This window comes from Agrobacterium sp. LAD9 (assembly GCF_003031125.1).
GTDB classification, from domain to species: Bacteria; Pseudomonadota; Alphaproteobacteria; order Rhizobiales; family Rhizobiaceae; genus Agrobacterium; species Agrobacterium radiobacter.
Window position 1 is genome coordinate 1 of sequence record NZ_PHGS01000018.1, and the last position, 57671, is coordinate 57671.

A 57671-nucleotide genomic window follows, 5' to 3' on the forward strand; every position below is an offset into this window, starting at 1 on the left:
ACCCGCGCCAGACCGCTCGTGTTTCGTGTTGCCATTACACTCACCTCCCCTTGGGCCCGGGCATCACGACATGCGCCCGGTATATCCGGAAGAACCGGCTCATTCTTGTTTTGATTTGAAAGGCATAAAGGCCGCCGCGTAACCGGCGGCTTAGACCCGGAGAGTTCGCTGCCCGGCATTGGCGCCGGACAGCAATCTTCGGGAGGATTACTTGATGTAACCGGCGCGGGTCATTTCGCGCGTTGCCGTCGACTGAGCGCCTGCAAGCGCATCATCGACGCTGGACTGGCCGGCAACAACCGCCGAGAACAGCTGACCAACCGTGGTGCCGAGCGCCTGGAATTCAGGGATCGCCACGAACTGGCCACCGGTATAAGGCACGGGCTTTACAGTCGGCTTGGTAATGTCGGCGGCATCCATTGCAGCAAGCGTCGGCTTGGCGAAGGCGGCTGCCTTTTCATACTCGGCGTTCTTGTAAAGCGAGGTGCGGGTGCCCGGAGGCACGTTTGCCCAGCCTTCCTTGGAAGCAACAAGCGTGGTGTAGTCCTTGCTGGTTGCCCAGGAGATGAACTTCTCGGCGGCTTCCGCCTTCTGCGAGCTCTTCGGGATGGCGAGGTTCCACGACCACAACCAGTTGCCGTGGTTCTTCAGCTCGCCATGCGTCGGGAACAGCGCATAACCGACCTTGTCGGCAACGGTCGAATCCTTCGGGTTGGACACGAAGGAGGCAGCAACCGTGGCGTCGATCCACATGCCGCATTTGCCCTGCTGGAACAGCGTCAGGTTTTCGTTGAAACCGTTGGAGGAAGCGCCCGACGGGCCGGCATCCTTCATCAGATCGACGTAGAATTGCAGCGCGCTCTTCCATTCCGGCTGATCGAACTGCGGTTTCCAGTTTTCATCGAACCAGCGGCCACCGAAGGAGTTGGTGAGCGCGCTGATGAAGGCCATGTTTTCGCCCCAGCCAGCCTTGCCGCGCAGGCACATGCCGTTGATATCAGTCTTGCGGTCGGTAATCTTGCGGGCGGCATCACCGATGAATTCCCAGGTCGGGTTTTCGGGCATCTTCAGACCGGCTTTTTCAAACAGGTCCTTGCGATACATGATCATGGCGGATTCGCCGTAGAAGGGCGCCGCATAAAGCTTGCCTTCGCTGGAAAGACCGCCGCGGATCGCCGGCAGAATGTCATCCACGTCGTATTTGTCGCCAAGCTTCTCGAGCGGCAGCAGCCAGCCCTGCTTGGCCCAGATCGGCACTTCATAATTGCCGATGGTCATGATGTCGTATTGGCCGCCATTGGTGGCAATATCCGTTGTCACACGCTCACGCAGGACGTTTTCCTCAAGCGTGACCCATTCGACCTTGATGTCGGGGTTCTTGGTGGTGAAGTCGGAGGTCAGCCCCTGCATGCGGATCATGTCGCCATTGTTCACGGTGGCGATGGTCAGCGTTTCGGCGGAAGCAAGGGTCGTAAAGGCGAGTGCCGAGCATGCGCCCAGCAAAATGGTCTTCAATGTCATATCTTCCTCCCAGAAGAAATTTATGAGCATTCGCTTTGCTCTAGGGCATTTACTCACCCGCAGAGCAAAAATGTCAAGCAACATCCTGTGCTGCGGCGCACATGGAAAAATCAAGTCTTTGATTTTAAGGAATTAATTTTTGCTCAATGCGTGAGCAAATATTCACTTGTCGCTTCATCGGTGATGAGTCCGTTCAACAGACCGCCTCTCAGCGCCGCCAGAATCGAGGCATTTTTGCGCGTGCCCTGCGCCATTCCGATGACCGTGCAGGTCTCTCGTGATGGGATGGGAACGGAAGCGACGCGCTCGTTGACGGAATGGTCGAGAATGTGGCCATTGGCATCATACATCCAGCCACAGATCTCGCCGACCGCACCGCTTGCCATCAGCGCCTTCATCTCGTCAACACCGAGGAAACCATCAACGCAGAGCGGTGCGTTTTCACCGAGTTCGCCGACACCGACGAAGGTGACATTGGCCGCAGAACCCAGCGCCAGCGTCGAGCGCACCATGGACTGGTCATGCAGCAATTCACGTTCTTCCGCCGAGGAGCACAGGACTGGCAGCGGCATGGGAAAATGCCGCGCCTTGATGGCATCGGCCATGCTGAAGATGACGTTGTAATAGGCAGCCGAGCCATCCGGCCCGATATTGCCTGTCAGTGACACGATGCGGTGCTGTGGGCATTCCATCGGCGGCAACTGGTCCACCGCTGCCTTCAGCGTGCGGCCGGTGCCAATGGCGAGCACGATGGGATCGGCGTTTTTCAGCCAGCGCTCGATTTCCGCGGCCCCCGCCTCGGCGATCCCCACCGTGGAGGAGACACCGGCCGGATCGCTCGGCACCACCTCGATATATTTAAGGTCGAATTTCTCTTTCAGGCGCTCGGCTTTTTCGAGACAGGCGGCGATGGGATGATCGAGCCGGACCTTGATCAGACGCTCGGCGACGGCGAGCGACACCAGCCGCTGCGCCGATTGCCGGGATATGCCCATGGCGGCGGCGATCTCATCCTGCGTGCGGCCGGCGACATAATAAAGCCAGCCGGCGCGGGCCGCATCATCCAGCCGTCCATGTGCGTCGTTTCGTCTGGCCATGCCGCCGCCCTCTAAGAATTATGCTCGAGCATTTGCTGGCATTTTTTTGCGTCGCCTGTCAAACGGGGGTATGCGCGCAAAGGCGACCTGATGCAAACCAGCGAGTGCTAGACGGTGGTTTACCTTATGGCTGGTGTCACTATTTCTCCGTCATTCCGGCCTTAAGCCGAAATCCAGCCACGGCGCGTCTGCGTCGTGAGAAGAGCCTTTTGCGATCAAAGACTTGATCGCGCTGGACCCCGGATCAAGACCGGGGTGACGGTGCGGGATTTATCGACCCCACCGACCAATCAAGCCGCTTCCTGCACCAGATGCCCCGCCGAGACCTCACGGTAATGGCGCTGCGGCGGCACGTAATCCACCGGGCGGATCGGGCTTCTGATCTCGTCCGTCGCCATATTGCGCCGGATCTGCCGGCGCGCCGGGTCGGGCACAGGAACGGCCGACATCAGCTTTTTCGTATAGGGGTGCTGCGGATTGTCGAAAACCGCCGCACGCGGTCCGATCTCGACGATCTCACCGAGATACATCACCGCCACCCGGTGGCTGACACGCTCCACCACCGCCATGTCATGGCTGATGAACAGGAAAGCGAGGTTTAGGCTCTGCTGCAGGTCGAGCAGCAGGTTGCAGACCTGCGCCTTGATAGACACATCGAGCGCCGACACCGCCTCGTCCGCGACGATGACCTTGGGGTCGAGCATCAGCGAGCGGGCAATGGCGATGCGCTGGCGCTGGCCACCGGAAAATTCATGCGGGAAGCGCCGCATCATATCCGGGTTGAGACCCACTTTCTCCAGAAGATCGGCCGCCTTTTCCCGCGCCTGCTGTTTGGCGCCGAGACGATGTTCAACGAAAGGCTCCATGATCGCCGTGCCGATACTCATGCGCGGATCGAGCGAGGCGAAGGGGTCCTGGAAGATCATCTGCACACTGCGGCGCATGGTGCGCAACGTTGTCTTGTCGAGTTTCATCACCTCGTAACCGTCAAGCGTGACATTGCCGGAGGTTGGCTCGATCAGCCGGGTTATCGACCGCCCGGTGGTGGACTTGCCGCAACCGCTCTCGCCGACCAGCGATAGTGTCTCGCCTTCAGCCAGATCGAAGGAGACCTTTTCCACCGCATGCACGGCGCCGGATTTGCGGCCGAAAAGACCGGAGCGAATATCGAAACGGGTCGTCAGGTCCCTGACCGAGAGAATCGGCGTGCGCGAACCGGAGACCGTATCCTTCACCTCCGCCACCGGCTGGCTCTCGCCGGTCTTGATATCGATGATCGGGAAACGGGCGGGCAGCACCCGAGACCTCATCGAACCGAGTTTCGGCACGGCCGAAAGCAAAGCGCGCGTATAGGGGTGATGGCCGCGATGGAAGATATCGTCGGTAGTGCCGGTTTCCACCACATCGCCACGGAACATGACGATGGTGCGGTCAGCCACTTCCGCCACCACGCCCATATCGTGGGTGATGAACAGGACCGACATGCCCTCCTCTTCCTGCAATTGCTTGATGAGGTCGAGAATCTGGCCCTGAATGGTCACATCGAGCGCCGTCGTCGGCTCGTCGGCGATCAGGAGCTTCGGCTTGGAGGCAAGCGCCATGGCGATCATCACGCGCTGGCGCATGCCGCCGGAAAACTGGTGCGGATAATCGCCGAAACGGTTCGCCGCATTGGGAATGCGGACCTTTTCCAGAAGGCGTATGACCTCTGTCTTGGCGGCAGAGGAGGAAATGTCCTGATGCACGGTCAGCGCTTCGGCGATCTGCTTGCCGATCGGGAAGATCGGGTTGAGGCTGGTCATCGGCTCCTGGAAGATCATCGAGATATCCTTGCCGCGAACCTTGCGCATCTCCTCTTCCGGCAGCGCCAGCAGGTCGCGCCCGTCAAGCATGACCTTGCCCTCGATGCGGCTCGTCTTTTTATCGAGAAGCCGCATGATGGAAAGCGAGGTCACGCTCTTGCCCGAGCCGCTTTCGCCGACGATCGCCACCGTTTCGCGCGGTGCAATCTCGAAACTCATATTGCGCACCACGGATTTCCAGCCGTCATCGACGCGGAAGGAGGTGGTGAGATTCTGAACCGAAAGAACCGGGCTTATCGAACCGCCGGTCTGTTCCATTGATGTCGCCGCCAAAAGCATGCCGATCTCCTGAAAAGCAGAAGGCGGCCATGAAGGCCGCCGGATGTCTTATGCAGCAAGTGCGGTTTCGGCCATCGAAACCCAGTAGCTGATGCCGTAAGGCAGGGCCTCGTCGTTGAAATCATAGGCCGCATTGTGCAGCCCGGCCGTGTCGCCGTTACCGATGAAGATGAAGGCGCCGGGGCGGGCTTCCAGCATGTAGGAAAAATCTTCCGCACCCATATGCGGGTTGGGATTGGTGTTGACGGCGTTCGCACCCGCCACGCCCATCGCCACGCCGGTCGCGAATTCGGTCTCGTCACTATGGTTGAAGGTGACGGGATATCCGCGGTGATATTTCACCTCCACGCTGGCGCCATGCGCCATTGCCGTGGCGGTGGCCACTTCCTTCAGCCGCTTTTCGGCAAAATCGCGGGTTTCCGGCAGCAGGGTTCTCACTGTGCCCGTCAGCGTCACCGAACCCGGAATGACATTGACCGCCGTGCCGCCATGGGTGGTGGCGACGGTGACGACCAGCGATTTCAACGGGTCTGTCTCGCGCGAGACGATGGATTGCAGCGCGATGATGATATGCGCCGAGGTCAGTACCGGATCGATGGAAAGATGGGGCGCGGCCGCATGGCTGCCTTTGCCGGTGATGACGATTTCGAAACTATCCGCCGCCGCCATGGTGGAACCCTTGCGGATGGCGAATTGCCCGACGGGAATGCCCGGCTCGTTATGCATGCCATAGACCTGCGAAATGCCGAATTTCTCCATCATGCCGTCGTTCAGCATGGCGAGCGCGCCTGCCCCGCCCTCTTCCGCCGGCTGGAAGATGACCGCGACGGAGCCTTTGAAATTGCGGGTCTCGGCCAGATATTGCGCCGCCCCCAGAAGCATGGCGGTGTGCCCGTCATGGCCGCAGGAATGGGCCTTGCCGGGCGTCTTCGAGGCCCAGGGCTTGCCGCTGGTCTCGAGAATCGGCAGCGCGTCCATGTCGGAGCGGAAACCGATGGTCGGGCCATCCCCATGCCGCCCCTTGATGATGCCGACCACGCCGGTCTTGCCGATGCCGGTCTCGACCACATCGCAGCCGAAGGACTTCAGTTTTTCGGCAACGAATTTCGATGTTTCGAAGACATCATAGAGCAGTTCCGGGTGCTCATGCAGATGGCGTCTCCAGCCGGCAACGTCTTCCTGCATTTCAGCCACACGGTTCAATATCGGCATCCTCTTTTTCCCTTTTTTTGTTCCCCGCCGGGTTGTCGGAAAACATATTGCGTTTGGAATTTCTCCTTTTGCAAGTGTGAAATTTGCTGAATGAGCGAAAAATAGGCCGGAAGGCGAATGGCTCAAATTTTGTTCATCAATAAGACTTTGGGGCTTGCTTTTCAAAAACACTGACAATAGCATCATCTGGAATGAATGGATATTATTCAGCAAAGTCAAATACTTACAATAAAATACCTTGCGCATGACGACAGGAAAAGCGTCAAACATTCAAATAGATAAAATCCAAAAAAGGGGAAAACATAATGAAGAAGCGCAGCATTCTCTTTGCCAGCACGGTGGCGGCGATGGCCTTGGCAGGATCTGCCGCCCATGCCGAACGCGGCAGTGACGGTGAACTGAAAATCCTGTTCTGGCAGGCTGTATCGACACTCAACCCTTATCTTTCCGGCGGCACCAAAGAGATCTACAGCTCGTCCATGGTGATTGAGCCTCTGGCCCGCTACGACGAAAAGGGCGAGCTGGTGCCGATGCTGGTGAGCGAGATCCCGACGGTCGACAATGGCGGCGTCGCGAAGGATCTGCTCAGCATGACGTGGAAGCTGAAAAGTGACGTCAAATGGTCCGACGGCACGCCGCTTACCGCTGACGACGTCATCTTCACGTGGAAATATTGCACCGCACCCGACGGCGGCTGCGCGCAGGCGGCACAATATGAAGGCGTGAAAAACGTTGAGGCTATCGACGCCCATACCGTCAAGATCAGCTTCACTGAACCCAAGCCCTACCCCTACTCGGCATTTGTCGGCGCGCAATCGCCCGTCATCCAGAAGAAGCAGTTCGAAAAATGCGTCGGCGCCGCGGCTCCCGGCTGCACATCCGCCAATTTCGGCCCCATCGGCACCGGCCCCTTTGTGGTCAAGGAGTTCAAGCCGAACGACGTCATCAGCTATGTCGCCAACCCCAATTATCGCGATCCCGCCAAGCCCGCTTTCGCCACGGCGACCCTGAAGGGCGGCGGTGACGCGGCATCCGCTGCGCGTGCCGTGCTTGAAACGGGTGAATTCGACTACGCCTGGAACATGCAGGTGGAGCCGGAAATTCTGGCGACCATGGTGGCCGCCGGCAAGGGCAAGCTGGAAACCGCCTTCGGCACGCAGGTCGAGCGCATCAATCTCAACTGGTACAATGCCGACCCTGCGCTGGGTGACAAGCGCTCCACCAAGGAGGGCGGTCCGCATCCGGCCCTTTCCGACCCGGCCGTGCGCCGTGCGCTCTCGCTCGCCATCGATCGTGACATTATCGATGAGACGGGTTATGGCGAGGCGGGCAAGCCGACCTGCAACATCGTGCCGGCCCCGGCGGCTGTCGCTTCGACGAAAAACGACAGCTGGTGCCTCAAGCAGGATTTGGAAGGTGCAAACAAGCTGCTCGACGATGCAGGCTGGGTGAAGGGCGCCGATGGCATCCGTGCCAAGAACGGCGTGAAGCTGTCCTTCCTCTACCAGACCTCCACCAACTCCGTTCGCCAGGCAGCGCAGGAACTGGTGAAGGACATGTGGTCGCAGATCGGCGTTGCGTCCGAACTGCGCAATGTCAGCGCCTCGGTGTTCTTCGGCGGCGATCCGGCAAGCCCGGATACCTTCCAGAAATTTTATGCCGACGTTGAAATGTACACCAACAATTTCGACGGCACCGACCCGGAAAAATATCTGGCGGAATGGCTGTGCGACAAGATCCCCGCCCCCGCAAACGGCTGGCAAGGTCAGAATGTTCCGCGTTATTGCAACCCGGAATTCGACAAGCTGGTGGGCGTCCTTTCCAAGACGACCGATTTCGCCAAGCGTGGGGAAATCGCCAAACAGCTGAACGACATGCTGACGGAAGAAGGCGCACATATTCCGCTGATCCACCGTGGCAACGTCTCCTCGCATTCGCTGACACTCGAAGGCGTTCGCATGAATGCCTGGGATTCGGAACTCTGGAACGTCGCGGACTGGTCCCGCAAAAAGTAACACGCAAATGCGCGGTCGCCCCTGAAAGGGCGGCCGCGCTCGTTTTGCGAGACCCTGACGGTCTGGAGACTTTCCGATGTTTACCTTTACGCTCCGGCGGCTTGCCTTTGCCGTACCGACGCTGCTCGTCATCAGCTTCGTCATCTTCGCCCTGCTCGATCTCGCGCCGAACGATCCGACCGGCGACCTGCCGCTGACCATTCCGCCCGAAGTGCGCGAGCAGATCCGCGCCTCCCTCGGCCTCGACCAGCCGTTCTTCATCCGTTACCTGATGTGGCTGCAGCAATTCTTCATCAACGAGCCGCTGAACCTCTTCGAAAAGCTGACCGGCTGGCAGATCGGCGATGGCAGCCGCATGCGCGTGCTCTCCTGGGCGACGCGCAGCCCGGTTGTCGATCTCGTCATTCAGCGCATGCCGCAGACACTTTGGGTAGTGGGCCTTGCCTATCTCTTCGGTGCGCTGCTGGCGATCCCGATCGGCGTCATTTCAGCCTACAAGCAATATTCGATCTTCGACCAGATCGGCACCTTCGTTTCGATGGTCGGTTATTCGGTGCCGACCTTCTTCACCGGCGTGCTGCTGGTGGTGATCTTCAGCTCTTACCTGCAATGGTTCCCTTCCGTCTATGACACCAATCTGCAGGTGACGGACTGGGGAAGCTTTGTGGCGCAGATCAAACAGATGTTCCTGCCGGTGCTGGTATTGACCCTCTACAATGTCTCGCAGATCAGCCGCTTCGTCCGCGCCTCCATGCTCGACAATCTACATCAGGACTATGTGCGCACCGCGCGCGCCAAGGGCGTGAAGGAAAAATCCGTCCTGCTCGTTCATGTGCTTCGCAACAGCCTTATCCCGGTCGTCACCGTGATTGCGCTCGGCGTGCCGACGATCTTTTCCGGCGCCATCATCACCGAGCAGATTTTCCGTGTGAACGGGCTTGGCCAATTGCTGATAACCGCCGTTCAGGGCGCGGATATTCCGCTGGTGCAGACGCTGACCTTCATTTTCGCGGTGCTTATCGTGCTCTTCAACCTGATTGCCGACGTGCTTTACGGCATTCTCGACCCGAGGATCCGCTATGACTGACGCCACCATTGCAGCGCCGACGGTTGCGGCCACCCCAACACAATCCGCCCTTGCCGATATCTGGAAACAGTTCCGCGTCCACAAGGGCGGGGTGGCCGGGCTTTTTGTCTTCGTCTTCATCCTGCTTGCGGTCTATGTCGGCCCCTATATCCACACCGTTGCGCCCAACGCCATCAACGTGAAGGCACGTAACCAGTGGCCGTCGCTGGCGCATCCCTTCGGCACCGATAATCTCGGCAAGGACATGCTGGCGCAGGTTCTGGCCGGTGGGCGCATCTCGCTTGCCGTCGGCATCACTGCCATGCTTTTGGCCCTGTTTCTCGGCACGCTGGTGGGTGTGCTTTCAGGTTATTTCCGAAATCTGGACGGGCCGCTGATGCGGTTGACGGACCTGTTTCTGGCGCTGCCGCTTTTGCCGCTGCTGCTCGTCATCCTGATGCTGTTTCGCGACACGTTGAGGGCCGCCTTCGGGCCGGAAACCGGCATCTTCATCCTGATTGTCTTCGTGATCGGGATCACCAGCTGGATGCATACCGCGCGCATTGTGCGCGGCGATGTGCTGACGATCAAAAGCCAGGAATTCATCATGGCGGCGAAATCGAGCGGCATGCGTGAGTATCGCATCATCCTGCGCCATATCCTGCCGAATGTGCTGAGTTCGATCATGGTCTCGGCCACGCTCGGCATCGCCTCGGCCATCATCACGGAATCGGCGCTGTCTTTCCTCGGCCTCGGTTTCCCGTCGGACTTCCCGACCTGGGGACGGCTGCTGTTCGATGGCGCCAATTTCCTGCAGCTGACGCCCTCGCGTGTGCTGTGGCCGGGACTGGCGATCTCGCTGACGGTTCTGAGCGTCAACTACATCGGCGACGCCGTGCGCGATGCGCTTGATCCACGCGCATTGAAGAGTTGAGAAGACGCGTTCTCTGCGTCACAAGAACCTCTCCACCGTCATCCTCGGGCCTGACCCGAGGATCCAATGCCACGTGTGATGGTGGATCCTCGGGTCAAGCCCGAGGATGACGTCGAGTAAGGCTGCCGACTAGTGATAATTCACCTTTTCCGCATCAAGGATGCTGTCGGCATCCAGCGCGGCAATCGGAATATCGCTGCGCGCCGGAATGTCGCCGGAAAGCTGAAGCGCAAGATAACGCCCGCAGCAGACCCGCAGGAACGAGGTGAAATTTCCGAGATCATGCCCGGCATCGATCGATTCATTATAAAGCTTGGCGATAAGCTGCACGCTGTTCATGCCATCCCGCCGCGCGATCTCGTCCAGCGTCGTCCAGAAGAAATTCTCGAGCCGGACGCTGGTGACCATGCCATCGATCCTGAGCGACCGCGTATGGCTTTCCCAAAGCGCCGGGTCTGCCTTGATGAAAAGCTTGCACATGGTTTCCTCCCTCACCACGTCTGAAAGATAGGCGGAAAACGGGGCCGGAAAAAGCCCCGTTTCGCAGGTCTTATTTGCCGAGCACCGCCATGAATTGCGAAAGCCATGCCGGATGTGCCGGCCATGCAGGGGCGGTCACCAGCTTGCCATCGGTAACCGCCGCATCGATGGCGATATCGGCATAGGTGCCTCCGGCAAGCTCGACCTCGGGACGGCAGGCCGGATAGGCCGAGCAGGTGCGGCCCTTCAAAACACCAGCAGCCGCGAGCAGTTGCGCACCGTGGCAGACGGCCGCCACCGGCTTGTCAGCCTCGAAAAAATGTTTCACCGCCGCAAGCACATCCGCATTAAGCCGCAGATATTCCGGCGCGCGGCCGCCGGGAATGACCAGCGCATCATAATCCGCAACCTTGATATCGGCGAAGGTGGCGTTGAGCGCGAAATTATGGCCGCGTTTTTCCGAATAGGTCTGGTCGCCCTCGAAATCATGGATGGCCGTAGCGATGGTCTGGCCCGCTTTCTTGCCGGGGCAGACGGCATGGACCGTGTGGCCGACAGCGAGCAACGTCTGGAACGGCACCATGGTCTCGTAATCCTCGGCGAAATCGCCGGCGATCATCAAAATCTTCTTCGGCATGTTTGCTCCTCCCGTTTTCGAATGCCTTTGGGCAACCTAACAGGCCGGGCGCGGATGCGGGTATTATGGCAATACTACATAGTCGATAAAGGCACGATCAGCGACCCTGCGGCGGCTCCGGCCAGCGACGCACACCGCCGCCCCAGGTCTCAAAGGCTCTGGAAAGCTTCAGCACGAGTAGATCCTCGTAACGCGGGCCGACGATCTGCAGGCCGATGGGCATACCCGATTTCGAAAAACCGCAATTGATCGAGGATGCGGGCTGTTCCGACATGTTCCACGGCACGGTGAAGGCGATATGTTCGAACGGCCGTGCGGGATCATTGGTGGGCGAGGCCCAGTCGGCCGGATAGGACACGATGGGATTGACGGGTGAAATCACCGCATCAACGGACTGCATCAACCGCCCGCAGAGCTTACGCATTTCCATGGTCTGGTTGAAACCGAAAACGGCGCGTGCGCCGGAAATATCCGCCCCCTTCTGTGCCCATTCATGAATATAGGGAAGGATCGCGGCGCGGCGGTCTGCGCTCAGCGCCGCCATGTCGCCCCAGAATTTCGCGCGCCAGAAGTCGTCCAGCCCATCCAGCATCTCCCGCGTCAGCACCGGCTCGACCGGGATGATGATTGCGCCCGCCGCCTCGAACAGTTTCGCGGCGGAAAGCACGGCGTCGCGCACCTCATCCTCCAACGGCAGGCCGCAGCCGGCATCCAGCATCAGGCCGACTTTCAGGCCCTTCACGTCGATATCGAGGTCCATCCAGTCGATGTCATTCGGCGGCAGCGATGTGCCGTCGCGCCAGTCGGGCCGTGAAAGCGTGGCCATCGCATAGGCCGCATCGATAACGGTGCGGGTCATCGGCCCGGCGCAGCGGCCGGTATAATAGGGATCGACCGGGATGCGGCCCTGGCTCGGCTTGAAACCGAACAATCCCGTCCACCCCGCCGGCAGCCGCACCGAGCCGCCAATATCCGTGCCGATATGCAGCGTGCCATAACCAGCGGCCCCGGCCGAGGCCGCACCGGCGCTGGAGCCGCCGGGGTTCTGTGTCGGGTCCCAAGGATTGCGGCTGAGCTTGTGAAAACTGGAAAGGCCGGAGGAGAGCATGCCGTAATCCGGGCAGGTCGTCTTGGCGTAAAGGATCGCGCCATCCTCGCGGCAGCGGGCGGCCACCGGCGCATCTTCAACTGCAGGCACCAGTTCTACCGCTTTGGTGCCAAGCGGAACGGGATGGCCTTTCGTGGCGATCAATTCCTTGAGCGAGACCGGAATTCCATCAAGGGGCCCGAGCGTTTCACCCTTTTGCCAGCGCTCCGTCGAGGCCAGCGCCTGCCGGCGTGCATCCTCCGGATCATAGGCGTAAAGCGCGTTCACGACCGGCTCGAATGCATCGATACGCGCCTCCACCGCCTGCCAATATTCCGATGGCGAAAGCCTCTTACCCCGGTAAAGCGACAGGATTTCGAGCGTGTTGAGGTCTATGAGATCGGTCATCAGCTTCGTCTCGTCAGAAAACAGGAAATAGGGGCGACAGCTTTCTAGAGCGGTCAGCTTGTATCGCGCGGGTCCAGCAGATCGCGCAGGCCATCGCCGAGAAGGTTGAGGCCGAAAACGGCAAGCGCAATCGCAAGGCCGGGCATGATGGCGAGCCATGGTGCTGCGCCGAGATAGGTCTGGGCATCCGCGAGCATTCGCCCCCAGGTGGCGGCGGGCGGCGGCATGCCGAGACCGAGGAAGGAAAGGCCTGCTTCCGTCAATATCGCAAGGCCGAGCTGGATCGTCACCTGCACGATGATCTGGTTGGAAATATTCGGCACGATATGGAAAAGCGTGATCCGGGCGCGGTTCTGGCCGATGCTTGTAGCGGCGGTGACATATTCCCGCGACCATATCTGCAGCGCCGCCCCCAGCGTCAGCCGGGCGAAGACCGGCACCATGAAGGTGGCGATGGCGATGATGGCGGTGAAGCGCCCCGTGCCGATGAAGGCGCCGAGCATCATGGCCGACAGGATCGGCGGCACCGCAAAGATGATATCGCAGACGCGCATGACCACGGTTTCGGTGAAACCGCGCAGCGCCGCGACCGCAACGCCGATGGCCGTGCCGATAGATGCGCCGATGGCGACGGCGGCGATGGAGGTGGACAGCGAGTTCCACGCACCCGCCATCAGCATGGACAACACGTCGCGGCCGAAATGATCCGTACCGAGGCCGCCATAGACGAATGGCGATTTCAGCTTCTGGACGATCTGCATCTTTGTGGGGGATACCGGTGTCCAGACCAGCGACAACAGGGCGACTGCGACCAGAAAGATCGTAACGGCGATGCCGACGGCAAAGGCAGGGCGGCGGCGGATCAATCGCATCATCGCGCACCTGCCCGCAGTCTGGGGTCGATGAGGAGATAGGCGATATCGACCACGAAATTCATGATGATCACGAGCGCCGAAAAAAACAGCACGACGGACTGCATGACAACGATATCGCGCTGGGTCAGCGCCTGATAGGCAAGCCGCCCAAGACCCGGAAGATTGAAGACATTCTCGACAAGCACCGCGCCTGCGATAAGGAAGGTGAATTGCAGGCCGATCATGGTGACAACAGGGATCATCGCGTTCGGCACCGCATGCCGCCACAGCGCCACCCGCTCGCTTAAACCCTTGGCCCGGGCGGTGCGCACGAAATCCTCGTTCATCACCTCAAGCACGGCGGAGCGGCAGACGCGGGTGAGAACGCCGGCCTGCGACAGCGCCAGCGCGACCGCCGGAAGGATGAGCGCCATAAGACCCGCTGAAAAGCTCGGCGTCCAGCCGGGAAATCCGCCCGCCGGCATCCAGCCGAGCGTGGTGGAAAAAACGATGATGAGCAGCAGCCCGACCCAGAAACCGGGCACGGCAATGCCCACATGGGAAAACAGCCCGGCGGCAAAATCCAGCGCCCCGTTACGGTTTCGCGCCGCCGCCACGCCGAGTGGAATGGCGATGGCGACAGACAGGCAGACTGCCAGCAGCGCAAGCGGCAGGGTGACGGCCAGCCGCTCGAGGATCAGCCCCGCCACCGGCACGCCATAGGTATAGGATTGCCCGAGATCGCCCTGAAACACGCCGGCGAGCCAATGGAGATAACGCAGCGGCAGCGGCTGATCGAGACCCATCTGTTTCTGCAGCGCGGCGAGCGTATCAGGGCTCGCCGAGGTTCCAAGCATGATCGCCGCGGGATCGCCCGGCAGCAGGCCCATGACGACATAGATGATGAGGGAAACGGCAAACAGCGTGATGACGAGGCTGACGAGACGCCGGATGAGGACGGCTAACATCTGGCATCTTCTCCTTGCTTTGTTTCACCTGCGGTCGAGCGTCCAGTCACCTCTCTCCCGTCATTCCAGCCCCGAGCCGGAATCCAGCCGGCGCGCGTCTGCGCGGCGGAGAGAGCCCTTTCAGCCCAAGGACTTGGGCTGACTGGATGCCGGATCAAGTCCGGCATGACGGAAGAAACCGGTATCGACAAACGTCACTCTTCCCAATGCACATCCGTCAGCACATTCGAGGGAATGGGTTCGTTTTCCCAGAGCCCCTTCACCTTCTTGTCCCACACGCCGAGCTTCGGCATGACGAAAAGGTAAAGTGCCGGCACATCTTCTGCGAGGATTTTCTGGGCGTCGCCGTAAAGCGCTTCCTGCTGGGCCGCATCCGCCGTCTTTTCAACGTTGCCGACGACCTCGTTGAAGGCCGGGTTCTTGTAGTTGAAATAATAGGGATCGCGCGCATAGATATCGATATCCATCGGCTCCGCATGGGCAACGATGGTCATGTCGTAATCCGCGCCCTTCAAGACATCCGCCACCCATTTGGCCGGAAATTCGGTCGTCTCGATGGTCATCGTCACGCCGATTTCGGCAAACATCGCCTGCAGGATTTGCGAGGTCCGCTGGGCATAGGCCATCTGCGGCGCCTTGATGGTGAAGCTGAACCCGTCAGGATAACCCGCTTCGGCAAGCAGCGCCCTCGCCTTGTCGACATCGTAGGGGTGCACTCCTGTCGTATCGATGTAACCGCGGTCATTCGGGGTGTAATGGCTGCCAATGGCCGTGCCGAAACCGGACCACGCGCCTTCAATGACGGTGCCGCGATCCACCGCCATCATCAGCGCCTGACGCACGCGCTTGTCATCAAAGGGCTTGCGGGCATTGTTCATGCCGGCCACGACCTTCAGTTCGGTATTGCCGACGAAGGTGCCAAGGCGCTTATCGCCATCGAAGGAGGTCATCAGCTCCGGCGCGCCGAATTCCGGGAAAGCATCGATATCGCCTGACTTCAGCGCCGCGGCCTGCGCCTGCGGATCGGAGACGAAACGGAAGGTCGCCTTGTCGAGCTTCACCGCCACGGCCTTGTCCCAATAGGCATCGTTCTTCTGCAACTCGACCTTGTCGCCCTTGGCCCAGTTCACGAATTTGAACGGGCCGGTGCCGACGGGCGTGGTGCGGTTATTGTCAGCGCTTTTCGGCGCCACCATCACGGATGCCGGCCAACCGAGCCAGTAAAGAAGGCTGCCGGCCGGCTGCTTCAGCTTCAGCACCAGCGTTGCGGCATCCGGGGTCTCGATACTGTCGATGGCGGCGAAGAAGCGCTTCTGCGGATTGACCGAGCTTTCGCCGCGCGCCCGATCCAGCGAAAATTTCGCAACGGAGGAATCGAAGGCCTCGCCGTCATGGAAGGTGACGCCCTTGCGCAGCTTGAATGTATAGTTCTTGCCATCAGGGGAAATTTCCCAGCTTTCGGCAAGCTGCGGCCTAACCTTGCCTTCGCGGTCGATCGTCACCAGACCTTCGAAGATATTCTGCCAGGTGACCTGGCCGATGGCGACGGGGGCGGCAATGGTCGGATCGAGCCCGGCGGGCTCGACGGCCATGCCAAGCGTCAGCGCGGTTTTCGGCGCGGCATCCGCCGCCGTTATCGAAAGCGGCAGCCAAAGCGCCGTGCCCAGTGCGAGGCTCAGCGCGGCGCGGCGCGAAAGCGTTGCCGCCTGCGAAAGATAAATGCGTGGCATCATTGTCCCCTGTCTGGCGGCCGGGGCATTTTTGCCCTTCCAAAGACCACCCGTTGCAAAAAGAGTGTCATGTTGCAGGCGCACACACAATCTCGATTTTTGTGTGCTCCGTGTAGCTGAAATGGCTACACGGAAATGCGGATGGAAATCAACCTTCCGGGCGGAAAGGCCAAACCGTCTCGCTTATCCCGCCGTCGCCTCGCGCATGAAGCGCTCGATGAAATCGGCAAGCTTGGAGGCGGCGAAGGACAATTGCCGGTCGGGAGCAACACAGAGATCGATCTGGGTGTGGATGCCCTTCTTGCCGGAGAGCGGAACGGCGACCATCTGGCCACTGCGGATTTCACGCGCCACCGAAAGCGCCGGCAACAGCGTGGCGGCGGCGTGGCCCAGCACCAGTTCCTTCAGCATTTCCAGCGAGCTGGTGATGAAGACAGGGTCAAGTTCGATGCCCGCATCGGCAAACAGCGTATCGAATGCCTGACGCGCAGCAAAACTCTTGTCCGGCAGCGCAAGCGGCAGGCCCGCCAGTTCCTTCAGCGAGACTTCCGGCTGGGCGGCGAGCGCATGGCCGGCCGGGAAGATGACATCATAGCTGATGCGGGTGCGCGAACGCACCTTTACGCCTGATAGTTTTGGCGCAAACAGGCTGACGACGAGATCGGCTTCCGCCGCGCCCAGCGCCTCCATTGCCTGGCGGGCGCTGGTAATATGCACCTCGAAACGCAGTTTTGGATATTTCAGGCTGAACTGCGCCAGCACCGGCGCCAGAAGGTTCGCCACCGTGGCGCCATTGGCATAGACAGTGACCCGGCCACGCTGCAGACCTTTGAGATCGTCTATCAGCTGGTGCACATGGTCGAGTTCGCGCAGCGTCTTGCCGGCGCGGGCGGCGAGCAGCTCACCCGCTGCCGTCAGCTTCACGCCCCGGCTGGAGCGCTCCACCAGCGGCGAACCGAAATAATATTCGAGGTTTTCAATCTGCCGGCTCACCGCCGTCGGCGCGACATTCAGGTTTTCCGCAGCGGCGCGCATGGAATTTGTGCGGACGAGTTCGTCGAAATACATCAAGGCGCGCAATTGCATGGGGTGGGTACCTGTTGCGGAAATGCCGGTGTGGCGGTTCACCATATCATCGCAGCGCGATGAGAGAATACTTCGCCCGGGAAGATCACCTGTGGAACGAAAGCGCGCCGCCCGTTTCTTCTCCCAGGCGGGGAGAAGAAACGGGCCGCACCGTCTCGCCAATCAAACGCGCTTGAAACCCTCGCTCGCCACCAACAGCTGGCGGGTATAATCCGCGCTGAATTCCCGGCTTTCCAGCGCTTCCGCCTCCAGCATTTCCACCACCTTGCCGCTCTTCATCACCGCCAGGCGATCACACATATGGCTGATGACGCCGAGATCGTGGCTGACCATGACGAAGGTAAGGTTACGATCCTTGCGGGCCTGTTCCAGAAGATTGAGGATTTCCGCCTGAATGGAGGCATCGAGCGCCGAAGTCGGCTCATCCAGCAGCAGGATTTTAGGCTCGACGATCAGCGCACGGGCAATGGCAATGCGCTGCCGCTGGCCGCCGGAAAGCTGGTGCGAATACCGGAAACGGAAGCCTGAACCGAGGCCGACTTCATCCAATGCGCGGGCAATGCGCTGCTCGCGATTGTCGAGACCGTGGATGACCAGCGGCTCAAGCAGCAGCGCATCCACCGTCTGGCGCGGGTGAAGGGAGCCATAAGGATCCTGAAACACCATCTGCACGTCGCTGTAGAAGCTCTTGTCGCGGTGCTTGCTGGAATAGGAGCGCCCCGCCACCATCAACGAACCTTCGTCGAAATGGTTGAGGCCGGCAATGGCGCGCAGCAGGGTTGACTTGCCGGAACCGGACTCGCCGACAATGCCGAAGGATTCACCCTCGGCCACATCGATGCTGACGCTGTCGAGCGCGATGTAACCGTCGAAATCCACCACCATGTCTCTGATAGAAAGAACTGTGCTCATGCGCGCCACTCCGGCTTGCGTTCCAGAACCGGCAGCGGATGCCGGTGGCCGCCAATTTCCGGCAGGCAGTTCAAAAGCCCCTGCGTATAGGGGTGTTTCGCTTCCTTCAGATTGGCGGAAGAAAGCTCTTCCACCACCTTGCCCGCATACATGACGAGAACGCGGTCACAGAAGGAGGAGACGAGCCTCAGATCATGACTGACGAAGATCAGCCCCATGCCGCGGTCGCGCACCAGCTTGTCGAGAATGTCGAGCACTTCCAGCTGAACCGTGACGTCGAGCGCCGAGGTGGGTTCGTCGGCGATCAACAGTTCCGGGCCACAGACCAGCATCATGGCAATCATAACGCGCTGGCCCATGCCGCCGGAGACCTCGTGCGGGTAAAGATCGAAGACGCGCTCGGGATCGCGGATCTGCACCGCTTCGAGCATCGCAAGCGTGCGTTGGCGCGCCTCGCTGCCGCCGATCTTTTCATGGGTGCGCAAGGTTTCCATGATCTGGCGGCCGATGGTCATGACCGGGTTTAGCGAATATTTCGGGTCCTGCAGGATCATGGCCATGCGCTTGCCGCGCATGATCCGCCGCTCCTTTGCGGACGCCTTGAGCAGGTCGATATCGCCGAAACGCAACGCATCGGCTTCGATGCGCGCGCTTTTCGGTGTCAGCCCCATGATGGCGCGGCCCGTCTGCGACTTGCCGGAGCCGGATTCGCCGACGATGCCGAGGCGTTCGCGCCCAAGCGTGAAGGACACACCGCGCACCGCCTCCACCAGCCCGGTGCGGGTGGGGAAAGAAACGCGCAGGTTCTGAACGGTCAGAAGCGGCGCACTCATTGGCCCGCCTCCTTGGGATCAAGCGCATCGCGCAACCCATCACCCAGCAGGTTGAAACCGAGGCTGACGATGAGGATCGCCACGCCGGGCATGGCCGCAACCCACCATTGGTCGAGGATGAAACGACGCCCCGAAGCGATCATCGCACCCCATTCCGGCAGCGGCGGCTGTGCGCCGAGACCGAGGAAGCCGAGGCCGGCGGCCGTCAGGATGATGCCCGCCATATCCAGCGTGACACGCACGATGAGCGACGACATGCAAAGCGGCATGACGTGTTTGAGCACAATGCGGAAGGGCGATGCCCCCATGAGCTTCACCGCCGCGATGAAATCGGAATTGCGGAAGGTCATGGTTTCGGCGCGCGCGATGCGCGCATAGGGCGGCCAAGAGGTCACCGCGATGGCGAGCACGGCGTTTTCGATGCCCGGCCCAAGTGCGGCGACCAGCGCCAGCGCCAGAACCAGCTTTGGAAAGGCCAGAAAGATATCGGTGATGCGCATCAGAACCGCATCCACCCAGCCGCCGGCATAACCCGAGACGGTGCCGACGATGAGCCCGATGGGTGCGGCGATGATGGCCACCAGCAGCACCACGAACAGGGTCAGCCGCGAACCGTGGATGAGGCGCGAAAGAATATCCCGCCCCTGATCGTCGGTGCCGAGCAGATAACCGGCAGTACCGGGCGGCAGAAGCCGGGCGTTGCGCAGATCGCCCTGCACCGGATTATGCGGCGCCAGCACATTGGCAAATAGCGCAACAAACAGCAACGCGATGATGATGCCGAGGCCGAGCAGCGCCAGCCGGTTTTCCGAAAACCGCCGCCAGATGACATAAGCACGGCCAAGACGCGCCTGCTTGCGCGAGGCCGGCCGGTCGGAGAGCAGCCATTCGCGGCTATAGGGTTTGAGTGTGTCGGTCGAAATCGTCATCGGCTGCGCGTCCTTGGGTCGAGCGTCCGGTAAAGCAGATCGGAGAAAAGATTGATGCCGACGAAGATGGCGCCGATCACGATCGTGCCGCCGAGAACGGCATTCATATCCGCATTCTGCAGGGAATTGGTGATGTAGAGGCCAAGGCCCGGCCAGGCGAAGATGGTTTCGGTCAAGACCGAACCTTCCAAGAGACCGGCATAGGAGAGCGCAATCACCGTCACCAGCGGCACGGCGGCATTACGCAGCGCGTGGAACCAGATGATACGCGTTTCCGAAAGCCCCTTGGCGCGGGCCGCAACGATATATTCCTGGGCGAGCTCGTTCAACATGAAGGAACGCGTCATACGGCTGATATAGGCCAGCGAAAAATAGCCGAGCAGAGAGGCCGGCAGGATGATGTGGCGGAAAAGATCCCACAACACGTCCCATTGCCTTTGCCAGATCGCGTCGATCAGGAAAAAGCCCGTGATCGGCGTGAAGGTGAATTCATAGACGATATCCATTCGGCCGGGATAGGCGACCCATTGCAGCCGGGCGTAAAACACCAGTAGCGCAAGTAGCCCGAGCCAGAAGATCGGCACGGAATAACCGATAAGGCCGATGACCCGCACCACCTGATCGGCAAAGCTGCCGCGCTTGACGGCGGCAAGCACGCCGAGCGGTATGCCGAAAACGGCGCCGATGATGGTGCCGATTGTGGCAAGTTCTATCGTCGCCGGGAAAACCCGCTTGATATCCTCCATCACCGGATTGGTGGTGAGGACGGAGATGCCGAAATCGCCCGAAAGCGCCTGCTTCAGATAAAGAAAGAACTGCTGCCAGAGCGGCAGGTTGAGGCCGAGCTGCTCACGCACGCGTTCGACCACATGCGCAGGCGCGCGGTCGCCGACGATCGCCAATGCGGGATCGATCGGCACCACACGGCCAATGAAGAATGTGACCGCCATCAGCCCCAGAAAGGTGGTGATGACGGTGACGGCGAAGCCGAGAACGGCTTTCACACGGGCGTTGGCACGGCGTTTGCCCTGCCTCGCCCGGCTGTTCGTTTCAACGATGCTCAAGCGACCGATCCTTCCGGATCATTCCTTGGAGATCGTATAGACGTAGTTGGTGTCGAAGCTCGGTCCGAGCTTCAGGCCCTTGAGCTTGTTCGAGTAACCGGCCACTTCGGTCTGCTGGAAGATGATGACGAAGGGACCCTTCGCCAGAACTTCCTTCTGCAGGTTTTCATAGATGGCGGCGCGCTTGGCGCTGTCCTTCTCGAGAAGCGCCGACTGGGTTTCCTTGGTCAGATCAGGAACGTCCCAGGCATTGCGCCAGGCGAGCGTCTTGTTCTTGCCCTCATCGGAATTGTCGTAGTTGATGGTGAAGGTTTCGGCATTCGAGTTCGGGTCGAAATAGTCCGAACCCCACTGGCCGATATAGATATCATGGGTGCGGGCGCGGTATTTGGTCAGCGTCTGCTTGCCGTCGCCCGGGATGATTTCGAGCTTGATGCCGGCCTGCGCCAGCGTCTGCTGCACGCTTTCGGCAATGCCGGTCACCGGCTGCGTGTTGCGCACATCCATGCTCACGGTAAAGCCGTCCTTCAGGCCGGCCTTGGCGAGAAGTTCCTTCGCCTTGGCGACGTCGAGCTTGTAGGGGTTCTCATCAAGCGCGCCGAGCTGGCCCTTCGGCAGGAAGGTCTGGTGGACTTCACCGATGCCCTTGATGATCGTCGCACCGATCGCGTCATAATCGACGAGATATTTGAAGGCTTCGATGACCTCGGGCTTCTTCAGGTTCTCGTTCTTCTGGTTGAGGCTGAAGTAATAGACGGTGCCCTTGGGCGCAGACGTGACGGCGAGGCCTTCCTTCTTGGAAACGGCTTCCATGTCACCGGGCTCAAGGTTGCGGGCAACATCGATATCGCCATTTTCAAGCGCCAGACGCTGGCCGGAGCTTTCCTTCATGTGGCGATAGACCACACGCTTCAGCTTCGGCTTCTCACCGTAATAATTCGGGTTGGCTTCCAGAATGACCGCTTCGTTGGCCTTCCAGCCGAGGATCTTGTAGGGGCCGGAACCCGCATAACCCGTCTTCAGGAACTCGTTGCCGAAATCGGTGTCGTATTTGTAATCGGCGCTCGGCGTGACCGACTTCGCCTTTTCGGTGATGAGCTTCTTGTCGACCACCGAAGCGACGGTCGCGGTCAGCACGTTCAGCACGAAGCTCGGCGCATAGGGCTTGTCGACCGTCAGCACGAAGGTGTTTGCATCCGCAGCCTTCGCCTTCTCGGTGACGTTGTCGCCCTTGAGGCCGAACTGCGTCAGCAGGAATGCGGGCGACTTGTCGAGCTTGACGGCGCGTTCGAAGGAGAAGGCAACGTCGTCAGCGGTGACCGGATTGCCGGAGGCGAATTTCAAGCCGGATTTCAGCTTGAACGTATAGGTCAGGCCATCCTCGGAGGTCGTCCAGCTCTCGGCGAGATCGCCGATAACCTTGGACGTGTCGTTGAGATCGATGGAAACAAGCTTGCTATAGGTGTTGCCGGTGACTTCGGCAGCGGAGAGTTCGAAAGCCTCACCCGGATCGAGCGTGATGATGTCATCGATGGCGAAACCTTCGACCAGCGTATCGGCCGGCGTGGCGGCAAAAGCATGCGGTGCAGACAGCATCATCAGCGACAAAGCGGCGCTGGTGCTCAGAATACGCATGGAGTTGTTGAGCGATTTGATCATAGGATCTCCCCTTTTGTTATGAGATTGATTTCGTTCGCTTAAAATTGTTCTCAGGCCGCCTCGTGCCAGGCCTGGGATAAAACGCGCAGCCAGTTTTCCCGGCATATTTTAGCAAGTTCTCCATCACCGTAGCCCGCCGATTTCAGCGCCGCAACCAGATTGTGATTGCCGCTCGCATCGGCAACGCCGACGGGTATCGTTGCGCCATCGAAATCCGATCCCAGCGCCACGCAATCGATGCCCATGCGCTCCACCATGTAGTCGATATGGCGCACCATGTCGGAAAGCGGCGTATCGGCAATGTCGCGCGCATCTGCCCTGAGCATGGTCACGGCATAGTTGAGCCCCACCAGACCACGGCTTTCCTTGATGGCATCCATCTGCCTGTCGGTGAGATTGCGGGCGACCGGGGTGAGCGCATGCGCGTTGGAATGGCTGGCGATCAGCGGCTGGTTGGTGGTCTTGGCCACATCCCAGAAGCCTTTTTCGGTAATATGCGCGAGATCGATGAGAATGCCGAGCCGGTTGCACTCCTCCACCAGCACAAAACCGGCGTCGGTGAGGCCGGGCGCGGTATCGGGCGACATGGGGTAAGAGAAAGGAACGCCGTGGCCGAAAACATTGTGCCGGCTCCAGACCGGGCCGAGCGACCGCAGGCCGGCGGCGTAAAACACCTCCAGCGCGTCGAGATCAGCGCCGATCGCCTCGCAGCCTTCCATATGCAGCACGGCGGCGAAAACGTCGTCGGCAAAGGCCTTGCGAATATCGGCCGTGGAACGGCACAGCCGCCAGGCGCCGGCGCGATCAAGCCTCAGCGCAATCGCCGCCTTCTCCATGGCGATATCAAGCGAAGGCAGGCGCTCCAGCGGAGCGGCGAGCGGCGTGTTGTAGTGGCCGCTTTCATCCGGTTCCTGCAGAATAAGGTCGCCGGAAGGAATATAAATGGCGCAGATGCCGCCGCCGAGGCCGCCTGCCCTTGCCCGGGGGCCATCGATATGGCCTTCCCGCGTACCATTCTTGAATTCGGCCACCGGATCGGCACCGGCCTTGCCGTTGCGCCACAACCGAAGCAGCACATCATTATGACCGTCGAACACTGCATGCATGGGAAGAAATTCCAGTCATCGGAAAGAACAAAACGGGGGCGGGCAGACGCCGGGATGACACCGCGCGAAAGCAAACCGGCGCATTGTTCGCCGACCGCTATTGTCTGTCGGAGGCGATCTTAGGACGATCTCTTCGAGCTTCGCAAGACACAAATTAGGCAGCGGTGAAATTATCACCACTTGCCTTTTGCCGGAATTTGCGCTTCGTCAGGCGCGCCAGCCATCTTCCGCTTTGGTGAGCAGCGGCGTGGCGAAAACGCCCCTCACCCGCTCCGGCCATTCCGGCCCGAAAGCGGCGATTTTTTCCCGCCAGCGATCCGATTGCAGCATGGCCGCGCCTATGACGGCGGGCCGGATACCGGAGGCGGCGAGAAGCGCAAGACCTGATATGATGGAACTGCCGCTGGAGATCACGTCATCCACCAGCGCCACCCGCCTGTTCTCGATGAGCGGCAGCATGCGCGGATCGATATAGAGCCGTTTTTCCTGCCGGGTAGTAATGGAGGACATCGGCACCGACAGTTCCTCCAGATACCAGAATTTGCGCGAGGTGCCGAGAGGCACGTAACGGGAATGGCCGAGATGCCGGGCAACGGCGGCGGCGAGCGTCAAGCCCAGCGTCGGCAGGCCGATAACGACATCCGGTTTGAAGGGCGCGAGCTTGGCGGCGAGATCGGTGGCCAGCGCCTCCAGCACCGCGAACGACGCCTGATTGACGATGAGCGATGCCAGCGCATGCTCCCCGTCCGCAAGCGGCCGGATGGGCAGACAGATCTGCCTTCCATCATCCAGTTCCGCCGGAAAGAAGGTGGAATGCGGACCTGCCGTATCGAAGGTGGCGGGCGGAAGAATATCCTGCCAGAACTCATGCGGCGCGGCGGGAGAATGGGCGGCGGGCGATGCGGATGGCGGCATCGGTTTTCCTTTCAGGATCGGGATCGCGCAAGGCGGACGCGGTTTTCGGTCGCGCCGATCCCGTTCAGCACATCAGGCATTTCAACAACCGCGAATACGCGGCGGGTTCATTTCATTGGCTTTTTCCGCTAGAACGGAAACAAAGCAACAGGCATTCGGACAAACCCACCTATGACGCGGGTTTTTCCCATATTCAAGGACAAGCTTCCCATGAGACTGCTGGATCGCATCGGCGAGGACCTGCCATTCCTGACGGAGCTTCGTCATGATCTGCATGCCCATCCGGAACTGGGTTTCGAAGAGGAGAGAACCAGCGCCATCGTCGCCGATCTTCTCGAGCGCGCCGGGCTGAAGGTGCATCGCGGCCTTGGCGGCACCGGCGTGGTCGGCACGCTACAGGTTGGCAACGGCACCCGCAGCATCGGCCTGCGCGCCGACATGGATGCGCTTGCCATGCCTGAGGTGCCCGACCGGCCCTATAAATCGAAGTTTCCCGGCAAGATGCATGCCTGTGGACATGACGGCCACACCGCCATGCTGCTTGGTGCCGCGCGTTACCTCGCAAAGACCCGCGATTTTTCCGGCACCGTGCATTTCATCTTCCAGCCGGCCGAAGAAGGCCGTGGCGGCGCGAAGAAAATGGTAGAGGACGGGCTTTTCACGCTGTTCCCCTGCGATGCGGTCTATGGCCTGCACAATATGCCGGGGCTTGGGCTCGACGAGATGGCCGTGGTGGAAGGCCCACAGCTGGCCTCGTCCGACAGCTGGCGCGTCACCTTCAAGGGCATCGGCACCCATGGCGCCAAGCCGCATCTCGGCCGCGACCCGGTAACGGCGGCGGGCACCTTCCTCGCCTCGCTGCAAACCATCGTCGGCCGCGTGGTCGATCCGCTGCAGCCCGCCGTGGTCAGCGCCTGTTCGGTGCAGGCGGGCGACCCGAAGGCGCTCAACGTCATTCCCGATCTCGTCGAAATCGGCGGCACGGCGCGCGCCTATGCGCCCGAGGTGCGCGACCAGCTGGAAACGGAAATCGACAGGCTGGCAAAGGGCACGGCGGCGATGTTCGGCATCGAGGCGCATTACGAATTCATCCGCCGCATTCCGCCAGTCATCAACGAGGCGGATGCGACAAAACGGGCGCTGCGCGCCGCCAAAACCGTCTTCGGCAATAAGGCCCGCACCGCCTTCCCGCCCTCGACCGCCGGCGACGATTTCGCCTTCTTCGCGGGCGAAGCCCCCGGCTGCTACGTCTGGCTCGGCAATGGCCCGGCGGTGGACGGCGCGCTGCACCACAACACCTCCTACGACTTCAACGATGCGGCCATCGTGCCGGGCGTCGCTTTCTGGGCGACGCTGGTGGAGCAGGAACTGGCGGCGGAGTAAAACCGGGCCGGATGCATCGGCGATGGCCGCTCAGACGCGCCGCGCGCCCGGACTGGCAAGGCTGGCGAAAATTCCGGCAAGCGCGCAGCCGGTGGTGATGGCCATGATGCCGGGCCAGCCGGCATGGATCCAGAACCAGCCACCGATCCAGCCGGTGATGCTCGCTCCGCAATAATAAAACAGCAGATAAAGCGCGGAAGCATGGCTTTTGGCGTCTCCCGCATTGGCACCCACACCACTGCTGGCAGCCGAATGCCCAATGAAAAATCCGACGGTTATCGCCGCAATCCCCGCCACGATGAGGATGATGCTTGAGGCGAAGGTCAGCAGGATACCGGCAAGGATGGTGGAAAAGGCAACCACCAGCATGATCCGCCGGCTGAACCGGTCGACCAGAGCACCGCCATAGGAGGAAGCGACGATACCCAGGGCAAAGGTCAGGAAGATCATGCTGACGGCGGTGCGGCCCAATTCGTAAGGCGGCGCGACGAGGCGAAAGGCGCAATAGTTGAAAACGGTGGTGAACACGCTCGTCAGCATCGCGCCAAGGAAATAGAACCGCCGAAGTTCAGGATTTCCAAGATGTTGCGCCCATATTGTCAGATGATTTTTCAGCGGCATGTGCTGCGGCCGGAAATTCCGCGAGGGCGGAAGAAGCAGCAGGAAGCCGATGGCCGCGAGGATGCAGACCGCCCCCAGCGCATACATTGCGACCTGCCAGGACGTATAGGCGGACACCAGCCCCATGCCGACACGTCCGGCCATGGAGCCGAAGGCCGTGCCGCCGACATAAAGCCCCATCGCCTTGCCGAGACTGGAAGGTTCGATCTCCTCGGCAAGATAAGCCATGGCGACGGCGGGAACGCCGCCGAGCACGAACCCTTCCAGCGCGCGGGCGGCAAGCAGCCATGCCCAACCTTCCGTGCTTGCTGCAATGATATTGGCGATAGCGGCCAGCATCATCGAAACGAACATCAGATTTCGGCGGGTGAAGAGCTGGGCAAAAGCACCGCTGAGAAGAATGGCGAAGGCAAGCGTTCCCGTCGTCAGCGACAGGGCGAGCGACGCGGTTGCGGGGTTTATGCCGAATTCCGCCGGAAATTCCGGCAGCAGCGGCTGCACGCAATAAATCAGCGAAAAGCTGGCGAAGCCGGCCAGAAAGAGCGCCCAACTCGCCCGGCGAAACTGGCGGCTTCCCTGCCGGATCCAGAGCACATCCGGCGGCTCCTCCGTCATGACGATCGGCGGGGTGAAATCCTGTTTTTTGAGCTGGCGCATCGGGTTTGTCCTTTTCGCTCCCAGCTATAGCGCAGCTCTGTCTTTCATTCTAATATATGGAAGGCGTTCATGCCATATATGGATCTAATATCATGGAACTCAGGCACATCCGCTATTTTCTGGCCATCGCCCATGAAGGCAGTTTTACGCGGGCGGCAGAACATCTGGGAATCGCGCAGCCGCCGCTCAGCCAGCAGATAAAGGTTCTGGAACAGGAAATCGGCGTGCGGCTATTCCGGCGTCTCGCGCATGGCGCGGAACTAACGCCGGCGGGTCATGCGTTTCGCATCGCGGTGACCCATATTCCGCATCAGGTGAGCGAAGGTATCCGGCTTGCACGCAGGGCGGCGGCCGGTGAAACCGGTATCCTGAGAATAGGCGTTACCGGCACCGCGGCGCTCAACCCTCTAGTTCCGGCCTGCATCCGCACTTACAGACGCAAATACCCTGACGTAGAACTTCAGGTGATGGAGGCAGCTGCTCTCGCACTGACGCCGGCCCTACTTGAAGATCGGCTGGACGTGGCGCTGCTGCGCCCCTCGCAATCCGACCCTGATACGTTGCTCGAGGAAGTGCTCACTGACGAACCGCTTCTGGTCGCCCTGCCGGCATCCCATCCACTCGCGCGGCGCGGAACCGCCATAGACCTGATAGAACTGCGCGAAGACCCTTTTATTCTGACGCCACGCAGCATCGGTACCAGCCTTCACGATGCATCGATAAAAGCCTGCGAGGAGGCTGGATTCACGCCGCGTCTCGGGCCGGCTGCACCGCAAATCGTCTCGATATTGTCGCTGGTCGCGGCCGAACTCGGGGTTTCCCTCGTTCCGGAATCCGTCGCGCAAGTCAAAATGCACAACATCGTCCTGCTGCCCTCCAGCGGTCCGCCGCCACAGCTTTCCATATCGCTCGCCTATCGGCGCGGAACGACATCGCCCGTGGTGAAGAATTTCGTGATGGCAGCGCGCATTGCCGCGCGTGAAACACAGACGCCTGACGGCCCCAGGGTGGAATAAATCGCAGCCCGCAGATGCGAACCGCCGCTATTCGAGAATGGCAATCACCGGGCTTTCCATCACCTTGCCCGTAAGCACATCGGCAATGCCCACATCCGTCTGGTGCGGGCCGATATTGCAGGCGAGCGTCGCGCCGAAGCAGGCCTTGAAGACGAGATAGGGCGGCTGCCATTCCACCACCTTGCCGACAGCGGCGCGTAATTCCTCGAAAGCCTTTGCCACGTCTTCAAGCGGCGCCTCGGAAACGAGGCCGGAAAGCGGCAGCGGGAGAAGCGCGGTCACCTTGCCCTTGGAGGCGACAGCCATGCCGCCGCCTGCCGTTATCACCGCATTGGCGGCGAGCGCCATGTCCTCGGCATTGCCGCCGAAAACGGTGAGGTTGTGGCTGTCATGCGAAACGGTGGTGGCGAAAGCGCCGTTCCAGTTTCCCCAGCCGGTGAGGAAGCCGGTTCTGCTGACAGGTTCGGCCTTGCCATGGCGATGGGTGACGGAAATCATTGTCGCGCCTTCGGGCGGAACGACGAAACCGTCCTTCACATCGGCCCCCGCTTCGCCCCATTGCGTGAAACGCGGGCGGTCGATGGTGGCGAGGCGCACCTTCGCACCTTCGGAAGCAACCCGGAAATCATTGACTGCGCGCAGCGGCAGCTTCATCGAACCTTGGAGCGCCGTCGCATCACAGGCGGGAGCCTCGGCAAGCATATGTCCGCCTTCCGCAACCGCCCTGCCACCGGCAAGGACGTGGCGAGCGGCAAAACCGCTCAAATCCTGGAAGACAACGATATCGGCGCGGCGGCCGGCGGCGATGAGGCCGAGATCGGTACGGCCGAGCCTTTGGGCAGCATTGAGCGTTGCGGCGCGCAGCGCCCATTCCGGCTTCAGGCCATAACGCACAAGGCGGCGCACCACATCATCCAGCCCGCCGCCCTGCGACAGGTCATCGGGGAAGACGTCGTCGGTGCACAGCGTCACCGTCTGCGGCAGATGGCCCAGCGCATTCAGCGCCTCCACAAATTCCGGCAGCAGATGGTCATGCGAGCCGCGCAGCTCGATGGTCAACCCCGCCCGCAGTTTCGCCATCAGGTCTTCACCCGAGACCAGCTCGTGATCCGAAGAGACGCCCGCCGCCATGAAGGCATTGAGATCGGCACCTTTCAGGCCGCGCGCATGGCCGCAGACCAGCTTTTCCGAAACAAGCCCGGCCTGTACGATGCCGCTCATGCGCGGATCACGCTCGATGACGCCGCGCATATTCATGATTTCCGCAACACCGCCGACCTGCGGCCATGACAGGATATCGGCGAGAATGGCGGCATCGAAATCCGCACCGCCGCGCTCCAGTCCCGGTGCCGAGGGTACGCAGGAGGGCGCGAGCAGAATAGCGCGCAGCGGCAGGTTTTCAATGGATTTCGCCGCCCAGCGCACGCCTTCCACACCGTGCACATTACCGAACTCATGCGGGTCCCAGACGATCGTGGTGACGCCGCGTGCCACCACCGCCGCCGCATAGGCGGCCGGTGTGACCATCGAGCTTTCGATATGCATATGCGTATCGATGAGGCCGGGTGAGATATAGCCCCCCGTCGCATCGATGATCTGCGTAGCATCGCTGCGGCTTGCCGGTTCGTGTACGCTGGCGATCAGCGCGCCGACTATGCCGATATCGGCGGCGCGAAGCTCCCCCGTCACCACATCCACCAATGTTCCGCCGGTGACGAGAACATCAAAACGCGCATCGCCGCGTGCGGCGGCAACGGCGCGGGCGCGGAGTGCATCCTCGGTGAGATCGGCCGGCTCGCGTATCCGTGAATAGGCACTCATCGGGCGGCCTCCCGGCGCAGCGCCTCGAGAATAGCCGCCTTCGCACCTTCGGCATCCACCGTTTCGGCGAAGTGCGCGTTGAAGACTTGCGCTTTCTGAGCCCGCGTCTCGACCACGGTTCGCCCGCGTGTCAGCGTCGCGTGAAGTTCAACGTCGATCCGCGCATGACGCCAGCCGAGAAGGCCGAAAGAAAAGCCGACAGCGGCAACGGGATCGTAAAGCGCCATGGCGGGTCTGCCACGGCTGGTGGCGATGCCGATGAAGCCTTCCAGCAGATCGGCAATCAGCCCGGCGTTTTTGCCACCGGCATTGCGGATCGGCAGCACATCGGCTGGCGAGGCGGTGACCTTGCGGCAGGCGTCCAGATCGACCATGCGCAGCGGCAGGCCATGGGAGAGCACGATGGCCAGCGCTTCCGGATCGGCAAAGGCGTTGAATTCGGCCGAGGCCGTATGGTTGCCGCTCGTCACGCCGCCACCCATCCAGGTGAGGTCGGAAATCCTGCCTGCAAGATCGGGCCGGGCAAGACACAGCGCGGCAATATTGGTGAGCGGCCCAAGCGCGAGAATGCGCTTCTCGCCTTCCCCCTCCAGCCAGCGGCAGAGGGCGGTAAAGGCATCGCTTTTCGGCAAGGCCGGCGCATCCGGCAGGCTTTGGCCGAAGGTCGGGATGCCACTATCGCCGAGGATAGACTGGGCGGTTTCAAGCGCGCCGAGCACGGGCATGGCGCGGCCCTGATGGATCGGCATCGACCAGCCGAAGGCGGCAACCGCACCCGCGGCATTGCCGCAGACCGCTTCCAGCGTTGCATTGCCGAAGACCAGCGAAATGCCGTCGATGGCAAGGCCGGACGATTGCACCACCATGATGGCGGCGATGTCGTCAAAGCCCATATCGGTATCGATCCACACACCCATGGTCAGTTGAACACCTTGAGGCTTGCCGCCTTTTCGACCGGCAGGTCGAAGGCAAGCATATCACCGATAGCGTGAGAGGTCAGCGCGGCATCCGTCTCCGCCTTGATGGGGCCGAGCGGCGTATCAAGCAGATATTCGCGGCTGTTGCCGGCAAAGGATGTGCCGCGCACGGTTCCCTGGAAAGGACCTGAACCAAGGGTTACCATGCGCGGCCGCCAGGCCAGTCCAGATGCTGAAGGGACTGGTCCGGAAAACGGTATTGTGCCGTTTGCGGTTTTCAGCGCGCCGCCTTCCAGCGCGAAGATGTTTTCAAAGCCGACGAAGTCTGCCACGAAGGACGAAACCGGTGCGTTATAAATCTCTTCCGGCGTGCCGATCTGCTCAATCTTGCCGCCCTTCATGACGACAATGCGGTCGGCCAGCGCCAAAGCCTCGATCTGGTCATGGGTGACGAAGATCATCGTCACACCGGTTTCCTTCTGCACGCGCTGCAATTCGGTGCGCATTTCGAGGCGCAGGCGGGCATCGAGGTTGGAGAGCGGCTCATCGAGCAAAAGCACTTTCGGCTCCATGACCATGGAGCGCGCCAATGCCACGCGCTGCTGCTGGCCGCCTGATAGTTCCGCCGGTTTGCGCGAGGCGAAGTTGGACAGGCCCACAGACTTCAGGCCGGAGGCGACCTTGTCGTCCAGCGCCTTGCCGCTCATGCCCTTGAGTTTCAGGCCGAAGGCGACGTTTTCATAGACCGTCAGATGCGGGAAGAGCGCATAGGACTGGAACACCAGCCCGACGGCGCGCTTGTTCGCAGCAACGCGGGTGATGTCGACGCCATCGAGATCGATGCGCCCGCCCGCCACCGGCATCAGCCCGGCAATGGCGCGCATCGTCGTGGTCTTGCCGCAGCCGGAAGGCCCGAGCAAAGCCAGAAGCTCACCCTTGCGGATATCGAGATCGAGATCCCTGACGGCGACATTGCCGCCATAGGCGAGCGAGACTTTTTGGAGCGAAAGGTATTTTGCGTCAGACATAACGGGAGAACCCCAGGAAACGTTCGGCCATGAAGACGATGCCGATGGAAAGGAAGGCAAGCAGCGAGGAGAGTGCCGCGACGGACGGATCGAAGACGATTTCCATGTAGCCCAGCATGTCGATGGGCAACGTGCGCACGCCGGGGCCGGACAGGAAAAGCGATACCGGCACCTGGTTGAAACTCGTCACGAAACCGAGAATGAAGGCGGAAAGAATGCCGCCGCGAATATTCGGCAGCACCACGCGGAAAAATGCGCCAAGCCGCGACGAGCCGAGCAGCACCGCCGCCTCCTCGATATCCGAGCGCAGATTGTTGAGGCTGGCCGAAACCACCCGCACCGCATAGGGCAGGATGAGCGCCGTGTGGGCGAGAAACAGGGCAAGCGTGATGCCGATGCCGAAGGGCACGACGAAGTACCGCAGAAGCGCCAGACCGACGATAATGCCCGGCACGATGATCGGCGCGGAAACGATGGTCCGCACCGTCTCGCTGAACGGCAGCTTGTAGCGCGACATGGCGTAGGCGGCCGGTATGCCGAGGAGAAGCGCCGTGAATGTGCCGCCGATGGCAAGGAACATCGACATCGCAAAGCTTTCGCGGAAACTTTCCACGGTGAAGACCTTGGCGATCCATTTCAGCGAAAAGCCCTGCGGCGGAAAGGCAAGCGTATCGCCGGCCGAAAACGAGGCCGCAACGATGATCAGGAACGGCCCGATCAGGAAACCGACGACAAGAAGGAGCGTGAGGGGAACGAAGAGCTGCCGGGTCATTTCTTGTTCCTTGCGGTGGCGATGCGCTTCAGCAGGATATTGGCGGCAAAGCTCATGACGATCAGGATGAAGGCGATGACGCTGGCGGCGACGAAATTGTTGGAAACCGTCACCTGCTGATAAAGCAGGGTTTCCAGCATCAGCACCTTGGAGCCGCCGAGAATGGCGGGCGTGATATAGGCCGTCAGCGAACCGGTGAAGACCAGCGTGCCGCCGACAACCAGCCCCTCCTTGGTGAGCGGCAGGATAACCTTCCAGAACACCTGCAACCAGTTTGCGCCGAGAACGCGGGCAGCGGCGATCGTATCCTTCGGCATGTTCTCCAGTGCGCTGATGAGCGAGATGATCATCAGCGGCAGGAACAATTGCAGAAGGCCGATGAAAACCGCCGTTTCGGAAAACAGGATGCGGATCGGCGCGTCGCTCAAACCCACCGCCTGCAGCGCCTGATTGACGATACCGGTTCTGCCGAGAATGACGATCCAGGCATAGGTGCGGGCGACCGGCGAGATCATCAGCGGCAGCACGACGAGATTAACGACGTGTCCTTTCGATCCCGGCGACAGGTTGACGATGGCGAAGGCCGCCGCATAACCCACCACGGCCGAGACGACGGTGACAAGTGCGCCAAGCTTCAGGGTGCGCAGGAAAACGGTCTGGTTCAGCGGATCGGAGAAGAAATCGGCATAGGCCGACAATGTCCAGCCATCGGTGGTGTGAAAGCCCTCCGACAGAAGCATGAAGACCGGCACAAGAAAGACCGCCGCCGCGAAAATAGCGGCGGGCAAGGCAAGCGCCAGCGCTTCGGCCCGGTTCTGAAACATGGGTTTATTCCCTGAACGGCCTGCAGGCCGGTTGTTTTTTGGCCAGACGCGCCAGCCTGCGAGATTGCGGGGTGGAAAAGCGGTCAGGGGACGACCGAACCGCTTTTCCCGGAATGGAGCCGCCCTCACGGACGTTTCGATGCCCCATTCCAAACGGTGAAAGGACTTACTGGCCGACCTTGGCGTTCCACTCCGACAGCCACTTGTCGCGGTTATCAAGCGTCACATCGGAAGGAATGAGCTGCAGGCTTTTTGCGGTTTCGTCGCCATAGGTGATGTTGTTCGCCACCGCGTCGGAAACCTTGACTTCCCTGTTGGTCGGGCTGTCCACCAGCTTTTCAGCCAGCGCCTTCTGAACGTCAGTCGAGAGCCAGAAATCCATGAACTGCAGCGCCAGCTCTTCGTTCTTCGTACCCTTCGGCACCACGAGCACGTTCATGCCGCCGGTCTGGCCTTCCTTGGGTGTTGCCCAGGCAAGCGGCAGATCGAGCTTGGTGAAGGGCGCCCAGGAGAAGCGGCCGATCGGGGCGGCCCAGATTTCTTCCTGCTGCATGAGCTGCACCAGCTGCGAGGACTTGACGTAGAAAGTGACGATATCGTCCTTCTTTTCGCCAACGGCCTCGATGGCGCCGGAAAGATCAGGCGTGTCCTTGCCGATGGCCTTGCCCAGCATGTAAAGCGCCGGCGGACCCTGATTGGTGGTGACATTCGGGAAGGCGACGTGGTCGACGATGCCATCCTTCAAAAGATCGGCCCAGCTATCGATCTTGATCTTGTCGGTACGGTAGACGATTGACGTGGCGTAGAAATTAACGCCGACGCTCATGCCGTCGCCATTCGGATCCTTGGCGATATCATAGAGCTTTCCGATATTCGGAACCTTGGCGGCGTCGATCTTCTGGATCAGGTCCTTGCGGGTGGCGGAAAGTGCATCCGCCATGGAAACGATGGCGAGATCGACCACCGGATTGGCCTTGTTGGCCTCCATCTTGGCCAGACGCTCGACGCTGTTGCCGGTCTCGACAACCAGCTTGCAGCCACATTGCTTTTCGAACGGCGTATAGACCAGTTCCTTGAATTCGTCCTGAGCGAAGGCGTAGACCGAAATCGTCAGCGTCTTGTCCTGCGCCTGCGCTCCGCCCATCGTCAGCATCAGGGCGGCGCCCGATGCAAGAATGATCTTTTTCATGGTGTGAGTTCTCCTGCTGTCGTTTTTTTGGCTTCAATCGCGTCATGCTTTGCCTTGCCGGTGGAACCGCGCATGATCAGCGCCATCGGTACTTTCGAGATGTCCGCCGTCACATCGACAGCGACGCCGTTTTCACCCGCACCGTCGATTGCGCGCAGCAGCGCGCCGACGGCCAAATCGGCTATGCGGCCCATATCCATGCGCATGGTCGTCAAGGGCGGGGTGACCACGGCGGAAAAGATGAGATCGTCGAAACCGGTGACGCTCGCCTCTTCCGGCACCTCGATGCCCTCACGCTGCAATTCGGTGAGCGCGCGCAGCGCATGCAGATCGGATACGGCGGCAAAGGCGGTGAAACCTTCGGAAACCCTGTCGGCAAGACCAAGCCGGCAACCCGCGCCGTCCGCCTGTTCAATAGCGTCCACCCAGAGCGTCTGCGTCACGCATGCCTTGCCAAGACCATCGCGAATACCGCCAAGACGGTCGTTCTGCACATTGGAATCCCGGTTTTTGCCCACCAGCACCACCTTGCGATGACCAAGTCCCGCCAGATATTCGCCAACCTGCCGGCCGCCATCCCAATGGTCGGCGGCAACCGTGTTTCCGGGTGTCGAGGGACTGTCGATCACCGCAACAGGGCAATCGACATCGGCAATGCGCGTGCCGCGGCGGGGGACAACCACCATGCCATCCACACCGCGCTCGATCAGCCGGTTGATGGCATCCGTCTGCATGGCGATCTCGCCGCGCGCATCGGCAATCAGCACACCGTAACCGGCAGAGACCGCCGCCTTTTCGATGGCCTGCGCGATCTGCGGGAAAAGCGGATTGGCGATATCGGGCAGAACCAGCCCCAGAACACCTGATCTGCCGGTGCGCAGCGCCCTGCCCGCCGAACTCGGCACATAACCAAGCTCACTTGCGGTCTTGCGGATACGCTCCACCAGTTCAGGCGAAACACGACCCTTGCCCGACAGCGCATTGGACACGGTTGCAACCGACACGCCGAGTGCCGCTGCTATCGCGCTCAGATTGGTGGCAGGCCGTGAAGACGCCATGATGGTCCGGAATGGCTGATTAAACGTTTAATCACGATAATCCAGCTAAACTCTCCTGTCGAGTCCGCAAGACGGCAAAACACGGCGAAAACCTGAGCATAAAGCCTAAATGCCCGAAAAAAGTGCGATTATTTTTATGGGGCTGTCATGTTCGCCGCACGATAGGCCTCCACCTGCCGCACCAGCCAGTCACGAAACAGCACGACCGGAACGTGATTGGCGCGCGAAAGCGGCGCTACCGCATAATAAGAGCTTGGACTTTTGGCCTGATGATCGAAGGCTTTCACCAGTTGCCGAGACTTCAACTCGTTATCTATCAGGAAAAGCGGCATCAGCGCCACGCCGAGGCCGGCGATACAGGCCTGCGCCACGCTGGAAAACTGCTCGAAGCGCATGCCTTGCGGCAAGGCAAGCGACAGGCCGAGGCTTTCGAACCAGTGGCCCCACGCGCCCGGCCGCGAGGCCATGTGCAGCAACGGCAGCGCGGCGATGTCCTCTCCCTTTTCGACGGGATGAGCGCTGAGGAATTGCGGGCTGCACACCGGCGCAACCATTTCATGCATCAGAAAGGTGCTCTCTGCCCCAGGCCAATCGGCCTGGCCGATATGGATCGCCATATCCAGCTGCTCGCGCTCGAAGTCGAACTGGCCGATGCGGGTGGCGAAATTGATGGTAATTTCGGGGTGGTTTGCGACGAAATCCGGGATACGCGGCAGAAGCCAGCGGGTGCCGAAGGTGGGTAGCATGGCAAGGTTCAGCGTATTGCCATGCGTTTTGGTCATGATCTGCAGCGACGCGGACCGTATCTCGCCGAGGGCGGAGGCAATCGATTTCGCATAAGCGCGCCCCTCGGTCGTCAGCGCCACGCCGCGCGCGCCGCGTTCGAACAGGCGCACGCCAAGCTGTTCTTCCAGTGACATAACCTGCCGGCTGATCGCCCCTTGCGTGAGGGCGAGCTCCTCCGCGGCAGCGGAAAAGCTGCCGAGCCGGGCAACGGAATCAAAGGCGGCAAGCGCACTGGTGGACGGCAGGAGTTTGCGGCTGAGAGACGTCATGAGCCATTACTATATGTAATGCAAAAATGAGTAAACATGGCTTGTGCGGGCGGGCTTCGATACGAATAATCCGGCCAGCAAATCCGGAGGCATAAAGTGAGCGAACACGCAGCATTCAATTGGCAGGACCCTTTTCTGCTCGAAGACCAACTGACCGATGACGAGCGGATGATCCGCGACGCCGCCGCCGCCTTCGGCAAGTCGGAACTTTTGCCGCGTGTCTCCGAGGCCTATCTTTCTGAGACCACCGAACCGGAACTGTTCCGCCTGATGGGCCGGACCGGCCTTCTCGGCATTACGCTTCCGGAAGAATATGGCGCGGCCAATGCCAGCTACGTGGCCTATGGTCTCGTCGCCCGCGAGGTCGAGCGGATCGACAGCGGTTACCGCTCGATGATGAGCGTGCAATCCTCGCTCGTGATCCACCCGATCTTCGCTTATGGCTCGGACGAGCAGAAGAAGAAATATCTGCCCGGCCTCGTCTCCGGCGAATTGATCGGCTGTTTCGGCCTGACCGAGCCGGATGCCGGTTCCGATCCCGGCGGCATGAAGACCCGTGCTGAAAAGATCGCCGGCGGTTATCGTCTGCGCGGTTCGAAGATGTGGATTTCCAACGCGCCGATCGCCGATGTCTTCGTCGTCTGGGCGAAATCGGAAGCCCATGACAACCAGATCAGGGGCTTCGTGCTGGAAAAGGGCATGAAGGGCCTCTCCGCCCCCAAGATCGGCGGCAAGCTGTCGCTGCGCGCCTCCATCACCGGCGAGATCGTTCTGGACGGTGTGGAAGTGAGCGAAGACGCGCTGTTGCCCAATGTTTCCGGCCTGAAAGGCCCATTCGGCTGCCTCAACCGCGCCCGCTACGGCATTTCCTGGGGTGTGATGGGTGCTGCCGAAGATTGCTGGTTCCGCGCCCTGCAATATGGTCTCGACCGCAAGCAGTTCGGCAAGCCGCTCGCCGGCATGCAGCTTTACCAGAAGAAGCTCGCCGACATGCAGACCGAAATCGCGCTTGGCCTTCAGGCGTCGCTGCGCGTCGGCCGGCTGATGGACGAGCACAGGATGGCGCCGGAAATGATCTCCATCATCAAGCGCAACAATTGCGGCAAGGCGCTGGATATCGCCCGCCAGGCCCGCGACATGCATGGCGGCAACGGCATCCAGATCGAATATCACGTCATGCGCCACGCGCAGAACCTCGAGACGGTCAACACCTATGAGGGCACGCATGACGTCCACGCGCTGATCCTCGGCCGGGCGCAGACGGACATTCAGGCGTTTTTCTGAGGCTTTATCTGCGTCGTTTCCATTAAAAAAGGCCTTCGAAGATCGCTTCGAAGGCCTTTTGTTTTTCGAGCTCGCTCGTAGGCTCAGAACGTGCCGCGCACGCCGATACCGAACATGCGCGGTTCGGTCATGCTGGCCTCGATGCCGCCGATGCCGCGGTTTTCCTTCATCAGCGTCGGGGCACGCTCATCGAAGACGTTCTTGACGTAGGCGTAGAATTCAAGCTCGTCCTGGAACTTGTAGCTCGCCCGCACATCCGCGATCGTATAGGGATCGATCGCATAAACGGCCTTGTTATCCGTGTCGGAATAATAACCGTCGAGATGGCGCACCTGCCCCGAAACGGTGAACTTGTCCGTCACGTCCCAGCTTGCACCAATGGTGAAGCTGTAACCCGGCGACTTGGCGAATTCCTTGCCGACATAGGCGGCGTTGCTGGAAATCTCGTCGATTTTCGTCTTCAGCAGACCTGCGCTCGCCTTCAGCGTCAGATTGTCGAGAACCCGGTAATCCGCACCGATTTCCAGACCGTAGGCATGAGCCTCTTCGGCATTGACGGTGTAGGATTCGCTGATGCCAGTGGAGACGACGACCGGCACGTTAAACTGGGCATTCTTCATGTCCATGTAGAACAGGTTGCCGTTCACCGTCAGCGTGTCGTCGAGCAGGCTGGCGCGGGTGAAGAGCTCGTAGTTCCAGATGGTTTCCTTGTCGAAGCTCCGCCATTTGCTGGTGGTCAGGTCGAATGCGACGCCGCCAGGGTTATAACCACGGCTGACGAGGCCGCCCACCGTCCAGTCGTCATTGATGGCATAGGCCAGCGACGCCTTGGGCAGGATTTCCGAGAAGGTTTCGTCGTAATTGACGGAGCTTCTGCTGGTGGCGCTCAACGTCCGGTAACCGGCGCGCTGGATCTGGTCCTGCTGGTAGCGTAGGCCGCCCGTCAGGGTCCACTGGTCGGTCAGGCGATAGCTCAGCTCGCTGAAGAGGCCGAGATTGTCCTTGGTATCGTTGAAGCGTGACGTTCCGCGCAGATAAAGCACCTCGTCGGCGTTGGTATGCGCGTAATAAATGCCCGCGACACCGCTCAGCACATCTTCCTGATCGCCGAAGGTGACGCGTGTTTCGTGCGAGGTGTTCCTGAGATCGACATCCGCGTCGCCGTTATTCGCAATGCCAACCCGGCGTTTGGCGGTGGAGGCGGAAAACTGCGTCTGGTTGAACAGTTTCACGCCGTTCTCGAAATCGTAATTGATATCGAGAATGCCGGTATTGGTGTACTGCCTGAAATTCGGCATCGTGGTGGTGATGTGGTTGAGATCCTCGAAGGGACGCGACGCCGCCTCCTGGCTCGGCCGGTTCGAAGCATTATAGGAATAGGTCAGCTTCGTCGAAAGACCGGGTACTTCCGAAGGTTCCCACAGCAGCTTGAAGCGGCCGTTGAATTCCTTGAAGTCCTGATCGGTACCGCTATGGGCAAATGCGGAGTTGATATAATCGATGAAGGTATCACGACCGGAATAGTCGATCGCCATGCGCGCCGCCAGCTCATCCTCGATCAACGGTCCGGAAAAGGCAAATGACGCCCGCTTCTGGTGATAGTTGCCGATTTCGGCCTGATAGGAAGCCTCAGGCGTAAAGGTCGGGTCCTTGGTATTGACGAGGATCGCGCCGGCGATGGCGTTAGCGCCCTGCGAGGTGGTCTGCGGGCCGCGGAAGACCTCGATGCTGTCGACATCCCAGATGGAACTCGCGCCATAGATGAACTCGTTATAACCGAGATAATGGCCGTCGACATTGATCGTGGCGCGCGGCACCGTGCCGGTGAAGAAGGCGATGGAGCCGGTATTCGGTCCCTGCGTATCCTGTCCGCGAATGATGGGAGCGCTGACATTATCGGTGTAGACGATGTTCGGGATATCCTTGATCGCCTCCGATACGGTCGGGTCGCCGGTTTTTTCCGTCCTGATTTCCTCGGCGGTTTTGACCGAAACGGACGATGCCGTGTTCTTCATGTCGCGCGCCACTTTTTCACCGGTCACGACGATCGGTTTCAACACGGTCGTGCCCGCCGCCTCCGCCTGCTGATCCTGACCGAGAACCGGCGTCACAAACATTGTCGCCAGCGTCAGAGCGCTGACCCCGCTCATCAAACGACCGCTAGAGCTAAACCCCATCACACACCCCTAATAAACATGAGTATTAAAGTCATATTAAAGTAACGGATGCGTTATCCGTTTCGCAATAGAGAATGCGTTCTGTATTGCGGACAAAAAGGCTTCCGTAACTGGATGTGCCATATTTACAACAAAGTTTAAGCACCGCCTGTTCGGCAATCACGGTGTTGCGAATGAAAGCCACTGAAAAGGCAGCAGAAATCGATTCCGATTTCCACCCGGATGCGTTAGTCATTCTCGATACACCGGGGGAAGAAGCTTGAACGCCATGGATGACGACGCGGACGAATTGCCCGAAAACGAGGGCGAAAAGCGCTCGGCGCTTATTCAATCCGTGTCGATCGCGGCGCGTTTTCTCAACCTTCTCGCCAGATCGGATACGGCGCTTGCGCTTGGCGAACTGGCTAAACGCGCCGGCACCGGCCGTTCCACCGCCCATCGTTATATGCAGAGCCTGGTGCGGGAGGGACTGGTGACGCAGGATCCCGTAAGCGGCAGTTACGATCTTGGGCCGGCGGCGCTGGGGATCGGCATCAGTGCGCTCCGGCGAATCAATCCGGTCGAAACAGCCGGTCGCCAGATGAAAGCGCTCGCCGCGCAAATCGGCGCCAGTTGCGGCGTGGCGATCTGGACTGAACGCGGCCCGACCGTGGTGCGATGGGCAAGAAGCGCCAGTTTTTCAATCAGCACCGTGGCGCTCGGCGATGTTCTGCCGCTGGACAACAGCGCCTGCGGGCTGGTCTTCCAGTCTTACCTGCCGCCGGAGAGGATAGCCGCGGTGCGCAAGCTGCAACCGGCCACCTTTCGTGGCTCCCGCCCCGATGCCAGAGTTCTGGAAACCATTCGCGAGGCGGGTGGCGCGGAACTCAATGAACACCTGTTTTCCGCCCTGACGGGCAAGGCGGCTCCGGTTTTCGATGCCCAGGACGAGCTCTGTTGCGTCGTCACCACCGTATCCTTCGTGGCCAACGCCGAGGCCGAACAGCATTTTTCCCGACTGATCGAGGCGGCCAGACAGGCGACGGCCGAATCTGGCGGCGCATAGGCCTATTCGGCCAGATGTTCCGCGAAGGTGCGGCCGGAATAGGCCGTGCGGAACAGCCCGGCATCGGCGAGTTTCGGCAACAGCCGTTCCAGCACCAGCCGCATCGACGCCACCGAACCGCCGGGCACTGCGACAAAACCGTCGATGGCCCCGGCCACCGCCCATTCGCGGATGGTCTCGACGGCATCCTCGACAGTGCCGATGATCTGCCAATGGCCGGAACCCATCACCTCCGGACGCCGCAGCAAATCCGCGACGCTCAGCGTCTCCCGCTCGATCAGCCGGCGCAGGAGGTTGGCGTGGGTACGGCTTCTCGGTGTCTCCGGCGGTGGCGGCAGATCGGACATGGTGACAACCCGCTGCAATGGCCAGTCCGAAAGATCGAGGCCGGTCATATCGCGAATGGAGGCAAAGGCGCGGGTGCGGTTGGCGCGCGCATGGGTCTCCGCGAAGAGTTCCAGCGCCTCCTTGCCGGTGTCCGCGAGATAAAGGCTAAGGCCCGGCATCAGCTTCACGCCGTCGGCGTTGCGGCCGTGGCCCTCGGCACGCCGCCGCAAATCCGCCCTGAGCTCGATGGCCGCCTGCATATCCGGTGTGGAGGCAAAAACAGCATCCGCCACCAACGAGGCGAAATCACGGCCTTCGGGCGAAGCGCCCGCCTGCACCAGCGGAATACGGCTGGCATGGGCCGGCAGGTTGAGCGGGCCTTTCACACTGAAATGCCTGCCCTCATGCGCGACCGGATGCACCAGCGAGGAATCGGCGAACCGCCCGCTTTCCCTGTCGAGTTTAAGAGCTTCGTTTGGAAAACTCGCCCAGAGCTGCTGTACGACCTGCGTGAATTCGGCGGCGCGCTCATAGCGCTCCTGCGGTGAAGGCATCTCTCTCAGGCCGAAATTTTCGTGCCCCTCCAGCGCCGTAACGATGTTCCACCCCGCCCTGCCGTTGCTCAGCCAGTTCAGCGACTGTATCTGGCGGGCGACCACATAGGGCGGCAGAAACGTGGTCGATACGGTGGATAACAGGCCGACATGGCTGGTTTCCCGGGCGATGGCGGAAAGAAGCATGGTTGGGTCCATGCTGGCAAATCCGCCGCCGGTTTCCAGCCCCTCGGTGCGCAGGAAAAGCGTATCCGGCCGGAACACGAAATCCACATGCGCGGCCTCCGCACGCTGCGCCAGATCGACGAAATAATCGCTGGAAAACACCCCGTTTATACCGCTGTCGGCACGCCGCCACGCCTCGCCGCTGAGCCAGGTTGGGGCCAGCGACATGCCGACATGAAGCTTGGTCGCGACTGACATGATGCACCTCGACTGAAATAACCGGTAAGAAATTCACGCCCTGAATCGGCAAATTTCGATTTGTGGAGAGTTTTACTATAGTTTAGTGTCGCTTCAAGACCACACCATCGCCCTTGCCGGAAAGAAACACGTTTTCTGCTAGTTCGATGTTTAAATTCAAATACTTATAACGGCCGTGCGGCGTCTCGACGCATGGCCGCATGAATAACAGGAGTTGTATCCGGTGCTTGACGCCACGGACCTTCACGCCAGTTATGGCCATGTTCCGGTCTTGAAAGGACTGTCCGCCCGTTTCCGGGCCGGCCGTGTCACCGCGCTGGTCGGCCCCAATGGCTGCGGCAAGTCGACGCTGTTGAAGACCATCATGGGTTTCCTGCCTTTGTCATCAGGCAGGATAAGCCTTGGCGAGCGTTTGATCGGCGAGATCGGACGCCGGGACCTTGCCCGCCGCATCGCCTATCTGCCGCAGGAATGCCATTGCCCTGACTATATGACGCTTGGCGAACTGATCGAGCTTGCCGGTTACGCCCGTTACGGTCTTGCAGGCGGCCCGACCGAACGCGACCGGGCGCTTTTTGCCGAGGCGCTGAAGACCGTCGGGCTGGAAGACAAGGCGAAAGCGCAGGTCAACACGCTGTCCGGCGGCCAGCGCCAGCGCGCCTTCATCGCCATGGTGCTGGCGCAGGATACGGACGTCATCCTGATGGACGAGCCAGTCAACCATCTAGACATGAAGTACCAATATGCCGTTCTCGGCCTCGTGCGCGAACTGAGCGACAGGCACGGCAAGACGGTTATTGTCGTGCTGCACGATCTCAACCTCGCCTCCACTTTCGCCGATGATGTCATCATGCTGAAGGCCGGGCGAGTTCTGGCGTCCGGACCGGTGACGACTACGGTCACATCAGCCAATGTCGCCGAGGTCTTCGATCTCGACGCCGATATCTTCTCCCGTCAGGGACGGCTCATCTGCGTGCCCCGGCTGGAGCGGCAGGAACAGGCCATTCCGGCATGACCTCTAAAATAACGCTGATTTTTGCCGCAGCGCTGCTGCTGGCCGCCATCCTCATCTTCAATCTGGTGGTGATGGCTGCCGAGATGCCGCTTGCCGAAATCGCGGCGACGCTCTGGCGTGGCGAGGCCGATACCTATCAGCAGTCGGTGCTTCTCTATCAGCAAATCCCGCGGTCGCTGATTGCGATTTATGTGGGCGCCACCACCGCCGTCAGCGGCTGCGTGCTGCAGGGGCTTGTCCGCAATCCCCTCGCCTCGCCCTCCACGCTGGGGCTGAATGCCGGGGCGACGCTTTTTGTGATCGCCGGCGCGCTGGTGTTCGATTTCTCTCCCGAGGTGCAGGGGCTCGCGGCGCTCGCGGGCGCCGGTTTCGGCTTTGCCGCCTGCTTTTTCGTCGCGCGTCTCGCCGGCCGGTCGAACGATCCGCGCGGCCTGTCACTCATTCTTGCCGGCGCGCTGGTTTCCATGCTGCTGATCGGCGTGACCAATGCCCTGCTTCTCTCCAACCCCACGCGGCGCGCCGAATTCCTGAGCTGGGTGGGCGGCAATATCAACCACGTCTATGCCGAGCGCCTGTTCGATTTCTGGTGGATCGGCGCCATTGCGCTGGTGATATTGTGGGCGGTCGCCCGGCCGCTGACGCTTGTTCTGCTGGGTCCAGAAAAGGCCGCTTCCGCCGGTGTGAATGTCACGCGCATTTCCCGGGTCGCGCTCTTCGCCACCATGCTGGCGTCGGGTTCGGCGGTGGCGATCTGCGGCCCGATCGGTTTTGTCGGCCTCATCGTGCCGCATATGATCCGGCCGCTGGTGGGTGTGAATTTCACGCTCGCTTTGCCCGCGTCCGCCCTTGTCGGCGCGGGCCTCTGCGTGCTGGCCGATCTTGGCGCGCAAACCCTGTTTGCGCCCTATGTGGTCAATACCGGGCTGTTCATGGACCTGCTCGGCGGCCTCGTCTTCATCGTCATCGTCAAGCGCTTCTATCTTTCGCCTTCGGCAAGGGGGCTTTCATGAAACGGTATTTCGCCACCGACGGTAAAGCTGTGCTGCGGCTGCCGAGCGGCCTGCAGATCGGCATCGGCAATCTGAAAGCCGGCCTTGCCTTGATTGCGCTGGCGCTGGCGCTGGCTGCCATTTCCGCCAGCCTCGGCAATACCGAAACCGGCCTTATCGAGCTACTGCGCGGCCTTGCCGGCGGGCATCTCAGCGACGATCAGGCCTATGCGCTGTGGACGGTGCGGCTGCCGCGCATCCTCCTCGGTTTCATGGCCGGCTGGAGTGTGGCGCTGGCAGGCGCGATGCTGCAATCCGTCGCCCGCAATCCACTGGCCGATCCCGGCCTGTTCGGTCTGAGCCAGGGGTCGATGACCACCATCATGCTGCTTCTGGTGCTGGTGCCGGCCGCACCCAAGACGCTGGTGGCGCTTGCGGCTGTCGGTGGTGGCCTTGCCGTCGCCTTCCTCCTGATCGCGCTTGTCGGACGCGAACGCTCGAGCGGCCTTGCCATATTGCTGATGGGGATCGCAATCGAATCGGCGCTTTCCTCCGTTTCATCAGTGCTTCTGCTCTACACGCCCGCCGAAACCTCGCTCTCGCTGGCGGACTGGATGGCCGGTTCGCTGTTTCAGGCAAGCTGGCCAACCATCTTCGTTTTCGCACCCCTCTTCGGCGCAAGCCTTTTGGGTATTTTTCTCATCGGCCGGGCGCTTGCGGTTTTCGATCTGGGCAATGAGATGGCCATGGCGCTGGGTGAAACGGTCAAGCGCTCGCGCCCGCTCGTCATTGTTTTTGCGGTCATCCTCAGCGCCGCTTCCGTTACCGCTGTTGGCCCCCTGACCTTTCTCGGCGTCATCGCCCCACATCTCGCCACCTTCGTTTCGCCAGCCGTCGGCCGCGCCAGACTTTTCCTCTCGGGTCTCACCGGCGGTATTCTAGTGGTGACGGCCGATACGCTGTCGCGCGGGCTGGTGGCCGATACGCCGATGCCAATCGGCCTTGCGCTGACGCTGATCGGCGTGCCGCTTTTCATCCTCACGCTGCGCCTGCAGGCGCTGCGCAGAACCAACACTCACTGAAGACATCGAATAAAGGGAATGCCATGCGAATTGCCATCCTCATCGCCGCCATTCTGGCCGCCGGAACAAGCCTCGCCGCCGAGCGCAGTGTAACCGATGCCGCCGGCCGCAGCGTCTCCGTTCCGGAAAGGCCGCAACGCATCGTCGTCATGCACGAGCCGCTCTTGGGAGTGCCGCTGATGGATCTCGGCGCCAATGTGGTCGGCGCCTATGGCCGCAACAGCGACGGCAAATTCGCAACCGCCGTCGATTTCATCGATACGGTTCTGGGTGAAGGCGACGCAAAACCGAAAGGTTTCGGCGCCGTCGGCCAGATCGACCTTGAAAAGCTGCGGGCGCTGCAACCGGACCTGATCGTTGCCACCGAAATGGACAGCGGCAAGGCCGCGCAGCTTTCCACCGTCGCACCCGTCTATCTGCAAAAGGCAAGCGCCGGCAAAGCCTATGGCTTCAGCGTGGAGGAGGATCTTGCCGCTCTGGTCGGGCGAAGCGACGTCTACGCCGAGCGCCGTAAGACCTATGACACCAGGCTTGCCGCGGTCAAAAAGGCGCTGGGCGAAGAGGCGAAAGGCAAGACCTATCTGGCGATCCTGCTGACCGACCAGATCAATGCGGTGGGCGACATGTCCGGCGCGGTGCAGGCGCTGGAGGACCTGGGATATGTCCGGCTGAAAATCGACGGCGCCGCCTCTTCGGGCGGAATGGGCTCGACCCTGGTGATGCCGCTCAGCGCCGATGCCTTCGGCAAGCTCAATCCCGATCTGCTTGTCGTGATGAACAGCTATACCAGCCCCGTCCGCGGCGAGGCAGGAACGCGCGCCGCACTTGAAAAGATCATTCCCGGCTGGGAGCGTTTCGTAAAACCGGCGCGCGAGAAAAGGATCGTCTTCCTCGATTCCACCAGGGTCACGACGCCTTCCATTCCGAGCGCCTTGCACACGTTGGACGAGGTCGAAAGCTGGGCCGGTCGCCGCTGATCAGTCGGCGGCAATGCAGTTTGAATCCGCAGCGATATAAACTTGAGTTTTTGAAGAAAGTTATATTGCGACAGCGGAAACCGCCTGTTATGGTTCGCGCATATTGACGCAACGACGCCGGATCGCGTGCCGGAAAAATCCCGACGCGCGATTGTCCGGCCCGCCGATCCGGGACTGCGACACCGCCGACCCCATCGGCAATATCCCAGGAAAGACAACAGCATGAGCATGCCAGAAACGATAGGTTCCGCAACACCGGACCGCACTCCCAAACGCCATCGCCACGCCGTCGCGCTGCGCGCGCTCAATGTCGTGCGCGTCGAAAAGCTCAGCCGGTCCATGGTCCGCATCGTCCTGACCGGACCGGAACTGGAGGGCTTTGCGAGCCTCGGTTTTGACGACCACGTCAAGATGTTCTTCCCCCAGCCCGGCGAAACCGAACCGAGCCTGCCGGTGATCGGCCCGAACGGCATTGAATTCCCGGAAGGCGCGCCGCGCCCGCTGGCGCGCGACTACACGCCGCGCAGCTTCGATGCCGAAAAAGGCGAACTCGCCATCGATTTCGCCACCCATCATGACGGCCCCGCCAGCAACTGGGCGAAAGCCGCAAAGGTGGGCGACAAGGCATGGATCGCCGGTCCACGCGGCTCCTTCACCGTTCCCTTCACCTATGACTGGCATCTGCTGATTGCCGACGATACCGGCCTTCCCGCGCTGGCGCGGCGACTGGAGGAAATGCCCGAGGGCACCCGCGTCGTGGCGCTGATCGAGGTCGAGACGGATGCGGATCGGCTGGAACTTACGACGAAGGCGGACGCCTCGATTGTCTGGGTAACGCAAAAGACGGAAAACGGAACCGATCACGATGCATTGGCGGGCGCGCTGCGCAAGCTGGAGCTGCCGAAGGGCGACTTCTTCAGCTGGGTCGCCTGCGAATCGAAGACCGCAAAGGAGGTTCGCGCCCTTCTGGTCGAGGAGTTCGGCGCCAACCCCAAATGGACTCGCGCTTCCGGCTACTGGCGTCGCGGCGCCAGCGGCGTTCACGATCATTTCGATGAATGAACCGGTAATCGCGGCGGGTGCCATGCTGGAAGCGAAAACGATGATGACGGAACTCAAGGCCCTTCTCGCCAGGGTTCTGGATGATGAGGTGCGCGATATCGAACCGGGGGACAACCTGTTCGGCCGCGGGCTTCATTCGCTTGCCCTCATGCGCCTGATGCCGCCGCTTTCACAGCTTGCCGGGACGCGGCTCGATTATGACGATCTGGCCCGGCAGCCCACGCTTGCCGCCTGGCAGGCGCTCATCGAACGGTCGCGCGCGGGACATTGATCCCGCGAGAAAGATCAGCCGCTTTCCCAGGGCGGCCGCCGAATATTTCCAAGGAGAGGACCATGGCAGCAGACAATACACGTGTGCTCGCACGTCGCATCGAAGAAACCTTCGACAAGGGAAACGCAGCCCCGCCGAGCCAATACGAAGAACGGGTCTGGTTCGAGCAGTTTCAGGATCCTGATCAGGTCTTCCGGCAGCTTCTCGCCTATCGCATCGGTGAAGAATGCGATCTGCTGCGCCTGACCTCGGCGCTGAAGACGGTTTGCGAGGTCTGGCCCGAGCTTCGTGCGCGCTTTGCCTTCGGCGAGGACGGCACTCTTGCCAAGAGCATCGAAGCCCCGTCCGCATCCATCGTGCAATTGCTGCATGTTCCCTCGGCAGACGAGGCCCTCACCTTGCTGCACGCCCTCCAGGCAAGACCCTTCGATGCCGAAACCGACCCGCCTTTTCAGGCCGTCGTGCTTTTGAGCGAAGGAGAAATCCTGCTGGCATTTCTGGTCCACGGCTTGCTCGGCGAAGTCCTCTCACCGCAGATCCTGCTGGAAGGTATCACGGCGGCCTATGCCGGTGAGACGCCAAAGCCGCTTTCGCCGCGCGCGGTCGAAAACGGCAGCGTCGACCCACTTCCGCTCAGCTGGCTGCAACGGCCGGCCTCCGGCTCGACCGTCGTGGCGCTGCGGCAAAACGGGATCGACAGGCCGGCGAGCCACAGCCACGGTGTCGATCTTCCCACAACCCTGCTCGGCCTCAACAGTTCCACGGCGGGGAATGCGCTTCTGGCCCGCGCCGGCTCGCGTTTCGCCCTTTTCCTCGCAAAAAACGGTGGTCCAGAGACCGTAACCCTGCGCCTGCAGCCCGGCGTTGCCATGCCGATTTCAGCCGAAGCCGCAGCACGGGTGGCGATCTCCCGCGGCCAATCGCCCGAACAGGCTGAAAAGGCCGTGCTGGCGGGGCTGGAACAGCGAAACGACAATGAAGGTGGAACGGCCACCTTCACGCTGCAGGCGCTTGCGACGCCCGTTCAGGCCATATCGGAGCATGGCCTCCAGTTTGAGCACCTGCCCCTGCCCTCCCTGCAATCCGGTCTCGGCCTGACCCTTGCTGCCGGTCCGACCTCAGCTGGCGATATCCGCCTAGAACTGACGGGTGGCAAGGAGACATCGCCACATGCGACGGCCTTCCTGCTGGAGCGCTTCGTCAGCCATCTTGAAGGCGGCGCGGATTTTTCCGGCATCGTCCCTCAAAACGCCTCGACAGCATCGGAACAGGCAGCCCTTTCGCCCGCCGCTTCCGGTCAGAACGACGACACCGCTGCGACAATCCTTACCGAATTCCGTGAAGCACTTGCTTCACCGGGCATGGGACCGGATGATGATTTCTTCGATTTTGGCGGCCATTCGCTGATCGCCACCCGCATCATCGGGCGTCTTCTCGCCAATCACGGCATCGAGCTGCGCTTCAACGACCTGTTCAGCTACCCGACCGCCGCCTCGCTCGCAAAACAGGCGACCCGGCTTGAAACCGCCGCACCTGCGCAGGCCGAGGCAACGGCGACCGGCTCGCTGACTGCGCCACTTTCGCTGGCGCAGATGTCGCTCTGGAAAGCCTATGCCGCCTTCGGTTTCGGCGAAATCTTCAACATTCCCTTCGCGCTCGATTTCCTCGATCCCGTGGATGAGAATGCCTTCGAATGCGCCTTCCTCGACATTATCGAGCGCCATCCCGGCCTGCGAACCCATTTCTACGTCGAAAATGATACGGTTCTGCAGAAGATCGTGCCGATGCATGATCTGCCCGGGTACAAATGGTTCTGGACCAGCGAGGAAAGCCAAGGTGTGGACCGGCACGCGGAGGCCGGCTGGCGGTTCGATCTTGCGAGTGAACTGCCGATGCGCCTGCGCTTCCTGCGGGATGCACAGACCGGCCGCCAGGTGCTTTCCTTCCTCTTCCATCACATCGTGCTGGACGAATGGTCGGTGAACCTGATGATGGACGAGCTGACCGAGGCCTACCGGGCAAGGGCCGCGGGCAAGGCCCCGGTCTTTGCGACCAGACCGGCACCCTTCCATGAATTTGCAAGAAAACAGGTGGCGTCAGGTGTGAATGCCGGCCATCTTGCCTACTGGACGGACATGCTGCGGGATGCGCCGAAAGGCCTTACCCTCAACGGACAGGATGGCACGCCGCACGAGGCGTCGCAGGATGAAGCCCCGGCAGGCGGCTGGATCGAGTTCAAGCTGGAAAAACATGTCAGCGACGGGCTTTACGCCATTGCCAGGCAGAACAGCGCTTCGCTGTTCAACGTGGTCTATGCCGCAATTGCCGCATCGCTGCGCCATCTCGGCGGGTTGAGCGATCTTGTGGTCGGCACCTCGGCTTCGGGCCGCACGGACAGCGGTTATTTCGATACGATCGGTTATTTCACCACTGTCGTTGCCCATCGCGTGCGTTTCGGCGAGACCATGACCATCGGCGAACTGATTTCTTCGGTGAAGAACACCATCAACGGTTCGCTGGAACACAGCGAAATCCCGATCGATCTCGTCGAGGAAGCGCTGGGCATGACGCCGGGCCGTGATCATCTGTTCGAGGTCTTCATCCAGATCCACGCCAAGAACAAGCTGAACGGCACCCTCGCCGGGCCGGATGGCAAGCCGGTGGAGTTCCGCCAGATCGACCCCGACAAGCACGAATCCATGCTGGGACTGCAATTCGAGGTGATGGAAGAGACGATAGGCGGCGAGCGCTCCATTCGCGTGCTGATGAGCTACCGTTCGGACCGTTACGGCCCTGACGATGTCGAGCGGCTGCGCAACACCACCAGCGGCGTCTTCAGCCGTTTTGCCGAAGCCGGCGCTTCGAGCCGCGTGCTGACGACGCTCGCCTGAACCGGACTTGGGCAAAGAAAACCCGGCTTCGCCTGGCGGAGCCGGGTTATTTTTACCTATAAATGCTGCTGAGAATGTATTGGCGCGCCCCCTGCATCCGCACGCCGTCACCCCGGGCTTGGTCCGGGGTCCAGTGCGATCAAGTCCTTGATCGCGAAAGAGTCCTTTCACGGCGCAGACGCGCCGTGGCTGGATGCCGGATCTAGTCCGGCATGACGGAACACGGATTTTTCGTCATTATCGATAACGCATGTCCAGCCTCACACCCCGAAGCCGGCGTGGCATCCGCCCACAGTCCCCCTCAGACCGCCAGACGGAATACCGTGGACGCCTCCGCCGCCGCAAGCGTCAGCGCCTCCTCGCGCAGCATGGCATCGAGGAACAATGGCAGTTCCTCACGGTAGCGGGCGAAATCGTCCGCTTGTGTCAGCGCTGAATCCGCGTCGATATGCAGGTTCAAATCGCTGCCGTCATCTTCGCCGCGGAAGGTAAGATTGAACCCGTCGCCGGGACCATTGGCAAGAATGTGCCTGATAACGGCGAGCCCCGCAAAGACCGGTGCGCTGAAGGGCAGGACATTGATGAGCGGCGAGAAGAAGAAGCGCCGGCCCCTCGGGATTTCCCGATCGGCGGCGATCTGCTCGATGCGGTAGCGGCCATGCAGGCGCTGCCTGCGCAGATTGGTGGCGTTGCGCCTCAGAAATACACCGAGGCTCTCGCCCGGCTCGATGGTGAGATGGAAGGGGAGGATATTGACCAGCATCGCCGGCATATGCGCGCCGACACTGCCCCAGCGGCTCATGAAAGGCAGCCACAAGGTCAGCACATCGCGATCCGGATGCGGCAGGACACGGTGGAGATAAAGGCCTGAGAGCAGCACCAGAAGATCCGGCCAGCCGATCTCCATTGCACCCGCCACCTGCTGCAATCGCATGCTGAACCCCTGCGGCAAGGCCGCATCGGCATGCAGGCCGCCGCCGCCATAGTCCTCGCAATCCTTGTCCAGCACCGGCAGATCGGCGGGTGCGGCGAGATAGGCCGCCCAGAAATCACGGTCCTTCTCGAAACGCCGGCTTTGCTTATAGGCATCCTCTTCGGCAAGGAAATCACCGAAGGGGTGGAAATCCGGACCCGCTTCGCCCTTGCCGCAATAGTGCCCGTAAAGCTGTCCGCAGCGCTGCTCGACCAGCGTCAGGCCATAACCATCCACGACGATATGATGGGCGCGGATGTACCAGAGATAGCGGTCATCGGCGATGCGATAGAGCAGCTGCGCAGAGAGCCTGTCGGTTCTGAGATCGAGCCTTGCTTCCACATCCGCGTTCATGCGCCGCAGCGCCTCTTCCAGGGGAGCGGGACTGGTGCGCAGGTCGATTAGTTCCACCACCGGGGCATGGCTTGGATCGCAGCATTGCTGCGGTGTCTCGCCATCGTCGCCGATACGAAAACGGATCGACAGGACTTCGGACTCGCGCACGGTGCGTGTAATTGCCTGAAGGAGCGCGCTTTCGTTCACCGCACCGGAAAGATCGATGTAATGGGCGACGGTGGAAACCGGCTCGTCGGGATGGAAGGAAAACTCCTCCCAGAAATCGAGTTGCGGCTGCGTCAGTGGAAGCCAGTCGCCGGCAGGATCGATATGCGCCATCTGTTTTTCCTTGAACAATTTCCGTTATCGGGCGCGAAATCCCGCCCGAAATGATTGGGTTCACGCCGCCCGGGCGGCCAAAAGCGAGGTCACCTGTCTGGCGTTGCGGCACCGCAGAAGCTGCTGCGGCGTCAGTTCCACGCCGAAGGCAGTGCGGATTTCAGCCGAAACGATCTTCAGATGCGAAGGCAAAAGACCGAGCGCCAGCAGGTCGCTGTTCGCATCCACATTCGCCGGTTTTTTACCCAGCACGCCGAGATAGATATCCAGCACCCGGCGGTCGCCCTGATCGGCGACGGGAGCCACCGGGGCGGAGATTTTTGCCGGTTCCACACCACCCGTCGCGCCGGTCAGCAATTCGCGGGCACGACGGCGATCCGGCTTGCCATTGGCCGAAAGCGGCAGATCGTCGACCTTGAGAAACCGGCCGGGCACATGCGATTCCGGCAGATGGCTCCGGGCAAAATTGCGCAGATCGGCGGTGGAGAGTTCGAAGCCGGGCGCAACGACGTAAAGCACGCCGATGGCCGCCTCGCCCGTTTGCTCGACACCGTAATCCACCACCAGAACCCGCTGGATGGAAGGATGGCGGATAAGCTCGTTTTCCACATCCGGCAGCGAAACGCGCACGCCGCGCACCTTGACGTAGCCATTGACGCGGCTTGCAAACATGATCTTGCCGTCCGGCCGGTAACGGCCCCGGTCTCCGGTGCGGAAGGCGCGCACCGGCTTTCCCTCGGGATCGTTGACCGTCACGAAATCCGTCTGGGTAATCGCGCCATCTTCGAGATAGCCGATCGCCACATTCACGCCCGCCGTGTGGATGCGGCCAACGACACCGGCCGGGCAATGGTTGCCCTGATCGTTGAGGACGAAATATCGATTGGCGGGCAGCGGGTGGCCATAGGGCACGGCCGCGATATCTTCCGCAACGATCTCGTGCCAGATGCTCCAGATCGTCGTTTCCGTCGGCCCGCCGAGCGATATCAGCCGCAGATCGGACTTCAGCCTGCGAAGCTCTTCGATAATCACGGGCTTGATGTAATCGCCGCCCTGCGCCACGAGCCGGAGCGAAGAGAGCTGGTCACCACGGCGGCAGGAGAGAAGCATTTCGAGGATGGCCGGCACCGAGCACCAGAGCGTGACGCCATGTTCGGCCAACAGCTCGTTCCAGCGCACCGCATCTTTTTCCTCGCCGGGTTCCGGCAGCACCAGCGTCGCCCCGGCGACAAGCGCGCCGAAAACATCGAAAACGGACATGTCGTGATGCAGCGGCGTGACTGACATGAACACGTCACCCTCCGTCACCGTCCATTCCGCAAGCGTGCTGCCGATGACATTGGCCGTGGCGCGGTTGGAAAGCACGACGCATTTCGGTTTGCCTGTCGTGCCCGACGTGTAGAGATAATAGGCAGGCTCCTCGCTTCCGGAGAGTGCGGCTACGTCAGCCATGGTAACGGGCGCACCAGCTGGTGCGGGCATGGACAGAAGCTCCGCCGGATCGACAGCCTTAAAACCCTGCGGAGCGCTGCGGGCGACGATGACAGCCGGGCGGCAATTGGTCAGCAGGTAGCGCAGGCGATCTTCCGGCGAGCCGGCATCGACCGGCACCCAGACCGCTCCCATAAATGCTGCGGCGAGCGTGATGGCCGTATGTTCGGGACTGCGCGGCAGGCATACGGCCACGACATCGCCCCGGCCGATGCCGCGCGCCTTGAGGCCCGCCATCGCCCCTGCCACCATCTGACCGAGTTCGCCATAAGCGATGCACCGTTTGCCGCTGACAAGTGCCGTGCGTGCTGGGTCCCCCTTGAAAAGGTGGCCGGCAATCCGCTCCAGAAATGGCGGGCAGACGAAGCTGCGCTCGTCACCATTCAGCCTGTAATGGGACAGGTCGACAATATCGCGTCTATTGAAGGAGAAAGCGCCGCTATCCGCGATCCCGGCAATCGCACGCTCGATGGCTGCGAGAATATCCGCCACCATCGCCGCATCGATCGCCTGCTCCGCATAGTCTATATCGAGGACAAGATCGCCCTGCTGATTCTGCGAAAAGCGGAAATCCATCGCCACCTGCGGCGTCTGCGTAAGCCCACCCACCCATCGCATCTCCGATTCGGGTGAGAGCGTCGGCCAGGTAAGGCCGTTGGTAATCACGACGGGCAAAGCAAGTCCGCCCGGATTGGCATTGAGAAGCACGCGATTGAGATCGATACCCGAAAAAGCCAGATGGTTCAGCCCATCAAGCACATCCGTCTGCAGGCCTGCCGCCCGCTCCGCAAAGCTGCCCTTGGCCGCATTCCATTGGACGGCGATGAAGCTCGAGCGGTTGGCAAAGGCTCCTCCCACCTGCGGCGCAACGGGAATGCCAACGACAAGAGCGCCTTCATTGAGCCAGAGTGAGAGCACATCGAGGATCACTGCCGTCAGCGCCGAATTCTTGAACAGCCGCTCTTTCGCGCCGATGCGTGAAAAGGCGGTGAAGCGCTGCTTTTCGACGAGCAGGCTCTGGCGGCTGTAACGCGATGTGGGAATGGTTTCGAGCGGTGCTTTCCACGGCAGTTGCGAGGGCACCTCGGCATCTTTCAGCTTGTCCGCCCAATAGGCAGCGTCCCCGGCGCGGGCCGCCGCGATATCCTCCTTCGGCGTTCCGGTCGTGGCGGCGGTTTCTGGCGGCAAGACGCCATCGAAGAGTTCCGCTGCAAGGCTGGCAATGGCCCGCCCATCAAGAATAAGCGCGTCGAAACGCAGGAAGACGACAACTTTATGCCCCGCCGTCCCGGTATCCGGCATATGGAAGATCGTGACCTGCCATGGCGAGGCTGCGAGATCGAAATGTGCATGGGAAAAATCCCGTCGCGCCGCCTCGACCCTTGCCTCGGCTTCCGGAACAGACAGGGCCGAAAGATCGACACGATCGAGATTGATCTTCGGCTCGTCGGAGACGATCTGCACCAGACGCCGCTCATCGATGCGGGTACGCAGGCTTTCATGTCTCCCGACCATTGCGGCAAGGCGCGACTGCAACAGTTCCGGGTCGATATTGCCGCGATATTCGCGGAACTCCTGCATCGCCACACCGCTGAGCGGCAGATGGGTGCCGCGCCCGAGCAGATAGGCCTGTTGCAGGGGTGAGAGTGGACGTTCCATGGGTTTTCCTTTTGCCTCGGCTGCCGCTTCCGGCTGCCGTGCGACCAATCGCTCCACGCTTGCAGAAGTAAGATCGGGGCTTTCCGCGAGCCGGCGAAGAAGAGCGACGTAGGTTTCGAACAAAGCGCGCAGCCAGCTCTCCGGCAGCGCATCGAGCCGCACGTCCCAGTTGATCAGCAGGCCACCATCCAGAGCCGCCACCTGCGCATCCAGCGCGACGCCCGGCCCCTGCGAGACGGTGTGGACCATCGGGCCGAACAACCGCCCGACCCGTTCCGAAAACAGCTCTCCGCCCGGAAGATCGACCCCGGCGGTAAAGACCACCGGCGAGGTCTGCAAACCACCGCGCAGGCGGGAGAGATCGCGCATGACGCTGACCCCCGGATAGGACTGGTGCGCGAGAAGGCCGTTCATTTCATCGAGCAGCCGGCCGAGCAGCGCTTCGACGCTTTCTTCAGGCCTGATTTCCACGCCGAGCACTAGCACGTTGGAAAATTCGCCGACGATCTCATCGACCCCTTGCACCAACGGCGCGCGCCAGAAACCCGGCACGGAAAGCCGGAATTTTTCCGCCCCCGCCGCCTGCGACAGCGCCACCGCGAAAACGCCGAGCAGAAGGGTCGATGTCGTCACGGAGCAGCGCCGCGCCGTCTGCTCCAGACTGCCGCGCTCAGCCGCTGAAAGCATTGTGGCGAGCCGGTCCGTGCGAACGGCGCGCGAGGGGTCATCGGACAGAAACGGTAGCGGCGGAGCGTCCGGAACATCGGCAAGCCTTTGCCGCCACCATAAACGGTCCTTTTCGCGCCGGCCCCTCAAGTCAGGATCGGACGCAAGACGCTCCGCCCAGTCGAAAAACGACGGGGGCACTGATTCGAACGTCAGGGTTTCGTCTACGCCTGCCGCCGTCTCGTAGAAGCGGGCAAGGTCTTCCATCACGATCCGCACGCTGGCCGGATCGATGGCCAGCATGTCCGTGTCCACATGCAGACGGCAACGCCCTTCCGGCAACAGGCTAAGCGAAATCGCCGCCGGTGCGGCAGCACGAAGATCAGCCCCGCGATGGCTCCACTTCTCGCGTTTCGTCTCAAGACGGCGCGCAAGCGCCTCCGAATCAAGCGCGGTCATGTCCTCCACATCAAGGCGGAGCGGCCGGCCGACAGGATCGACGGACTGACGCCCTTCCGCGTCGATACGGAGGCTCAGCATGGGATGACGCCGGCAGAGACTTTCGACGGCAACAGCCAGTTTTTCCGCATCCACCGCCTGCCCCTCGAATTCGAGGTAAAGATGGGGCGTAACTTTCCCGAGTATTCCATCCGCCTCACGGCCGACCCAATAGGCCACCTGCATCGGGGTTAAATTTAGCATGTGAGTTTGAACCGGTTGACAAAACATGATTAGCATACTCAAGTATAAGCCATCGTCAACCACTCGCACAGGAGGCATCCCATGAAAACGGGAGCACTCAGGACGAATGACGTCGAATCCGACGAAATTACTGAATTTAATAGAGAATTTCTGTTTACTTCCGGCAGCGGGCAATTACGCGCCAGGGGTATTCGCGAAAGGATCGCGATTCCCGCCCGTGGCGGCGAAGACATATCCAGCCCGCTGCAGCAGGCACTGGCCGGCGCCTTCGAGCGTGCGCGCCGGGACGGCGAGCAGAACCCCATCGCCATCGGCGCTATCCCCTTCGATGTCAGTGAACCTTCATGCCTGTATATTCCATACAACCATGAATGGAATTCTAGGGATGCCGCGCCGATCGTCGCCGATTCGGC

General features: G+C 61.0%; 46 protein-coding genes (1 of these 46 running past the window's edge). 15 read left to right on the forward strand and 31 right to left on the reverse strand.

Going from position 1 to position 57671, the window contains the following annotated elements:
* Window positions 1-207: 207 nt before the first annotated feature.
* The 4 genes from DA915_RS18985 to DA915_RS19000 all read right to left on the reverse strand — a co-directional run bounded on the left by DA915_RS18985 (window position 208) and on the right by DA915_RS19000 (window position 5971).
* Window positions 208-1521 (reverse strand): sugar ABC transporter substrate-binding protein, encoded by a 1314-nt coding sequence (locus tag DA915_RS18985; protein WP_107677043.1) that lies wholly within the window; start codon window positions 1519-1521, stop codon window positions 208-210.
* Between the two features lie 143 nt (window positions 1522-1664).
* Window positions 1665-2618 carry a sugar-binding transcriptional regulator gene (locus DA915_RS18990; RefSeq protein WP_107676924.1) on the reverse strand — a complete coding sequence of 318 codons (954 nt, stop codon included), beginning with the start codon at window positions 2616-2618 and terminating at the stop codon, window positions 1665-1667.
* 290 nt (window positions 2619-2908) lie between these two features.
* Window positions 2909-4759, reverse strand: coding sequence for an ABC transporter ATP-binding protein (locus DA915_RS18995; RefSeq protein ID WP_107676925.1), 1851 nt, complete (start codon window positions 4757-4759; stop codon window positions 2909-2911).
* Between the two features lie 48 nt (window positions 4760-4807).
* The gene (locus tag DA915_RS19000) at window positions 4808-5971 is read right to left on the reverse strand and encodes a M20 aminoacylase family protein (RefSeq protein ID WP_107676926.1); all 1164 of its coding nucleotides are present in this window, start codon (window positions 5969-5971) and stop codon (window positions 4808-4810) included.
* Window positions 5972-6276: 305 nt separating this feature from the next.
* Here DA915_RS19000 and DA915_RS19005 point away from each other — a divergent pair, with 305 nt between their 5' ends.
* The 3 genes from DA915_RS19005 (at window position 6277) to DA915_RS19015 (ending at window position 9986) form a co-directional block, all read left to right on the forward strand.
* Window positions 6277-7986, forward strand: a complete 1710-nt coding sequence (locus tag DA915_RS19005; protein ID WP_107676927.1) for a peptide ABC transporter substrate-binding protein — start codon at window positions 6277-6279, stop codon at window positions 7984-7986.
* Between the two features lie 76 nt (window positions 7987-8062).
* Window positions 8063-9073, forward strand: a complete 1011-nt coding sequence (locus tag DA915_RS19010; RefSeq protein WP_003504786.1) for an ABC transporter permease — start codon at window positions 8063-8065, stop codon at window positions 9071-9073.
* A complete protein-coding gene (locus tag DA915_RS19015) occupies window positions 9066-9986 on the forward strand; it encodes an ABC transporter permease (RefSeq protein ID WP_107676928.1) in 921 nt (306 codons plus the stop codon). Before DA915_RS19010 ends, DA915_RS19015 begins: the two co-directional genes overlap by 8 nt.
* A gap of 129 nt (window positions 9987-10115) precedes the next feature.
* On the opposite strand, the gene DA915_RS19020 is transcribed toward DA915_RS19015, so the two are convergent.
* From DA915_RS19020 to DA915_RS19085, 14 genes are all read right to left on the reverse strand, one after another.
* A complete protein-coding gene (locus DA915_RS19020) occupies window positions 10116-10466 on the reverse strand; it encodes a ribbon-helix-helix domain-containing protein (protein WP_003504781.1) in 351 nt (116 codons plus the stop codon).
* A gap of 70 nt (window positions 10467-10536) precedes the next feature.
* The gene (locus DA915_RS19025) at window positions 10537-11103 is read right to left on the reverse strand and encodes a DJ-1/PfpI family protein (RefSeq protein WP_162686199.1); all 567 of its coding nucleotides are present in this window, start codon (window positions 11101-11103) and stop codon (window positions 10537-10539) included.
* 97 nt (window positions 11104-11200) lie between these two features.
* Window positions 11201-12598, reverse strand: a complete 1398-nt coding sequence (locus DA915_RS19030; protein ID WP_107676929.1) for an amidase — start codon at window positions 12596-12598, stop codon at window positions 11201-11203.
* Window positions 12599-12651: 53 nt separating this feature from the next.
* Window positions 12652-13473, reverse strand: a complete 822-nt coding sequence (locus tag DA915_RS19035) for an ABC transporter permease (protein WP_192886608.1) — start codon at window positions 13471-13473, stop codon at window positions 12652-12654.
* Window positions 13470-14420, reverse strand: coding sequence for an ABC transporter permease (locus DA915_RS19040; protein WP_107676930.1), 951 nt, complete (start codon window positions 14418-14420; stop codon window positions 13470-13472). The genes DA915_RS19035 and DA915_RS19040 overlap by 4 nt, the downstream gene beginning before the upstream one ends.
* Before the next feature lie 194 nt (window positions 14421-14614).
* On the reverse strand, window positions 14615-16150 hold the full coding sequence (locus DA915_RS19045) for an ABC transporter substrate-binding protein (RefSeq protein WP_107677045.1): 1536 nt from the start codon (window positions 16148-16150) through the stop codon (window positions 14615-14617).
* 183 nt (window positions 16151-16333) lie between these two features.
* A complete protein-coding gene (locus DA915_RS19050; protein WP_035212791.1) occupies window positions 16334-17236 on the reverse strand; it encodes a LysR substrate-binding domain-containing protein in 903 nt (300 codons plus the stop codon).
* Between the two features lie 162 nt (window positions 17237-17398).
* Entirely contained in the window at window positions 17399-18148 is a 750-nt protein-coding gene (locus DA915_RS19055) for an ABC transporter ATP-binding protein (protein ID WP_003504761.1), read from the reverse strand.
* Complete coding sequence (locus tag DA915_RS19060; protein WP_003504759.1) at window positions 18145-18981, reverse strand: ABC transporter ATP-binding protein; 837 nt, start codon at window positions 18979-18981, stop codon at window positions 18145-18147. The genes DA915_RS19055 and DA915_RS19060 overlap by 4 nt, the downstream gene beginning before the upstream one ends.
* Window positions 18978-19910, reverse strand: coding sequence for an ABC transporter permease (locus tag DA915_RS19065; protein WP_080867255.1), 933 nt, complete (start codon window positions 19908-19910; stop codon window positions 18978-18980). Before DA915_RS19065 ends, DA915_RS19060 begins: the two co-directional genes overlap by 4 nt.
* Window positions 19907-20974 carry an ABC transporter permease gene (locus DA915_RS19070; RefSeq protein ID WP_107676931.1) on the reverse strand — a complete coding sequence of 356 codons (1068 nt, stop codon included), beginning with the start codon at window positions 20972-20974 and terminating at the stop codon, window positions 19907-19909. Before DA915_RS19070 ends, DA915_RS19065 begins: the two co-directional genes overlap by 4 nt.
* 18 nt (window positions 20975-20992) lie before the next feature.
* Complete coding sequence (locus DA915_RS19075; protein WP_107676932.1) at window positions 20993-22633, reverse strand: ABC transporter substrate-binding protein; 1641 nt, start codon at window positions 22631-22633, stop codon at window positions 20993-20995.
* A gap of 50 nt (window positions 22634-22683) precedes the next feature.
* Entirely contained in the window at window positions 22684-23739 is a 1056-nt protein-coding gene (locus tag DA915_RS19080) for a dipeptidase (protein ID WP_107676933.1), read from the reverse strand.
* A gap of 207 nt (window positions 23740-23946) precedes the next feature.
* On the reverse strand, window positions 23947-24654 hold the full coding sequence (locus DA915_RS19085; RefSeq protein WP_107676934.1) for a phosphoribosyltransferase: 708 nt from the start codon (window positions 24652-24654) through the stop codon (window positions 23947-23949).
* 210 nt (window positions 24655-24864) lie between these two features.
* Here DA915_RS19085 and DA915_RS19090 point away from each other — a divergent pair, with 210 nt between their 5' ends.
* On the forward strand, window positions 24865-26037 hold the full coding sequence (locus tag DA915_RS19090; protein ID WP_162693432.1) for a M20 aminoacylase family protein: 1173 nt from the start codon (window positions 24865-24867) through the stop codon (window positions 26035-26037).
* A 30-nt stretch (window positions 26038-26067) separates the two neighbouring features.
* Here DA915_RS19090 and DA915_RS19095 read toward each other — a convergent pair whose 3' ends face one another.
* Window positions 26068-27315: an MFS transporter gene (locus tag DA915_RS19095; protein WP_107676936.1), complete on the reverse strand. Its 1248-nt coding sequence runs from the start codon at window positions 27313-27315 to the stop codon at window positions 26068-26070.
* A 92-nt stretch (window positions 27316-27407) separates the two neighbouring features.
* Between DA915_RS19095 and DA915_RS19100 the strand changes: the two genes are divergently transcribed.
* Window positions 27408-28331, forward strand: a complete 924-nt coding sequence (locus DA915_RS19100) for a LysR family transcriptional regulator (protein WP_107676937.1) — start codon at window positions 27408-27410, stop codon at window positions 28329-28331.
* A 27-nt stretch (window positions 28332-28358) separates the two neighbouring features.
* On the opposite strand, the gene DA915_RS19105 is transcribed toward DA915_RS19100, so the two are convergent.
* The 8 genes from DA915_RS19105 to DA915_RS19140 all read right to left on the reverse strand — a co-directional run bounded on the left by DA915_RS19105 (window position 28359) and on the right by DA915_RS19140 (window position 36995).
* Window positions 28359-30152 (reverse strand): adenine deaminase, encoded by a 1794-nt coding sequence (locus DA915_RS19105; RefSeq protein WP_107676938.1) that lies wholly within the window; start codon window positions 30150-30152, stop codon window positions 28359-28361.
* Window positions 30149-31069: a nucleoside hydrolase gene (locus DA915_RS19110; RefSeq protein ID WP_107676939.1), complete on the reverse strand. Its 921-nt coding sequence runs from the start codon at window positions 31067-31069 to the stop codon at window positions 30149-30151. The genes DA915_RS19105 and DA915_RS19110 overlap by 4 nt, the downstream gene beginning before the upstream one ends.
* A 2-nt stretch (window positions 31070-31071) precedes the next feature.
* Window positions 31072-32097, reverse strand: a complete 1026-nt coding sequence (locus tag DA915_RS19115) for an ABC transporter ATP-binding protein (RefSeq protein ID WP_107676940.1) — start codon at window positions 32095-32097, stop codon at window positions 31072-31074.
* A complete protein-coding gene (locus tag DA915_RS19120; protein WP_107676941.1) occupies window positions 32090-32869 on the reverse strand; it encodes an ABC transporter permease in 780 nt (259 codons plus the stop codon). The genes DA915_RS19115 and DA915_RS19120 overlap by 8 nt, the downstream gene beginning before the upstream one ends.
* Window positions 32866-33693, reverse strand: coding sequence for an ABC transporter permease (locus tag DA915_RS19125; RefSeq protein ID WP_107676942.1), 828 nt, complete (start codon window positions 33691-33693; stop codon window positions 32866-32868). Before DA915_RS19125 ends, DA915_RS19120 begins: the two co-directional genes overlap by 4 nt.
* A gap of 166 nt (window positions 33694-33859) precedes the next feature.
* Window positions 33860-34882, reverse strand: coding sequence for an ABC transporter substrate-binding protein (locus DA915_RS19130; protein WP_107676943.1), 1023 nt, complete (start codon window positions 34880-34882; stop codon window positions 33860-33862).
* Window positions 34879-35940: a LacI family DNA-binding transcriptional regulator gene (locus tag DA915_RS19135; RefSeq protein WP_065695136.1), complete on the reverse strand. Its 1062-nt coding sequence runs from the start codon at window positions 35938-35940 to the stop codon at window positions 34879-34881. Before DA915_RS19135 ends, DA915_RS19130 begins: the two co-directional genes overlap by 4 nt.
* Window positions 35941-36074: 134 nt before the next feature.
* Window positions 36075-36995 (reverse strand): LysR family transcriptional regulator, encoded by a 921-nt coding sequence (locus DA915_RS19140; protein WP_107676944.1) that lies wholly within the window; start codon window positions 36993-36995, stop codon window positions 36075-36077.
* Between the two features lie 96 nt (window positions 36996-37091).
* Between DA915_RS19140 and DA915_RS19145 the strand changes: the two genes are divergently transcribed.
* The gene (locus DA915_RS19145) at window positions 37092-38279 is read left to right on the forward strand and encodes an acyl-CoA dehydrogenase (protein ID WP_107676945.1); all 1188 of its coding nucleotides are present in this window, start codon (window positions 37092-37094) and stop codon (window positions 38277-38279) included.
* Window positions 38280-38362: 83 nt separating this feature from the next.
* Here the strand turns inward: DA915_RS19145 and DA915_RS19150 are convergent, their stop codons facing one another.
* Window positions 38363-40429: a TonB-dependent receptor gene (locus DA915_RS19150; RefSeq protein WP_107676946.1), complete on the reverse strand. Its 2067-nt coding sequence runs from the start codon at window positions 40427-40429 to the stop codon at window positions 38363-38365.
* 295 nt (window positions 40430-40724) lie between these two features.
* Here DA915_RS19150 and DA915_RS19155 point away from each other — a divergent pair, with 295 nt between their 5' ends.
* A complete protein-coding gene (locus DA915_RS19155; protein ID WP_107676947.1) occupies window positions 40725-41501 on the forward strand; it encodes an IclR family transcriptional regulator in 777 nt (258 codons plus the stop codon).
* A 2-nt stretch (window positions 41502-41503) separates the two neighbouring features.
* Here DA915_RS19155 and DA915_RS19160 read toward each other — a convergent pair whose 3' ends face one another.
* Complete coding sequence (locus DA915_RS19160; RefSeq protein ID WP_107676948.1) at window positions 41504-42805, reverse strand: NtaA/DmoA family FMN-dependent monooxygenase; 1302 nt, start codon at window positions 42803-42805, stop codon at window positions 41504-41506.
* A gap of 214 nt (window positions 42806-43019) precedes the next feature.
* Between DA915_RS19160 and DA915_RS19165 the strand changes: the two genes are divergently transcribed.
* The 7 genes from DA915_RS19165 (at window position 43020) to DA915_RS19195 (ending at window position 51092) form a co-directional block, all read left to right on the forward strand.
* Window positions 43020-43820, forward strand: a complete 801-nt coding sequence (locus DA915_RS19165; protein WP_107676949.1) for an ABC transporter ATP-binding protein — start codon at window positions 43020-43022, stop codon at window positions 43818-43820.
* Complete coding sequence (locus tag DA915_RS19170) at window positions 43817-44830, forward strand: iron ABC transporter permease (RefSeq protein ID WP_107676950.1); 1014 nt, start codon at window positions 43817-43819, stop codon at window positions 44828-44830. Before DA915_RS19165 ends, DA915_RS19170 begins: the two co-directional genes overlap by 4 nt.
* Complete coding sequence (locus DA915_RS19175) at window positions 44827-45891, forward strand: iron ABC transporter permease (RefSeq protein ID WP_107676951.1); 1065 nt, start codon at window positions 44827-44829, stop codon at window positions 45889-45891. Before DA915_RS19170 ends, DA915_RS19175 begins: the two co-directional genes overlap by 4 nt.
* A gap of 23 nt (window positions 45892-45914) precedes the next feature.
* Window positions 45915-46868 carry an ABC transporter substrate-binding protein gene (locus DA915_RS19180; RefSeq protein WP_107676952.1) on the forward strand — a complete coding sequence of 318 codons (954 nt, stop codon included), beginning with the start codon at window positions 45915-45917 and terminating at the stop codon, window positions 46866-46868.
* Between the two features lie 222 nt (window positions 46869-47090).
* A complete protein-coding gene (locus tag DA915_RS19185; RefSeq protein ID WP_107676953.1) occupies window positions 47091-47930 on the forward strand; it encodes a siderophore-interacting protein in 840 nt (279 codons plus the stop codon).
* A complete protein-coding gene (locus tag DA915_RS19190; protein ID WP_020809014.1) occupies window positions 47923-48201 on the forward strand; it encodes a phosphopantetheine-binding protein in 279 nt (92 codons plus the stop codon). The genes DA915_RS19185 and DA915_RS19190 overlap by 8 nt, the downstream gene beginning before the upstream one ends.
* Window positions 48202-48263: 62 nt before the next feature.
* Window positions 48264-51092 carry a condensation domain-containing protein gene (locus DA915_RS19195; protein WP_107676954.1) on the forward strand — a complete coding sequence of 943 codons (2829 nt, stop codon included), beginning with the start codon at window positions 48264-48266 and terminating at the stop codon, window positions 51090-51092.
* 301 nt (window positions 51093-51393) lie between these two features.
* Here the strand turns inward: DA915_RS19195 and DA915_RS19200 are convergent, their stop codons facing one another.
* On the reverse strand, window positions 51394-52740 hold the full coding sequence (locus DA915_RS19200; RefSeq protein ID WP_107676955.1) for a condensation domain-containing protein: 1347 nt from the start codon (window positions 52738-52740) through the stop codon (window positions 51394-51396).
* A 60-nt stretch (window positions 52741-52800) separates the two neighbouring features.
* Window positions 52801-57258 (reverse strand): amino acid adenylation domain-containing protein, encoded by a 4458-nt coding sequence (locus tag DA915_RS19205; protein ID WP_107676956.1) that lies wholly within the window; start codon window positions 57256-57258, stop codon window positions 52801-52803.
* An 81-nt stretch (window positions 57259-57339) separates the two neighbouring features.
* Here DA915_RS19205 and DA915_RS19210 point away from each other — a divergent pair, with 81 nt between their 5' ends.
* Window positions 57340-57671, forward strand: partial view of an isochorismate synthase MenF gene (locus DA915_RS19210; protein WP_107676957.1) — the beginning only. The gene runs 844 nt beyond the window's last position; 332 of the gene's 1176 nt are visible here — the first part of the coding sequence; it begins with the start codon at window positions 57340-57342; its stop codon lies off the right edge, out of view.

What these genes read in the sequence shown, in the direction of transcription:
- DA915_RS18985 (WP_107677043.1), bottom strand. Translation starts at nt 1,521, where the DNA reads ATGACATTGAAGACCATTTTGCTGGGCGCATGCTCGGCACTCGCCTTT.
- DA915_RS18990 (WP_107676924.1), bottom strand. Translation starts at nt 2,618, where the DNA reads ATGGCCAGACGAAACGACGCACATGGACGGCTGGATGATGCGGCCCGC.
- DA915_RS18995 (WP_107676925.1), bottom strand. Translation starts at nt 4,759, where the DNA reads ATGCTTTTGGCGGCGACATCAATGGAACAGACCGGCGGTTCGATAAGC.
- DA915_RS19000 (WP_107676926.1), bottom strand. Translation starts at nt 5,971, where the DNA reads ATGCCGATATTGAACCGTGTGGCTGAAATGCAGGAAGACGTTGCCGGC.
- DA915_RS19005 (WP_107676927.1), top strand. Translation starts at nt 6,277, where the DNA reads ATGAAGAAGCGCAGCATTCTCTTTGCCAGCACGGTGGCGGCGATGGCC.
- DA915_RS19010 (WP_003504786.1), top strand. Translation starts at nt 8,063, where the DNA reads ATGTTTACCTTTACGCTCCGGCGGCTTGCCTTTGCCGTACCGACGCTG.
- DA915_RS19015 (WP_107676928.1), top strand. Translation starts at nt 9,066, where the DNA reads ATGACTGACGCCACCATTGCAGCGCCGACGGTTGCGGCCACCCCAACA.
- DA915_RS19020 (WP_003504781.1), bottom strand. Translation starts at nt 10,466, where the DNA reads ATGTGCAAGCTTTTCATCAAGGCAGACCCGGCGCTTTGGGAAAGCCAT.
- DA915_RS19025 (WP_162686199.1), bottom strand. Translation starts at nt 11,103, where the DNA reads ATGCCGAAGAAGATTTTGATGATCGCCGGCGATTTCGCCGAGGATTAC.
- DA915_RS19030 (WP_107676929.1), bottom strand. Translation starts at nt 12,598, where the DNA reads ATGACCGATCTCATAGACCTCAACACGCTCGAAATCCTGTCGCTTTAC.
- DA915_RS19035 (WP_192886608.1), bottom strand. Translation starts at nt 13,473, where the DNA reads ATGATGCGATTGATCCGCCGCCGCCCTGCCTTTGCCGTCGGCATCGCC.
- DA915_RS19040 (WP_107676930.1), bottom strand. Translation starts at nt 14,420, where the DNA reads ATGTTAGCCGTCCTCATCCGGCGTCTCGTCAGCCTCGTCATCACGCTG.
- DA915_RS19045 (WP_107677045.1), bottom strand. Translation starts at nt 16,150, where the DNA reads ATGCCACGCATTTATCTTTCGCAGGCGGCAACGCTTTCGCGCCGCGCC.
- DA915_RS19050 (WP_035212791.1), bottom strand. Translation starts at nt 17,236, where the DNA reads ATGCAATTGCGCGCCTTGATGTATTTCGACGAACTCGTCCGCACAAAT.
- DA915_RS19055 (WP_003504761.1), bottom strand. Translation starts at nt 18,148, where the DNA reads ATGAGCACAGTTCTTTCTATCAGAGACATGGTGGTGGATTTCGACGGT.
- DA915_RS19060 (WP_003504759.1), bottom strand. Translation starts at nt 18,981, where the DNA reads ATGAGTGCGCCGCTTCTGACCGTTCAGAACCTGCGCGTTTCTTTCCCC.
- DA915_RS19065 (WP_080867255.1), bottom strand. Translation starts at nt 19,910, where the DNA reads ATGACGATTTCGACCGACACACTCAAACCCTATAGCCGCGAATGGCTG.
- DA915_RS19075 (WP_107676932.1), bottom strand. Translation starts at nt 22,633, where the DNA reads ATGATCAAATCGCTCAACAACTCCATGCGTATTCTGAGCACCAGCGCC.
- DA915_RS19080 (WP_107676933.1), bottom strand. Translation starts at nt 23,739, where the DNA reads ATGCATGCAGTGTTCGACGGTCATAATGATGTGCTGCTTCGGTTGTGG.
- DA915_RS19085 (WP_107676934.1), bottom strand. Translation starts at nt 24,654, where the DNA reads ATGCCGCCATCCGCATCGCCCGCCGCCCATTCTCCCGCCGCGCCGCAT.
- DA915_RS19090 (WP_162693432.1), top strand. Translation starts at nt 24,865, where the DNA reads ATGAGACTGCTGGATCGCATCGGCGAGGACCTGCCATTCCTGACGGAG.
- DA915_RS19095 (WP_107676936.1), bottom strand. Translation starts at nt 27,315, where the DNA reads ATGCGCCAGCTCAAAAAACAGGATTTCACCCCGCCGATCGTCATGACG.
- DA915_RS19100 (WP_107676937.1), top strand. Translation starts at nt 27,408, where the DNA reads ATGGAACTCAGGCACATCCGCTATTTTCTGGCCATCGCCCATGAAGGC.
- DA915_RS19105 (WP_107676938.1), bottom strand. Translation starts at nt 30,152, where the DNA reads ATGAGTGCCTATTCACGGATACGCGAGCCGGCCGATCTCACCGAGGAT.
- DA915_RS19110 (WP_107676939.1), bottom strand. Translation starts at nt 31,069, where the DNA reads ATGGGTGTGTGGATCGATACCGATATGGGCTTTGACGACATCGCCGCC.
- DA915_RS19115 (WP_107676940.1), bottom strand. Translation starts at nt 32,097, where the DNA reads ATGTCTGACGCAAAATACCTTTCGCTCCAAAAAGTCTCGCTCGCCTAT.
- DA915_RS19120 (WP_107676941.1), bottom strand. Translation starts at nt 32,869, where the DNA reads ATGACCCGGCAGCTCTTCGTTCCCCTCACGCTCCTTCTTGTCGTCGGT.
- DA915_RS19125 (WP_107676942.1), bottom strand. Translation starts at nt 33,693, where the DNA reads ATGTTTCAGAACCGGGCCGAAGCGCTGGCGCTTGCCTTGCCCGCCGCT.
- DA915_RS19130 (WP_107676943.1), bottom strand. Translation starts at nt 34,882, where the DNA reads ATGAAAAAGATCATTCTTGCATCGGGCGCCGCCCTGATGCTGACGATG.
- DA915_RS19135 (WP_065695136.1), bottom strand. Translation starts at nt 35,940, where the DNA reads ATGGCGTCTTCACGGCCTGCCACCAATCTGAGCGCGATAGCAGCGGCA.
- DA915_RS19140 (WP_107676944.1), bottom strand. Translation starts at nt 36,995, where the DNA reads ATGACGTCTCTCAGCCGCAAACTCCTGCCGTCCACCAGTGCGCTTGCC.
- DA915_RS19150 (WP_107676946.1), bottom strand. Translation starts at nt 40,429, where the DNA reads ATGAGCGGGGTCAGCGCTCTGACGCTGGCGACAATGTTTGTGACGCCG.
- DA915_RS19155 (WP_107676947.1), top strand. Translation starts at nt 40,725, where the DNA reads ATGGATGACGACGCGGACGAATTGCCCGAAAACGAGGGCGAAAAGCGC.
- DA915_RS19160 (WP_107676948.1), bottom strand. Translation starts at nt 42,805, where the DNA reads ATGTCAGTCGCGACCAAGCTTCATGTCGGCATGTCGCTGGCCCCAACC.
- DA915_RS19170 (WP_107676950.1), top strand. Translation starts at nt 43,817, where the DNA reads ATGACCTCTAAAATAACGCTGATTTTTGCCGCAGCGCTGCTGCTGGCC.
- DA915_RS19175 (WP_107676951.1), top strand. Translation starts at nt 44,827, where the DNA reads ATGAAACGGTATTTCGCCACCGACGGTAAAGCTGTGCTGCGGCTGCCG.
- DA915_RS19180 (WP_107676952.1), top strand. Translation starts at nt 45,915, where the DNA reads ATGCGAATTGCCATCCTCATCGCCGCCATTCTGGCCGCCGGAACAAGC.
- DA915_RS19185 (WP_107676953.1), top strand. Translation starts at nt 47,091, where the DNA reads ATGAGCATGCCAGAAACGATAGGTTCCGCAACACCGGACCGCACTCCC.
- DA915_RS19190 (WP_020809014.1), top strand. Translation starts at nt 47,923, where the DNA reads ATGAATGAACCGGTAATCGCGGCGGGTGCCATGCTGGAAGCGAAAACG.
- DA915_RS19195 (WP_107676954.1), top strand. Translation starts at nt 48,264, where the DNA reads ATGGCAGCAGACAATACACGTGTGCTCGCACGTCGCATCGAAGAAACC.
- DA915_RS19200 (WP_107676955.1), bottom strand. Translation starts at nt 52,740, where the DNA reads ATGGCGCATATCGATCCTGCCGGCGACTGGCTTCCACTGACGCAGCCG.
- DA915_RS19205 (WP_107676956.1), bottom strand. Translation starts at nt 57,258, where the DNA reads ATGCTAAATTTAACCCCGATGCAGGTGGCCTATTGGGTCGGCCGTGAG.